The sequence below is a fragment of the Pseudomonas sp. B21-036 genome (assembly GCF_024748925.1).
GTDB lineage: Bacteria > Pseudomonadota > Gammaproteobacteria > Pseudomonadales > Pseudomonadaceae > Aquipseudomonas > Aquipseudomonas palmensis.
The window spans coordinates 55,224-111,619 of sequence record NZ_CP087178.1; the positions used below are offsets into that span (position 1 = coordinate 55,224).

50 protein-coding genes and 3 pseudogenes (2 of these 53 cut by a window edge) are annotated in these 56,396 nt (G+C 65.3%); 25 read left to right on the plus strand and 28 right to left on the minus strand.

Translation table 11 applies throughout. From position 1 onward, the window contains the following. The 3 genes in view from ctaD to LOY33_RS00275 are tightly spaced (at most 12 nt apart) and all read left to right on the plus strand, a layout consistent with a single transcriptional unit that may run on beyond the window. Window positions 1-132, plus strand: partial view of a cytochrome c oxidase subunit I gene (gene ctaD, locus LOY33_RS00265; protein WP_054916033.1) — the final stretch only. Its footprint begins 1,461 nt before the window's first position; the window shows 132 of its 1,593 coding nt (coding positions 1,462-1,593); its start codon lies off the left edge, out of view; it ends in the stop codon at window positions 130-132. Window positions 133-142: 10 nt separating this feature from the next. After that, window positions 143-712, plus strand: a complete 570-nt coding sequence (locus tag LOY33_RS00270) for a cytochrome c oxidase assembly protein (RefSeq protein ID WP_043862279.1) — start codon at window positions 143-145, stop codon at window positions 710-712. A gap of 12 nt (window positions 713-724) precedes the next feature. Further along, a complete protein-coding gene (locus LOY33_RS00275) occupies window positions 725-1,612 on the plus strand; it encodes a cytochrome c oxidase subunit 3 (protein WP_043862280.1) in 888 nt (295 codons plus the stop codon). A gap of 6 nt (window positions 1,613-1,618) precedes the next feature. Here the strand turns inward: LOY33_RS00275 and LOY33_RS00280 are convergent, their stop codons facing one another. After that, the gene (locus tag LOY33_RS00280) at window positions 1,619-1,822 is read right to left on the minus strand and encodes a twin transmembrane helix small protein (protein ID WP_043862281.1); all 204 of its coding nucleotides are present in this window, start codon (window positions 1,820-1,822) and stop codon (window positions 1,619-1,621) included. A 62-nt stretch (window positions 1,823-1,884) separates the two neighbouring features. On the opposite strand from LOY33_RS00280, the gene LOY33_RS00285 reads away from it, so the two are divergent. The 5 genes from LOY33_RS00285 to LOY33_RS00305 are packed head-to-tail and all read left to right on the plus strand — an operon-like array spanning window position 1,885 to window position 5,786. Further along, window positions 1,885-2,625: an SURF1 family protein gene (locus LOY33_RS00285; RefSeq protein WP_054916032.1), complete on the plus strand. Its 741-nt coding sequence runs from the start codon at window positions 1,885-1,887 to the stop codon at window positions 2,623-2,625. Continuing rightward, on the plus strand, window positions 2,591-3,178 hold the full coding sequence (locus LOY33_RS00290) for a hypothetical protein (RefSeq protein WP_054916031.1): 588 nt from the start codon (window positions 2,591-2,593) through the stop codon (window positions 3,176-3,178). The genes LOY33_RS00285 and LOY33_RS00290 overlap by 35 nt, the downstream gene beginning before the upstream one ends. 12 nt (window positions 3,179-3,190) lie before the next feature. Further along, on the plus strand, window positions 3,191-4,273 hold the full coding sequence (locus LOY33_RS00295) for a heme A synthase (RefSeq protein ID WP_258660612.1): 1,083 nt from the start codon (window positions 3,191-3,193) through the stop codon (window positions 4,271-4,273). Then, complete coding sequence (cyoE, locus tag LOY33_RS00300; RefSeq protein ID WP_043862285.1) at window positions 4,258-5,157, plus strand: heme o synthase; 900 nt, start codon at window positions 4,258-4,260, stop codon at window positions 5,155-5,157. Before LOY33_RS00295 ends, cyoE begins: the two co-directional genes overlap by 16 nt. Beyond that, window positions 5,154-5,786: an SCO family protein gene (locus LOY33_RS00305; protein ID WP_258660619.1), complete on the plus strand. Its 633-nt coding sequence runs from the start codon at window positions 5,154-5,156 to the stop codon at window positions 5,784-5,786. The genes cyoE and LOY33_RS00305 overlap by 4 nt, the downstream gene beginning before the upstream one ends. A 119-nt stretch (window positions 5,787-5,905) precedes the next feature. On the opposite strand, the gene LOY33_RS00310 is transcribed toward LOY33_RS00305, so the two are convergent. Genes LOY33_RS00310 through LOY33_RS00320 form a run of 3 tightly spaced genes read right to left on the minus strand, consistent with a single transcriptional unit; the run spans window position 5,906 to window position 8,418 of the window. Beyond that, complete coding sequence (locus LOY33_RS00310; RefSeq protein ID WP_043862287.1) at window positions 5,906-6,679, minus strand: MetQ/NlpA family ABC transporter substrate-binding protein; 774 nt, start codon at window positions 6,677-6,679, stop codon at window positions 5,906-5,908. A 60-nt stretch (window positions 6,680-6,739) separates the two neighbouring features. Continuing rightward, complete coding sequence (locus LOY33_RS00315; RefSeq protein WP_043862288.1) at window positions 6,740-7,411, minus strand: methionine ABC transporter permease; 672 nt, start codon at window positions 7,409-7,411, stop codon at window positions 6,740-6,742. Then, window positions 7,411-8,418: a methionine ABC transporter ATP-binding protein gene (locus LOY33_RS00320; protein ID WP_236176514.1), complete on the minus strand. Its 1,008-nt coding sequence runs from the start codon at window positions 8,416-8,418 to the stop codon at window positions 7,411-7,413. Before LOY33_RS00320 ends, LOY33_RS00315 begins: the two co-directional genes overlap by 1 nt. 218 nt (window positions 8,419-8,636) lie before the next feature. On the opposite strand from LOY33_RS00320, the gene katE reads away from it, so the two are divergent. Continuing rightward, complete coding sequence (gene katE / locus LOY33_RS00325) at window positions 8,637-10,793, plus strand: catalase HPII (protein ID WP_258660621.1); 2,157 nt, start codon at window positions 8,637-8,639, stop codon at window positions 10,791-10,793. Window positions 10,794-10,851: 58 nt separating this feature from the next. Here katE and LOY33_RS00330 read toward each other — a convergent pair whose 3' ends face one another. The 4 genes from LOY33_RS00330 to zur form a co-directional block, all read right to left on the minus strand. Next, window positions 10,852-11,565 (minus strand): PA5502 family lipoprotein, encoded by a 714-nt coding sequence (locus tag LOY33_RS00330; RefSeq protein WP_043862291.1) that lies wholly within the window; start codon window positions 11,563-11,565, stop codon window positions 10,852-10,854. 144 nt (window positions 11,566-11,709) lie between these two features. Then, window positions 11,710-12,492 carry a zinc ABC transporter permease subunit ZnuB gene (gene znuB, locus LOY33_RS00335; protein WP_043862292.1) on the minus strand — a complete coding sequence of 261 codons (783 nt, stop codon included), beginning with the start codon at window positions 12,490-12,492 and terminating at the stop codon, window positions 11,710-11,712. After that, window positions 12,485-13,264 carry a zinc ABC transporter ATP-binding protein ZnuC gene (gene znuC / locus LOY33_RS00340; protein WP_043862293.1) on the minus strand — a complete coding sequence of 260 codons (780 nt, stop codon included), beginning with the start codon at window positions 13,262-13,264 and terminating at the stop codon, window positions 12,485-12,487. Before znuC ends, znuB begins: the two co-directional genes overlap by 8 nt. Beyond that, entirely contained in the window at window positions 13,264-13,746 is a 483-nt protein-coding gene (gene zur / locus LOY33_RS00345; protein WP_043862294.1) for a zinc uptake transcriptional repressor Zur, read from the minus strand. The genes znuC and zur overlap by 1 nt, the downstream gene beginning before the upstream one ends. Window positions 13,747-13,812: 66 nt before the next feature. Here zur and LOY33_RS00350 point away from each other — a divergent pair, with 66 nt between their 5' ends. Continuing rightward, entirely contained in the window at window positions 13,813-14,733 is a 921-nt protein-coding gene (locus LOY33_RS00350) for a zinc ABC transporter substrate-binding protein (RefSeq protein WP_088514213.1), read from the plus strand. 96 nt (window positions 14,734-14,829) lie between these two features. Here the strand turns inward: LOY33_RS00350 and LOY33_RS00355 are convergent, their stop codons facing one another. After that, on the minus strand, window positions 14,830-15,780 hold the full coding sequence (locus tag LOY33_RS00355) for a homoserine kinase (RefSeq protein ID WP_043862339.1): 951 nt from the start codon (window positions 15,778-15,780) through the stop codon (window positions 14,830-14,832). Window positions 15,781-15,844: 64 nt separating this feature from the next. Continuing rightward, on the minus strand, window positions 15,845-16,132 hold the full coding sequence (locus tag LOY33_RS00360) for a DUF2782 domain-containing protein (RefSeq protein ID WP_043862296.1): 288 nt from the start codon (window positions 16,130-16,132) through the stop codon (window positions 15,845-15,847). Window positions 16,133-16,206: 74 nt separating this feature from the next. Between LOY33_RS00360 and polA the strand changes: the two genes are divergently transcribed. After that, window positions 16,207-18,987, plus strand: coding sequence for a DNA polymerase I (gene polA / locus LOY33_RS00365; protein ID WP_100634941.1), 2,781 nt, complete (start codon window positions 16,207-16,209; stop codon window positions 18,985-18,987). A 289-nt stretch (window positions 18,988-19,276) separates the two neighbouring features. On the opposite strand, the gene yihA is transcribed toward polA, so the two are convergent. Then, the gene (gene yihA / locus LOY33_RS00370; protein WP_054916024.1) at window positions 19,277-19,909 is read right to left on the minus strand and encodes a ribosome biogenesis GTP-binding protein YihA/YsxC; all 633 of its coding nucleotides are present in this window, start codon (window positions 19,907-19,909) and stop codon (window positions 19,277-19,279) included. Between the two features lie 267 nt (window positions 19,910-20,176). Between yihA and LOY33_RS25945 the strand changes: the two are divergent. From LOY33_RS25945 to LOY33_RS00400, 7 genes and pseudogenes are all read left to right on the plus strand, one after another. Further along, window positions 20,177-20,263 (plus strand): annotated as a pseudogene (locus tag LOY33_RS25945) (cytochrome C); the annotation flags it as partial. A 63-nt stretch (window positions 20,264-20,326) separates the two neighbouring features. Beyond that, entirely contained in the window at window positions 20,327-20,944 is a 618-nt protein-coding gene (locus LOY33_RS00375) for a cytochrome c (RefSeq protein ID WP_043862299.1), read from the plus strand. A gap of 165 nt (window positions 20,945-21,109) precedes the next feature. Further along, complete coding sequence (dsbA, locus tag LOY33_RS00380) at window positions 21,110-21,742, plus strand: thiol:disulfide interchange protein DsbA (RefSeq protein ID WP_043862300.1); 633 nt, start codon at window positions 21,110-21,112, stop codon at window positions 21,740-21,742. Window positions 21,743-21,753: 11 nt separating this feature from the next. Continuing rightward, entirely contained in the window at window positions 21,754-22,608 is an 855-nt protein-coding gene (locus tag LOY33_RS00385) for an endonuclease/exonuclease/phosphatase family protein (RefSeq protein ID WP_043862301.1), read from the plus strand. A gap of 23 nt (window positions 22,609-22,631) precedes the next feature. Beyond that, on the plus strand, window positions 22,632-24,566 hold the full coding sequence (locus LOY33_RS00390) for a GGDEF domain-containing protein (protein WP_258660636.1): 1,935 nt from the start codon (window positions 22,632-22,634) through the stop codon (window positions 24,564-24,566). 64 nt (window positions 24,567-24,630) lie between these two features. Next, the gene (locus LOY33_RS00395) at window positions 24,631-25,407 is read left to right on the plus strand and encodes an N-acetylmuramoyl-L-alanine amidase (RefSeq protein WP_043862303.1); all 777 of its coding nucleotides are present in this window, start codon (window positions 24,631-24,633) and stop codon (window positions 25,405-25,407) included. A 75-nt stretch (window positions 25,408-25,482) separates the two neighbouring features. Next, the gene (locus LOY33_RS00400; protein WP_043862304.1) at window positions 25,483-27,102 is read left to right on the plus strand and encodes an EAL domain-containing protein; all 1,620 of its coding nucleotides are present in this window, start codon (window positions 25,483-25,485) and stop codon (window positions 27,100-27,102) included. Between the two features lie 42 nt (window positions 27,103-27,144). On the opposite strand, the gene LOY33_RS00405 is transcribed toward LOY33_RS00400, so the two are convergent. Together LOY33_RS00405 and algB are read right to left on the minus strand one after the other, a co-directional pair. Beyond that, window positions 27,145-28,920, minus strand: coding sequence for a KinB sensor domain-containing domain (locus LOY33_RS00405; RefSeq protein ID WP_173925029.1), 1,776 nt, complete (start codon window positions 28,918-28,920; stop codon window positions 27,145-27,147). Between the two features lie 8 nt (window positions 28,921-28,928). After that, complete coding sequence (gene algB / locus LOY33_RS00410; protein WP_043862306.1) at window positions 28,929-30,275, minus strand: sigma-54-dependent response regulator transcription factor AlgB; 1,347 nt, start codon at window positions 30,273-30,275, stop codon at window positions 28,929-28,931. Between the two features lie 207 nt (window positions 30,276-30,482). Between algB and LOY33_RS00415 the strand changes: the two genes are divergently transcribed. From LOY33_RS00415 to LOY33_RS00440, 6 genes are all read left to right on the plus strand, one after another. Then, a complete protein-coding gene (locus LOY33_RS00415) occupies window positions 30,483-31,316 on the plus strand; it encodes a BON domain-containing protein (RefSeq protein WP_043862307.1) in 834 nt (277 codons plus the stop codon). Window positions 31,317-31,489: 173 nt separating this feature from the next. After that, on the plus strand, window positions 31,490-31,771 hold the full coding sequence (locus tag LOY33_RS00420) for a hypothetical protein (protein WP_043862308.1): 282 nt from the start codon (window positions 31,490-31,492) through the stop codon (window positions 31,769-31,771). Between the two features lie 57 nt (window positions 31,772-31,828). Continuing rightward, window positions 31,829-31,993, plus strand: a complete 165-nt coding sequence (locus tag LOY33_RS00425; RefSeq protein WP_009401691.1) for a DUF1328 domain-containing protein — start codon at window positions 31,829-31,831, stop codon at window positions 31,991-31,993. Between the two features lie 2 nt (window positions 31,994-31,995). After that, window positions 31,996-32,466, plus strand: coding sequence for an inhibitor of vertebrate lysozyme family protein (locus LOY33_RS00430; protein ID WP_058542001.1), 471 nt, complete (start codon window positions 31,996-31,998; stop codon window positions 32,464-32,466). A gap of 728 nt (window positions 32,467-33,194) precedes the next feature. Then, window positions 33,195-34,526, plus strand: a complete 1,332-nt coding sequence (gene gltP, locus LOY33_RS00435; protein ID WP_054916020.1) for a glutamate/aspartate:proton symporter GltP — start codon at window positions 33,195-33,197, stop codon at window positions 34,524-34,526. Between the two features lie 202 nt (window positions 34,527-34,728). Continuing rightward, window positions 34,729-35,958, plus strand: coding sequence for a nucleoside recognition domain-containing protein (locus LOY33_RS00440; RefSeq protein WP_043862311.1), 1,230 nt, complete (start codon window positions 34,729-34,731; stop codon window positions 35,956-35,958). Here the strand turns inward: LOY33_RS00440 and LOY33_RS00445 are convergent. From LOY33_RS00445 to LOY33_RS00485, 9 genes and pseudogenes are all read right to left on the minus strand, one after another. After that, window positions 35,940-36,548, minus strand: a complete 609-nt coding sequence (locus LOY33_RS00445) for an ABC-type transport auxiliary lipoprotein family protein (protein ID WP_043862312.1) — start codon at window positions 36,546-36,548, stop codon at window positions 35,940-35,942. The genes LOY33_RS00440 and LOY33_RS00445 overlap by 19 nt on opposite strands. Next, window positions 36,545-37,483 (minus strand): MlaD family protein, encoded by a 939-nt coding sequence (locus tag LOY33_RS00450; protein ID WP_043862313.1) that lies wholly within the window; start codon window positions 37,481-37,483, stop codon window positions 36,545-36,547. Before LOY33_RS00450 ends, LOY33_RS00445 begins: the two co-directional genes overlap by 4 nt. Window position 37,484: 1 nt before the next feature. Beyond that, window positions 37,485-38,279, minus strand: coding sequence for an ABC transporter ATP-binding protein (locus tag LOY33_RS00455; RefSeq protein WP_258660646.1), 795 nt, complete (start codon window positions 38,277-38,279; stop codon window positions 37,485-37,487). Further along, complete coding sequence (locus tag LOY33_RS00460) at window positions 38,276-39,433, minus strand: ABC transporter permease (RefSeq protein ID WP_173925070.1); 1,158 nt, start codon at window positions 39,431-39,433, stop codon at window positions 38,276-38,278. Before LOY33_RS00460 ends, LOY33_RS00455 begins: the two co-directional genes overlap by 4 nt. A gap of 43 nt (window positions 39,434-39,476) precedes the next feature. Then, window positions 39,477-40,499: a DUF5924 family protein gene (locus LOY33_RS00465; RefSeq protein WP_054916017.1), complete on the minus strand. Its 1,023-nt coding sequence runs from the start codon at window positions 40,497-40,499 to the stop codon at window positions 39,477-39,479. Window positions 40,500-40,532: 33 nt separating this feature from the next. Continuing rightward, a complete protein-coding gene (locus tag LOY33_RS00470) occupies window positions 40,533-41,942 on the minus strand; it encodes a pitrilysin family protein (RefSeq protein WP_258660649.1) in 1,410 nt (469 codons plus the stop codon). A gap of 37 nt (window positions 41,943-41,979) precedes the next feature. Then, a pseudogene (locus tag LOY33_RS00475) lies at window positions 41,980-43,651 on the minus strand (Na/Pi cotransporter family protein). Window positions 43,652-43,905: 254 nt separating this feature from the next. Continuing rightward, window positions 43,906-44,683, minus strand: a pseudogene (locus tag LOY33_RS00480) (TerC family protein). A 75-nt stretch (window positions 44,684-44,758) separates the two neighbouring features. Then, entirely contained in the window at window positions 44,759-46,066 is a 1,308-nt protein-coding gene (locus tag LOY33_RS00485; protein ID WP_043862320.1) for a CitMHS family transporter, read from the minus strand. Window positions 46,067-46,361: 295 nt separating this feature from the next. On the opposite strand from LOY33_RS00485, the gene LOY33_RS00490 reads away from it, so the two are divergent. Then, the gene (locus LOY33_RS00490) at window positions 46,362-46,763 is read left to right on the plus strand and encodes a GFA family protein (RefSeq protein WP_043862321.1); all 402 of its coding nucleotides are present in this window, start codon (window positions 46,362-46,364) and stop codon (window positions 46,761-46,763) included. 6 nt (window positions 46,764-46,769) lie between these two features. On the opposite strand, the gene LOY33_RS00495 is transcribed toward LOY33_RS00490, so the two are convergent. From LOY33_RS00495 to LOY33_RS00520, 6 genes are all read right to left on the minus strand, one after another. Then, window positions 46,770-47,798 (minus strand): hypothetical protein, encoded by a 1,029-nt coding sequence (locus LOY33_RS00495; protein WP_258660653.1) that lies wholly within the window; start codon window positions 47,796-47,798, stop codon window positions 46,770-46,772. Window positions 47,799-47,808: 10 nt separating this feature from the next. Then, entirely contained in the window at window positions 47,809-51,501 is a 3,693-nt protein-coding gene (locus LOY33_RS00500) for a tubulin-like doman-containing protein (protein ID WP_236176520.1), read from the minus strand. Window positions 51,502-51,611: 110 nt separating this feature from the next. Next, the gene (locus LOY33_RS00505; protein WP_054916013.1) at window positions 51,612-52,016 is read right to left on the minus strand and encodes a hypothetical protein; all 405 of its coding nucleotides are present in this window, start codon (window positions 52,014-52,016) and stop codon (window positions 51,612-51,614) included. A 15-nt stretch (window positions 52,017-52,031) separates the two neighbouring features. Further along, the gene (locus LOY33_RS00510) at window positions 52,032-53,507 is read right to left on the minus strand and encodes a hypothetical protein (RefSeq protein ID WP_258660657.1); all 1,476 of its coding nucleotides are present in this window, start codon (window positions 53,505-53,507) and stop codon (window positions 52,032-52,034) included. Continuing rightward, a complete protein-coding gene (locus LOY33_RS00515) occupies window positions 53,495-54,946 on the minus strand; it encodes a hypothetical protein (RefSeq protein WP_258660659.1) in 1,452 nt (483 codons plus the stop codon). Before LOY33_RS00515 ends, LOY33_RS00510 begins: the two co-directional genes overlap by 13 nt. 184 nt (window positions 54,947-55,130) lie before the next feature. Beyond that, on the minus strand, window positions 55,131-56,396 hold the 3' portion of the coding sequence (locus tag LOY33_RS00520) for a DUF4105 domain-containing protein (RefSeq protein WP_078481905.1). The gene runs 690 nt beyond the window's last position; only the last 1,266 of its 1,956 coding nucleotides appear in the window; its start codon lies beyond the right edge, outside the window — the gene reads right to left on this strand; it ends in the stop codon at window positions 55,131-55,133.

Genomic DNA, 56,396 nt, shown 5'->3' on the forward strand with positions numbered 1-56,396 from the left:
ATCGTGATCAAGTGCATCCGTGGCGGCAAGCCGGCCCCGGCCAAGCCATGGGATGGCGCCGAAGGGCTGGAATGGTCGGTGCCCTCGCCCGCGCCCTACCACACCTTCCAGACCCCGCCGGAAGTGAAATGAGGGTGCTGCCATGAACGAGCGCACGTCGCTGCGGCGACTGGTGACGCGGCTGATGCTGCTGACCGTGGTGATGTTCGCCTTCGGCTTTGCCCTGGTGCCGATCTACGACGTGATGTGCAAGGCCTTCGGCATCAACGGCAAGACCGGCGGGCAGTACGCAGGCAGCCAGGTCAGCGACCCCACGCGCTCGGTGAAGGTGCAGTTCCTGTCGACCAATGCCAGCGACATGGTCTGGGACTTCTACTCCACCGCCGACCAGATCGACGTCAACCCGGGCGCGGTGAACCAGATGATCTTCGTGGCGCGCAACCCCACCGACAAGCCGATGACCGCCCAGGCCATCCCCAGCATCAGCCCGGCGGAGGCGGCCGCGTACTTTCACAAGACCGAATGCTTCTGCTTCAGCCAGCAGGTGCTGCAGCCGGGTGAGCGCATCGAGATGCCGGTGCGCTTCATCGTCGACCGCGACCTGCCCAAGGATGTGAAACACCTGACGCTTGCCTACACGCTGTTCGATATCACCGCTCGCCAGCCGCCGGTGGCCCACGTGGCCACCCAGACCGTACAGAGCGCCCGATAAGGAGAACGATCCATGGCTGCTCATCAGCACTACTACGTACCGGCGCAGAGCAAGTGGCCGATCATCGCCACCCTCGGGATGCTGATCACGGTGTTCGGCCTGGGCACCTGGTTCAACGACATGAAGGCCGGCCACGAGGACTCCCATGGCCCGCTGATCTTCTTCGTCGGCGCACTGTGCCTGGCCTACATGCTGTTCGGCTGGTTCGGCGCGGTGATCAAGGAAAGCCGCGCCGGGCTCTACAGCCCGCAGCTGGACCGCTCGTTCCGCTGGGGCATGTCGTGGTTCATCTTTTCGGAGGTGATGTTCTTCGTGGCCTTCTTCGGTGCGCTGTTCTACGTGCGCCACCTGGCAGGCCCGGCGCTGGGTGGGGAAGGTGCCAAGGGCGTGGCGCACATGCTGTGGCCGAACTTCCAGTTCGCCTGGCCGCTGCTGCATACCCCCGACCCCAAGCTGTTCCCGCCGCCCAGCGATGTGATCGACCCGTGGCACCTGCCGCTGATCAACACCATTCTGCTGGTCAGCTCCAGCGTGACCATCACCATCGCCCACCATGCCCTGCGCAAGGATCACCGCGGCGCGCTGAAATTCTGGCTGGCGCTGACCATCGTGCTGGGCGTGGCGTTTCTCATCCTGCAGGCCTACGAGTACCACGAGGCCTACACCGAACTGGGCCTGACCCTGCATTCGGGGATCTACGGTGCCACCTTCTTCATGCTCACCGGGTTCCACGGGGCCCACGTGACCATGGGCACGATCATCCTGTTCGTGATGCTGATGCGCATCCTGCGCGGGCACTTCAGCGCCGACAAGCACTTCGGCTTCGAGGCGGCCAGCTGGTACTGGCACTTCGTGGATGTGGTGTGGGTGGGGTTGTTCATCTTCGTGTATGTGCTGTAGCCGCGCCTAGAACGGCGCGTGGGACACCAGTTGGCCGCTGTAGAAACCCCAGGCGACCAGCGCCAGGGTGATGGCGGCCAGGCTGACACGGATTTTCAGGGCGGTGAGCAGGCGGGTCGAGTTGTCATCGTCCTTGACCAGAAAGAACAGGCCGCTGAACAGGCTGATCACGGTCGCCAGCAGCATCAGGACAATCGCGGCTTTGAGCATGGCGGTACTCCGGGGGATGCGATGACTACAACAAGTATAGCGACAGCCGTTGCGGGGCCCCGATGAGGCCGTTCCGCCCCGGCCGGGTGCCGACCCTGGTGGTGATGTTGCTGCTGCCGGGGCTGATTGCGCTGGGCTGCTGGCAGTTGGGGCGCGCCGCCGAAAAGCGCGAGTTGCTGGCCACCTATGCAGAGCGCCGGGTGGCAGCGCCCCTGGCCAGCGAGCAGCTGGCGCAGGCGAGCGACCCGGCCTATCGCCGGGTGCACCTGTATGGCCGTTTCGACCGCACCCACAGTGTGCTGCTCGACAACCGCCTGCGCGACGGCCAGGCCGGGGTCGAGCTGCTGCAACCCTTTCACGACCAGGCCAGCGGCCTGTGGCTGCTGGTCAATCGCGGCTGGCTGCCCTGGCCCGACCGGCGTGTGGCGGTGCAGTTCAGCACCCCCGAGACACCGCTTGCCCTGCAGGCCTGGGTCTATGTGGCGCCGGGCAGCACCTTCCAGTTGCACGCCGACCCGCAAGGGGGCCGCTGGCCGCACCTGCTCACGGCGGTGGATGCCGCGCAGCTGTGGCCGCAGCTGGGCCGCGAGGGCTTTGCCCATGAACTGCGCCTGGAACCGGGCCCGGCCAGCTACCGGCTGGACTGGCCAGTGGTAGCGATGGGCCCGGAGAAACACCTGGGCTACGCCGTGCAATGGTTTGCCCTGGCCGCGGCGCTGGTTGCGCTGTACCTCTATTTCGGCTGGCACAACGACAAGGAGAACCACCATGGGCGCCGTCATGCATCCATCCGGCACGTCTGAAGTGCCGCGCCGTCGTTGGCGCGGGCGGTTGCAGCTGATTCTGATCCTGCTGGTGGTGGTGGGGCCGATGATGCTCGCCACCGGCATGTACAAGCTGCAGTTCTGGGTGCCGGAAAGCCGCAGCTACCACGGCGAACTGATCGGCAACGGCCAGGGCCGCGCCGAGCTGGGGGTCGCGACCGACGAGGCGCGCTGGCAGCTGCTGGTCAGCACCCCTGGTGACTGTGACGCAGACTGCCAGCAACTGGTGTACCTGGCGCGCCAGGTACAGATCGGCCTTGGCCGCGACGCCGCCCGTGCCAGCCACGCGCTGGCCGCCGGGCAACCGTTGAGCGAGGCGTATCAGGCCAGGCTTGCGCGCGAGTACCCGCAACTGCAGCGCTATGCGCTGGAGCTGGCGCAGTACAGCAGGGCCGCCGGGAGCCTGAAGGGCGCGCAGCTGTGGATCGTCGACCCCCACGGCAACCTGGTGTTGCGCTACGACGCACGGGTCAAGGGCAAGGACCTGCTCAACGACCTGCGCCATCTGCTCAAGCTGTCCAACATCGGCTAGGAGGCACGCACCATGGCCAGACCCGGATACCGCCTCGCCGTGTTCGCCACCTTCCTCGCGCTGGTGGTGGTGCTGCTGGGGGCCTATACCCGCCTGACCCACGCCGGCCTGGGCTGCCCCGACTGGCCGGGCTGCTACGGCTTCATCAGCGTGCCCAAGACCGAGGCGCAACTGGCACATGCCGAACGCCACTACCCGGACACGCCGGTCGAGGCCCACAAGGGCCGCAACGAGATGGTGCACCGTTATTTTGCCGGCACCCTGGCGCTGGTGATCGCCATGCTGGCGGTGCAGGCGCTGCGTCGGCATGGGCACAACGGCCAGCCGTACCGCCTGCCGCTGCTGCTGTTGGCGGTGGTGTTCTTCCAGGCCGCGTTCGGCATGTGGACGGTCACCCTCAAGCTGTGGCCGCAGGTGGTCACGGCGCACCTGCTGGGCGGCTTTGCCACCCTGAGCCTGCTGTTTCTGCTGAGCCTGCGCCTGTCGCGCGCGTTCATGCCCCTGCCCGGCCTGCCGCTGCGGCTAAGGCGCCTGGCGGCACTGGCGTTGCTGCTGGTGATCGGGCAAGTCGCCCTGGGCGGCTGGGTGAGCGCCAACTATGCCGCGGTGGCCTGCATCGACCTGCCGACCTGTCACGGCCAGTGGTGGCCCGAGGCGGATTTTGCCAACGGCTTTCACCTCACCCAGCACATCGGCCCCAACTACCTGGGCGGACAGCTCGACAGCGAGGCGCGTACCGCCATCCATATCACCCACCGCCTGGGGGCGCTGCTGGTCACGCTGGTGTTGCTGACCCTGGCCTGGCAGCTGCACGCTATCGGCCTGCGGCGCCTGGCCAGGCTGGTGCTGCTGGCGCTGGCGGTGCAGGTGGGGCTGGGCATCAGCAATGTGGCGTTCGGGCTGCCGCTGGCGGTGGCGGTGGCGCACAACGCCGGTGGCGCGGCGCTGCTGCTGACGCTGGTGCTGGTCAACTACCGCACGCGCCTGGCCACGCAGCCCAAGGCGCGCAGGGTCAGCCAGGGCTGGCGCCTGACGCCGCTGCGCCCGGTGGGCGTGGTGCATTATCTGGGAGAGAACCCATGGCAACGCTTCTGAACCCCGCGCGCCAGCAGGCGCTGTGGCGCGACTACCTGGAGCTGACCAAGCCCAAGGTGGTGGTGCTGATGCTCATCACCTCGCTGGTGGGGATGTTCCTGGCCACCCGCGCGGGCGTGCCATGGACGGTGCTGGTGTTCGGCAACCTGGGCATCGGCCTGTGTGCGGGTGCCGCGGCGGCGGTCAACCATGTGGTGGACCGGCGCATCGACGCACTGATGGCGCGCACCCACAAGCGGCCGCTGGCCGAGGGGCGCGTCGCACCGCTGGCGGCGCTGGCGTTCGCCTTGCTGCTGGCGGTGCTGGGCATGGTGCTGCTGCTGAGCTTCACCAACGCACTGACCGCCTGGCTGACCCTGGCCTCGCTGCTGGGCTATGCGGTGCTCTACACCGGCTTTCTCAAGCGGGCCACGCCGCAGAACATCGTGATCGGCGGGCTGGCCGGGGCGGCGCCGCCGCTGCTGGGCTGGGTGGCGGTGACCGGGCATGTGGGCGCCGAGCCCCTGTTGCTGGTGCTGATCATCTTCGCCTGGACCCCGCCGCACTTCTGGGCCCTGGCCATCCATCGCAAGGAGGAGTACGCCAAGGCCGATATCCCGATGCTGCCGGTGACCCACGGCGAGCACTACACCAAGCTGCACATTCTGCTGTACACCGCCGCCCTGCTGGCGGTGAGCCTGTTGCCTTACGTGATCCACATGAGCGGGCCGCTGTACCTGGCCTGCGCCGTGGTGCTGGGCGGGCGCTTCCTGCACTGGGCCTGGGTGTTGTACCGTGGCAGTCGGCCGCACGCGGCGATCAGGACCTTCAAGTACTCTATCGCGTACCTGTTCCTGCTGTTCATCGCGCTGCTTGTTGACCATTACCTACTGTTGAACCTATGACTCGAACCCAGAAAACCGTTTTCATCCTCGTTGCCCTGGTCGCACTGATTCTCGGGCTTACCATCAACAAGGTGCTGAGCAATCGCAGCCAGGGCGACCCCACGGCGCTGATCGATGCCGGGATCATCCTGCTGCCGCAGAGCCGCCAGGTGCCGGCGCTGCAGATGACCGACGAGAACGGCCAGCTGGTGGTGCTGGACCAGCTCAAGGGCAAGTGGTCGCTGCTGTTCTTCGGCTACACCTTCTGCCCGGACATCTGCCCGACCACGCTGGCGCAACTGCGGCAGGTCAAGAGCGAGCTGCCCAAGGAGGCGGTGGACCGTTTGCAGGTGGTGCTGGTGAGCGTCGACCCGAACCGGGATACACCGGCGCAGTTGAAGACGTACCTGGGCTACTTCGACAAGGATTTTCGCGGGGTGACGGGGTCGCTGGAGGATACGCAGAAGCTGGCCAATGCGGTGAGCATCCCGTTCATTCCGGCCGATACCAGCAAGCCGAACTACACGGTCGATCACAGTGGCAACCTGGCGCTGCTCGGGCCGGATGGTACCCAGCGCGGGTTCATTCGGGCGCCGTTCAACAACCAGAAGCTGGTGGCGCAGTTGCCGGGGCTGGTCAAGCGCGACTGAAAGCTTCGCGGGTCAAGCCCGCTCCCACAGGTACAACCCTGGTTTCAAGGGCGGTGGAGAACTTGTGGGAGCGGGCTTGACCCGCGATGGGCTGCGTAGCAGCCCTTGGCATTTCTGAATCAGAACGCTGGCTTGACCGCGCCCTTGTACTTCTCTTCGATGAACTTCTTCACTTCAGGCGTGTGCAGGGCTGCTACCAGCTTCTTCACCGCGTCCGAATCCTTGTTGTCCTCGCGGGTCACCAGGATGTTCACATAAGGCGAATCGCTGCCTTCGATGACCAGGGCGTCCTTTTCAGGGTTGAGCTTGGCTTCCAGCGCATAGTTGGTGTTGATCAGCGCCAGGTCGACCTGGGTCAGCACGCGCGGAATGGTGGCAGCTTCCAGCTCACGGAATTTCAGGCCCTTGTCGTTACCGGTGATGTCCTTCACGGTCGACAGGATGTTGGTGTTGTCCTTGAGCTTGATCACGCCAGCCTTGTCCAGCAGTAGCAAGGCACGGCCGCCGTTGGTGGCGTCGTTGGGGATGACCACGGTGGCGCCCGATGGCAGTTCGTCGAGCTTCTTGAGCTTGTTCGAATAGGCGCCCAGCGGCTCCAGGTGCACGCCGGCAACGCTGACCAGGTGAGTGCCCTTGGCCTTGTTGAACTCGTCCAGGTACGGCTGGTGCTGGAAGAAGTTGGCATCCAGGCGCTTCTCGGCCACCTGCACGTTGGGCTGGACGTAGTCGGTGAACACCTTCACCTTCAGGTCCACGCCTTCCTTGGCCAGCGCCGGTTTGACGAACTCGAGGATCTCGGCGTGCGGTACCGGGGTGGCGGCAACGGTCAGGGTCTCGGCCGCGTGGGCAGAGAAGGCCGCGACGGCGGCAACAGCAGCAAGCAGTCTTTTCATCTAATCGCTCCTTGTGAGGGCCGTTCCGGCCCCCGGCGCGTCGGCGTGGCCGACCCTTGGTTACTTACGGGAAAAATGCACAACCAGTTTGTCGCCGACACTCTGCAGAACTTGAACCAGCACCAGCAGCAGTACCACGGTGACTACCATCACGTCGGTCTGAAAGCGCTGGTAGCCGAAGCGGATGGCCAGGTCACCCAGCCCGCCGGCACCCACCACACCCGCCATCGCGGTGTACGACACCAGGGTGATGGCCGTCACGGTGATGGCTGCGAAGATGCCCGGCCGCGCTTCGGGCAGCAGGGCGTTCATGATGATCTGGCGCGTGGTGGCCCCCATCGACTGGGTGGCCTCGATGATGCCGCGGTCGACCTCGCGCAGGGCGGTTTCCACCAGTCGCGCGAAGAACGGCGTGGCACCGACCACCAGTGGCGGGATGGCCCCGGCCACGCCCAGCGAGGTGCCGGTGATGAGCACGGTGAACGGGATCATCACGATCAGCAGGATGATGAACGGCAGCGAACGCAGCACGTTGACCACCAGCGACAGCAGCGCATACACGCGCTTTTCTTCGAACAGCTGGCGCGGGCCGCACAGAAACAGCAGCACGCCCAGTGGCAGGCCCAGCAGTACGGTGAACAGCAGCGAGCCGAACAGCATGATCATGGTATCGATCGTGGCCAGCCAGATTTCGGCCCAGTCGATGTTGGCAAAGAAACTCAGGGCGTCCATCAGCGCAGTACCTCCATATGAACATCTGCCGCAATGAAGCGGGCAAATGCCGCCTCGATGTCGCCACCGGTGATGGCCAGGGTCAGCTGACCGTAGGGGGTGTCCTTGATGCGGTCGATACGTCCGGCGAGGATGCTGTAGTCCACCCCGGTTTCACGGGCCACGGTGCCCAGCAGCGGCGCATAGGTGGCGTCGCCCTGGAAAGTCAGGCGCACGATGCGCCCCGGTACATGGGCAAAATCGTCGCGCTGTTCGCTTTCGTCGACCTGCTCGTCTTCCTGCACGAAACGCTTGGTGGTCGGGTGCTTGGGGTGCAGGAACACCTGCGCCACCGGGCCCTGCTCGACGATCTGCCCGGCGTCCATCACCGCCACCTGGTCGCACACGCGGCGGATCACGTCCATCTCGTGGGTGATGAGCACGATGGTCAGCTTCAGCTCGCGGTTGATCTCGGCCAGCAATTGCAGCACCGAGGCGGTGGTTTGCGGGTCCAGGGCGCTGGTGGCTTCGTCGCACAGCAGGATCTTGGGCTTGGTGGCCAGGGCGCGGGCGATGCCGACGCGCTGCTTCTGGCCGCCGGACAGCTGTGCCGGGTACTTCCTGGCATGCTCGCTCAGCCCTACGCGGGCCAGCAGCTCGCCGACGCGCTGGTCGATCTCGGCGCGCGACATGCGCCCGGCCAGGGTCAGCGGCAGCGCCACGTTGTCGGCCACGGTCTTGGAGGCCAGCAGGTTGAAGTGCTGGAAGATCATCCCTACCTGCTGGCGGAAGCGGCGCAGGTCGTTGGCGTTGAACGCCGTGACGTCTTCGCCGTCGACGATGATCTTGCCGCCGCTGGGGGCCTCGAGGCGGTTGATCAGGCGCAGCAGGGTACTTTTGCCGGCACCGGAATGGCCGATCAGACCGAACACCTGGCCGTCTTCGACGCGCAGGCTGGTCGGGTGCAGTGCGGGGATGTCCCTACCGTCGACGCGGTAGGTTTTATGGACTTGTTGAAACTCGATCACGTAGCGAACCTTGTGGGGCGCATGAAATAGGGTCAGCTGTTAGCCGGGGGGCGCATTTTAGCCTGTTCGTATATAGGTTCTTAGCATTTATTTCGTGTTTGACCAACGCTTGAGGAATAACGCGATCAGTGGTTGCTCGCTGGTCATTCGAAAGGAACGCCCGGCACTCCTGTCAGTCACTACCTGAAGAGCCCCATCCAGGGGCCCCGCGTACGATGATGAGGAGTTGCAGACCCATGCCCAGCAAGAAGAATGCGCCCCAGGAAAGTCAACTCGCCGGCGCCCAGACGCCCGACAAGGCCAACACCAACGCCAAGCTCCAGAGCCTGGAGCCGTTTCGCAGCGATGCCACCGGCCAGGCGCTGCGCACCAACCAGGGGGTCAAGGTTGCCGACAACCAGAACACCCTCAAGGCCGGTGACCGCGGCCCCTCGCTGCTTGAAGACTTCATCATGCGCGAGAAGATCACGCATTTCGACCATGAGCGCATTCCCGAGCGCATCGTGCATGCCCGCGGCACCGGCGCGCATGGCTACTTCCAGGCTTACGAGTCGCATGCCGCACTGACCAAGGCCGGCTTCTTGCAGGACCCGGACAAGATCACCCCGGTGTTCGTGCGCTTCTCCACCGTGCAGGGGCCGCGTGGTTCGGGTGACACGGTGCGCGACGTGCGCGGCTTTGCCGTCAAGTTCTTTACCGATGAGGGCAACTTCGACCTGGTTGGCAACAACATGCCGGTGTTCTTCATTCAGGACGCGATCAAGTTTCCCGACTTCGTGCATGCGGTCAAACCCGAACCGCACAACGAGATCCCCACCGGCGGTTCGGCCCACGACACCTTCTGGGACTTCGTCTCGCTGGTGCCCGAGTCGGCGCACATGGTGATCTGGGCGATGTCCGACCGCGCGATACCGAAAAGCCTGCGCACCATGCAGGGCTTTGGCGTGCACACCTTCCGCCTGATCAACGCCGAAGGCGTGGCCAGTTTCGTCAAGTTCCACTGGAAGCCCAAGCAGGGTGTGCATTCGCTGCTGTGGGACGAGGCGCAGAAGCTGGCGGGCAAGGACACTGACTATCACCGCCGCGACCTGTGGGAAGCGATCGAGACCGGCAACTACCCGGAATGGGAACTGGGCGTGCAGATCGTGTCCGAGGCCGACGAGCATAAGTTCGAGTTCGACCTGCTCGACCCGACCAAGATCATCCCCGAAGAGCTGGTACCGGTGACGCCGCTTGGCAAGATGGTGCTCAACCGCAACCCGGACAACTTCTTTGCCGAAATCGAGCAGGTGGCGTTCTGCCCCGGTCATATCGTGCCGGGCATCGACTTTTCCAACGACCCGCTGCTGCAGGGCCGGCTGTTCTCCTACACCGACACGCAGATCAGCCGCCTGGGTGGCCCGAACTTCCACGAGATCCCGATCAACCGGCCCGTGGCACCCAACCACAACGGCCAGCGCGATGCCCAGCACCGTACCACCGTGCACAAGGGCCGGGCGTCCTACGAGCCCAACTCCATCGATGGCGGCTGGCCGAAGGAAACCCCGCCGGCGGCGCAGGATGGCGGCTTCGAGACCTACCCCGAGCGCATCGAGGCGCACAAGGTGCGCCAGCGCAGCCCCTCGTTCGGCGATCACTTCTCCCAGGCGCGGCTGTTCTTCCAGAGCATGAGCCCGACCGAGCAGGAGCACATCATCAGTGCCTACAGCTTCGAGCTGGGCAAGGTGGAGCGCGAGCATATCCGTGCCCGCGAGGTGAACGAGATTCTTGCCAACATCGACCTCAAGCTGGCGGCGCGGGTAGCGCAGAACCTTGGCCTGCCGGCGCCCAAGGCCGGCACCGTGGACGTCAAGCCACAGTCGCTCAAGGCTTCGCCGGCGCTGAGCCAGATGAACCTGCTGGGCGAAGGCATCAAGGGGCGCAAGGTGGCGATTCTGGTGGCCGATGGCGTGGATGCCACGCTGGTGGACCCGCTGGTGAAGGCGTTGCAGGCCGAGAGCGCCCAGGGCGTGCTGCTGGGGCCGACCTCGGCGCCGGTGAAGACCGCTGCCGGCAAGACCCTGGCAGTAGATGCCTCGATGGAAGGCATGCCGTCGGTGGTGTTCGATGCGGTATGGATCGCCGGTGGCAAGGCCAGCCTGCAGGCCCTGAGCGGCGATGGCGTGGCGCTGCACTTCGTGCTGGAGGCCTACAAGCACCTCAAGCCGCTGGGTACCGACAGCGATGCCAAGGCCGTGCTCGACAAGCTGGGCCTCAAGGCGGATGAAGGCATGGTGGTGGGCAGCGATCAGAAGGCCTACAAGGCGTTGATCGCGGCGATTGCCAAGCACCGGGTGTGGTCGCGGGAAGCGGCCGCCAAGGCCATTCCGGCGTAGTCAAAAAGGCCGGCTCCTGCAGGAGCCGGCCTTGCCGGCGAAGAAGGCACCGCCGACATCACTCGGCGCGCCGCGGCGTAAGCACCACCTGCGCCGGCTGGTTGCGATGAATCTCGTGGGCCTGCTGCAAGGCGAAGCTCGCATCGCGCTTGCTTACCCGCTTGGCCAGCAAGGTCTGTAGCCACGGCGCGTCATCACGGCGCGGCACCTGGAACACCACGTCACACTGGTAATTCACTACATCGGTGGCGATGTCATCCAGTTGTCGGCGAAGTTCTTCTATTTTCGTGATTTTCAACGCCACTACGGTGCTCGGCGCCGTGGGGTCGATGACTTTTGCCGGCGGCTTGGCTTCCGCCGCCTTGAGCGCGGCCTCGGCCTTGTCCAGCTCGGCCTTGCGCGCCTGGGTGATGGCACCATTCACGCCGCCGGTCAGCGCCGGGGCCTTGGGCATCAGCGCACGGGCACGTGCCAGCGCGGTGGCTGCGGCATTCACATCGCCCTTCTGCAGCACGATCTGGCTGCGCTGCAGGTAGGCTTCGGCCAGCTGGCGCTGCATGGGTTCGAGGCGTGCATCGTCCGGCGACTGGGCCTGCAAGGTGGCCAGCTGGTCTTCGGCGGTGGCCAGCTCGCTGCTGGCGATGTTCTGCTCCAGCAGCTGCCAGGCATCGGGCTGCGCGGGCGGCGGCGGGTCGACCGGCGCGCTGGAACAGGCGGCCAGCAACACGGAAAACGCGGCAAGGAGCAGATAACGGGAGGCGAACGGCTTCATTCCTGCGACTCTCTATTTGCGCAAAAAGCGAGCAAGTCTACACCCAGCGCGCTGGCGCGAAAATAACTCTTCAGGATGTAGCGGCGATTAAAATGTCGCAGGGCGCGACCCTGTCGGCCGCACCCTGCCCATGGGGCTGCGCGCTCAGCGCCGGGGCAGCGCCAGGCTCACCAAGAATAGCACTGCCGCACACACCACGATGGATGGGCCGGCCGGGGTGTCCTTGAACCACGACAGGGCCAGCCCGCCACACACCGCCACTACGCCGATCAGGCTGGCGCCCAGGGCCATCTGTTCCGGCGAGCGCGCATGCCGCTGTGCGGCTGCGGCGGGGATGATCAGCAGCGAGGTGATCAGCAGCACGCCGACGATCTTCATCGCCACCGCGATCACCACCGCGATCAGCAGCATCAGCGCCAGGCGCAGCGCAGCCACCGGCAGGCCTTCGACCCGGGCCAGTTCCTCGTGCACGGTCACCGCCAGCAGCGGACGCCACAGCGCCACGATCAGCAACAGGACCAGCGCACTGCCGCCCAGGATCCACGCCAGGTCGCCCGGGCTGATCGCCAGCAGGTCGCCGAACAGGTAGGCCATCAGGTCGATGCGCACATCGTGCATGAAGCTCAGCACCACCAGGCCCAGCGACAGCGTGCTCGGCGCGAGAATCCCCAGCAGGGTGTCGGAGGCCAGCGGCTGGCGCTGCTGCAGGGTCACCAGCAACAGCGCCAGCAACAGGCAACCGACGGTCACCGCCAGCGTCGGGCTGACGTCCAGCACGAAGCCCAGGGCCACGCCCAGCAGCGCCGCGTGGGACAGCGTGTCGCCGAAATACGCCATGCGCCGCCACACCACGAACGAGCCCAGCGGGCCCGCCACCAGCGCCAGGGCCAGGCCTGCAAGCAGGGCATACAACAGAAAATCAGCCATGCTTGCAGTGGTCTCCGTGCACATGCCCGCCAGGGGCCGGTGTGACCACCGACCCGTGCAGGTCGTGGGCGTGGTCGTGATGATGGTGGTAGATCGCCAGGCTTGGCGCGTTGTTGCCGAACAGCTCGACGAAGGCCGGGTCGCCGCTGACCTGCTCCGGGTGGCCCGAGCAGCACACGTGGCGGTTGAGGCACACCACCTGATCGGTGGTGCTCATCACCAGGTGCAGGTCGTGGGAAACCATCAGCACGCCGCAGCCGTAGCGGTCGCGCAGGCGCGTGATCAGGCTGTAGAGCTCGGCCTGACCGGCCACGTCGACGCCCTGTACCGGCTCGTCGAGCACCAGCAGTTCTGGCTTGCGCAGCAGCGCGCGGGCCAGCAGCACCCGCTGCATCTCGCCGCCGGACACGGTCTGGATGGGGCTGTCGATGACGTGTTCGGCGCCCACTTCGTTGAGGGCCGCCAGTGCTGTCTTGCGGTCCACGCCCGGCACCAGGCGCAGAAAGCGCAGTACCGACAGCGGCAAGGTGGCGTCCACCTGGATCTTCTGCGGCATGTAGCCGATGCGCAGTCGCGGCTTGCGCCATACGCTTCCGGTATGCGGCGCCAGCAGGCCGAGTACGGCGCGCACCAGGGTGGTCTTGCCGGCGCCGTTGGGGCCGATCAGGGTCACGATCTGCCCGGGCTCCACGCACAGGTCGATGCTGTCGAGCACGGCCTGGCCGCCGAAGGTGACGCCCACCTGCTCGAGGCGGATCAACGCGTTGCTCATCAGGCGCTCCGGCAGGTGCCGCACAGACCGACCACTTCGACGGTCTGGGTCTCGACACTGAAACCCACATCATTGGCGCTGGCCACGATGGCGTCGCTGATGGAGGCTTGCTCCAGTTCGATTGCCACGTGGCATTGGCGGCAGATCAGGAACTGGCCCTGGTGGGCATGCTCGGGGTGGCTGCAGCCCATGAAGGCATTGAGCGACGCGATGCGGTGCACCAGGCTGTTTTCCAGCAGGAAATCCAGTGCGCGGTACACGGTGGGCGGTGCGGCGCGGCGGCCGTCCTGCTCGCTGAGCACGGCAAGGATGTCGTAGGCGCCCAGCGGCTTGTGGCTTTGCCATACCAGCTCCAGCACGCGGCGGCGCAGGGCGGTCAGGCGCAGGCCCTGACGCGCGCACAGCGCATCGGCCTCGGCCAGCGCGCTGTGCACGCAGTGGGAGTGGTCGTGGGGACGGTTGGCCAGCGGGGTATTGGGCATGGGCAGCGACGGTTCTGTTGAGAGACGTTATTATGTTACCCGTTCCTGCCCCGATGAGTGCCTATCGTGTCCCGATTTTTTGCCCTTTTTGTCGCTTTTGTCACAAGCAGCCTGTTGATGACCCCGGCGCAGGCCGAGGTTCAGGTACTGACCAGCATCAAGCCGCTGCAGCTGATCGCTGCAGCGGTGCAGGACGGTGTCGGTACGCCGGATGTGCTGCTGCCACCGGGCGCTTCGCCGCACCATTACGCCTTGCGCCCTTCCGATGTGCGCAAGGTGGGCCAGGTGGACTTGCTGTACTGGATCGGCCCGGACATGGAGGGTTTTCTGCCCCGTGTGCTGGGTAGCCGCAGCAAGCCGACGGTGGCGGTGCAGAGCCTGCCGGGCCTGACCTTGCGCCATTTTGGCGAGGACAGCCATTCCCATGCGCAAGACGCCGACGAGCACGACCATGACCACCGCCCAGGCAGCCTGGATGCGCATCTGTGGTTATCGTCGGTGAACGCGCGGGTGATTGCGGCGAAGATGGCGGCTGACCTGGGCGCGGCCGATCCGCAGAACCAGGCGCGCTATACCGCCAACGCCAAGGCATTCGGCGAGCGCCTGGATGCACTGGATGCGCGGCTCAAGGCGCGGGTGAGCGCTGTTGCGGGCAAGCCGTACTTTGTCTTCCATGAAGCCTTCGATTACTTCGAGGCGGCCTACGGGCTCAAGCACACCGGCGTGTTCAGCGTGGCGGCGGAGGTGCAGCCGGGCGCGCAGCACGTGGCCGCGATGCGCAAGCGCCTGCAGGAAGTGGGCAAGACCTGTGTATTCAGCGAGCCGCCGCTGCGCCCGCGGCTGGCCGAGACGCTGACAGCGGGGTTGCCGGTGACGCTGGCCGAGCTGGATGCGCTGGGCGGCACGATGCCAGCGGATGCCAATGGCTATGAGCGGTTGCTGGAGAACCTGGGCAATGGGTTGGCGGGGTGCCTGGAAAAGCTCTGACCCACCGATCTGTAGGAGCCGGCCTTGCCGGCGAAGGGCTGCGCTGCAGCCCAACGGCTCCGCCGGCAAGGCCGGCTCCTACCTGGAGTGGCTCAGTTACAACGCGAACGGCAGGGCGATGTCCACCTGCTGACGCGCCGCCAGGCGCACCTCGAAATCCGCCGGGTCGTGAATCAGCACGTCCATCCCGGCAAACGACTCGGCCGCAATAAGCCGCGACAGCCAGAACCGCACGCAGGCCACCCGCAACATCACCGGCCACAGGTGTGCCTCGGCTGCGGTGAACGGGCGCAGCGCCGCATATGCACCGAGCAACGCCCGCGCCCGCGGCGGGTCGATCTGCCCGGCATCGTCGCAGCACCAGTCGTTCAGGGTAATCGCCAGGTCATACAGCATCGGCCCGGAGCACGCATTGTAGAAATCGATCAGCCCGGTCAGGTGGGTGCCTTCGAACAAGGCGTTGTCGCGGAACAGGTCGGCGTGCAGGTTGGCCCGCGGCAGCGCCATGATCTGGCCCTGGTGCGCGACGATCTCGTCCAGGCAGCCCTGCAGCAGCGCCTGTTGCGTCGGGTTCAGGCGCGGCATCAGTTCGGCGCCGGTGGCCAGCATCCAGTCCAGGCCACGGTCGGTCTTGCGCTCCAGCACCTTGTGCTGGGTCGCGGTGTGCAGGTGGCCCAGCAGTTCGCCCACCTGTACGCAATGCTGGTTGTTCGCCACCTTGATGTGCTTGCCCGGCAGGCGCGGCTGCAGCAGCGCCGGCTTGCCGGCCAGCTCGCGCAGGGCCACGCCGTCGCGGGTGCGCAGCGCATAGGGCACCGGCAGGTCGGCCTCGTGCAGCACGTCGAGCAGTTCGATGAAGAACGGCAGGTCCTGGATCGGCCCGCGTTCGACCAGTGTCAGCACGAACTCACCCTGTTCGAGGCTGACGAAGAAGTTGCTGTTCTCGGTGCCGGCGGCAATTCCCTGGAAGTCCCGCAGGCGACCCAGTCCATAGGGCGCCAGAAAGGTTTCCAGCTCGGGCCGGGTCAGTGGGGTGAAGACAGACATGGTCAAAAACTGCTCATTCGGGCACTTCCCGCAGGAAGTGCCAGGTGGATGGTAGGGGCCCGCATTACCACTCGAAGATTTTCCAGGAAGGAATCAGCATGTCGGGTTGGTCGGAACGGATGAAGTTGCCTTCCGAGCCGTCTGCGCGCACCAGAAAGTAAGGCTTGCCCCCTTTGGGGGTGACCTTGATGGCATACAGGAAACCGTTCTGGCGGTATTCCTGGATGGTCTTGTCGCCTTCCGTGCGAATGGTTACATCCGGATCGGCCGAAGGCGCTTCATCCGCCGCATTGGCTACCAGTGGAGCGGCAGCCAACACACCGAGCAGCAACAGGCGATTTAGTCTACGCATGATAACCTTGTCCCTTTGTCGTCAATGTTCCGGACATTCTAGCGCCGGGCCCGTTGAAAAGGTTGATTCTGCTCATGAGCCAAGCTCCCCTCGTCCTGGTGGACGGTTCGTCCTACCTGTACCGCGCGTTCCACGCGCTGCCACCGCTGACCAACTCCAAGGGCATGCCCACCGGCGCGGTGAAGGGTGTGCTGAACATGCTCAGGAGCCTGCGCAAGCAGTACCCGGACAGCCCCTTCGCGGTGGTGTTCGACGCCAAGGGCGGCACCTTTCGCGACGAGATGTACGCCGAGTACAAGGCCAACCGGCCGAGCATGCCCGACGACATGCGTGTGCAGATCGAGCCGCTGCACGCCAGCGTCAAGGCGCTGGGCTTCCCGCTGCTGTGCGTGGAGGGGGTCGAGGCCGACGACGTGATCGGCACCCTGGCCCGCAGCAGCGCCGCGGCGACCCGCCCGGTGGTGATCTCCACCGGTGACAAGGACATGGCCCAGCTGGTGGATGCGCACATTACCCTGGTCAATACCATGTCGGGCTCGTCGATGGACATCGAGGGCGTGAAGGAGAAGTTCGGCGTCGCACCCGAGCAGATCATCGACCTGCTGGCGCTGATGGGCGACTCATCCGACAACATCCCCGGGGTCAAGGGCGTGGGCGAGAAGACCGCCGTCGGCCTGCTGGTGGGCGTCAATGGCGGTATCAAGGAGCTGTACGAGAATCTCGACCTGGTGCCGAGCCTGCCGATCCGCGGGGCCAAGACCCTGCCGGCCAAGCTGCTGGAGCACAAGGAGCTGGCGTTCCTGTCGTACCAGCTGGCCACGATCAAGGTCGACGTGCCGCTGGAGGTCGGGCTGGACGACCTGCACCTGGGCGAACCTGACCGCGAAACGCTGCTGCAGCTGTACACTGAACTCGAATTCAAGGGCTGGATCGACGAAGTTCAGCGCGAGAACAAGCGCCTGGAGCTCGCCCCGCCCCCTGCCGCCACACCCGACGCCGAGGCGCCCCCGGTGGCCGTTGCCGAGCCGGTAGCCCCTGTCGAGGCCGCCTATGAAACCATTCTGGACAAGGCACGTTTCGACGTGTGGCTGCAAAAGCTCAAGGACGCCGAGCTGTTCGCATTCGATACCGAAACCACCGGGGTCGATGCACAGCAGGCCCAGCTGGTCGGCCTGTCGTTTGCGGTCAAGCCCCATGAGGCCGCCTACATCCCGCTGGCACACGACTACGAAGGCGCCCCGCAGCAGCTGGACCGCGAGCTGGTGCTGAACGCGCTCAAGCCGCTGCTGGAAGACCCGAACAAGGCCAAGGTCGGGCAGCACGCCAAGTACGACATCAACATCCTGGCCAACTGCGCGGGCATCACCGTGCGCGGGGTGGCCTTCGACACCATGCTCGAATCCTATGTGCTGAATTCCACCGCCACCCGCCACGACATGGACAGCCTGGCCAAGAAGTACCTGGACCACACCACCATCGGCTTCACCGACATTGCCGGCAAGGGTGCCAAGCAGCTGACCTTCAACCAGATCCACCTGGACAAGGCCGGCCCCTACGCCGCCGAAGATGCCGACATCACCCTGCGCCTGCACCACAAGCTGCACGCCGAGCTGGCGGCGCTGCCAAGCCTGGCCAGTGTGCTGAGCGATATCGAGATGCCGCTGGTGCCGGTGCTGGCGCGTATCGAGCGCGAGGGCGCGCTGGTGGATGCCGACCTGCTCAGGATCCAGAGCGGTGAGCTGGGCGACAAGATGGACGCGCTGGAGCGCGAAGCCATCGAGCTGGCGGGCGAGCCGTTCAACCTGGGTTCGCCCAGGCAGCTGGGCGCCATCCTTTATGACAAGTTCGGCCTGCCGGTACTGAAGAAGACCCCCAAGGGCCAGCCGTCGACGGCTGAAGAAGCCCTCGAGGCGCTGGCCGAGGAAGGTTTCCCGCTGCCCAAGGTGCTGATGCAGTACCGCTCCATGAGCAAGCTCAAGAGCACCTACACCGACCGCCTGCCCGAGCAGATCAACCCGCGTACCGGGCGTATCCACACTTCCTACCAGCAGGCGGTGGCTGCCACCGGCCGCCTGTCGTCCAGTGACCCGAACCTGCAGAACATCCCGGTGCGTACCGCCGAGGGCCGGCGCATTCGCCAGGCCTTCATCGCGGCGCCCGGCTACAAATTGCTGGCGGCGGACTACTCGCAGATCGAGCTGCGCATCATGGCCCACCTGGCCAAGGACGAGGGCCTGCTCAGCGCCTTCCGCAACGGCCTGGACGTGCACACTGCCACCGCGGCCGAAGTGTTCAAGGTGGAGCTTGGCGACGTGACCTCCGACCAGCGGCGCAGCGCCAAGGCGATCAACTTCGGCCTGATCTACGGCATGGGCGCAAAGAAGCTGGGCAAGGACATCGGCGTCGACAGCAAGACGGCCAAGGCCTACATTGACGTGTACTTTGCCCGCTACCCGGGCGTGCGCGACTACATGGAGCGCACCCGCAAGCAGGCGGCCGACCAGGGCTACGTGGAAACGCTGTTCGGACGGCGCCTGTACCTGCCGACCATTCACTCCAACCGTCCGCAGGAGCGCGCTGGCGCGGAGCGTACCGCGATCAACGCGCCGATGCAGGGCACCGCAGCTGACATCATCAAGCGCGCCATGGTCACGGTGGACAACTGGCTGGCGAGCACTGCGCTGGATGCCCGGGTGATCCTGCAGGTGCACGACGAACTGGTGCTGGAAGTGCGCGAGGACCTGGTGGAACAGGTGGCGCAGGAGATTCGCGTGCACATGAGCGGTGCCGCGCAGCTGGATGTACCGCTGGTGGTGGATGTGGGCGTGGGGGCGAACTGGGACGAGGCGCACTGAAAAGCGTGCTTGGTGCCTACCAAAAACAGAAATTTGCTGCGGCATAAGGTCGCGGCAATTTCTGCTTTTTCGGCCTATGGAAAATAGTTTCCCGCGCCGAGGAACTAAACCGGTGAACCACGACTCAGAGTAACTGAATGGCTGGTGAAGCCCTTCGATGCTCCTATGTTGTGTTAAGTGTTGGCAGATATCTGGACCCCGCCCTAGCGGTCCGGAACTTGAACCCCGAACTTCCCCCTCCCCATACGAAGTCCGGGGTTTTTTTTGCCCGGCATTTGCCGGGCAGCCCTTATTCTGCGGGCTTGTCCGGCAGTTGCAGCCAGCGAGCCAGTACCGTGTAGGCCTCTTCCAGCCCCTGGCGCTTGGGCGCCGAGAACAGCTGGATAGTCACGCTGTCGCCCCACCCCTTGCGGATTTCGGCCTGTACCTTGAGCAGCGTGCCCTTGGCCGCGCCGAAGGTCAGCTTGTCGGCTTTGGTCAGCAGGATGTGCATCGGCATGCCGCTGGCCACGGCCCAGTCGAGCATCATCTTGTCGAAGTCGGTCATGGGATGGCGCACGTCCATCATCAGGATCAGGCCCTTGAGGCTCTCCCGGCTGCCCAGGTAGGCCTCCAGGTGGCGCTGCCAGTGCTGCTTGAGCGGGATCGGCACCTTTGCATAACCATAGCCCGGCAGGTCGACCAGACGCCGATCGTCGTCCAGACTGAAGAAATTCAACAGCTGGGTACGCCCCGGGGTTTTCGAGGTGCGCGCCAGGCTCGCGTGGGTCAGGGTGTTGAGGGCGCTGGACTTGCCGGCGTTGGAGCGGCCGGCAAAGGCCACTTCGAAACCTTCGTCGTCCGGGCACTGGTCGACTTTGGCGGCACTGAGGGCGAATTTGGCCTGCTGGCAGAGTCCGAGGATGGGGTTTTTGACTTGCATGGTATTTCCGATTGGGCGTTGCTCGAGGGGGTCTCGGCAAGCGGTGTCGTTTCCGTTTCAGGCACGGGAGTATATAATGCCCCAGTTTTTGTGTGCGCATTATCCCAGCGTAGGAGGATGTGCACGGGAGCTGCTTGACCAAGCTTGCGCAGTAGACGCAGTGCAGCCCCAACCCTGAAAGGGTCGTATTCGGCGCTCAGGCTACACAGGATCCCTACAGCGTGGAAGTCACGCCTGACATAAGGGACCGCAGAGGCTGTCGAAGCAGCTCCCCAGGGTTTCAAGGCTATGCCGCCGCGTGGTTTGTGCATGGACTGCAGTAACGAGGACGATCAGGCCACCCTGACCGGGTGAGTCAACAAGACAGGTTGCCTCGATACATAACTCTTTCACCCTTAGCCGTAGTTGGATTAGCTGATGAACAAACTATTCGTGAGTCTGCTGTTGACCTTAGGCATCACCGGGGCTGCCAACGCTGCCGGCAATATCGTTGGGGATGCTGCTGCCGGTCAGGCAAAAACCGCTGTATGTGGCGCGTGTCACAACCCCGACGGCAACAGCATGGCGCCGAATTTCCCGAAACTGGCCGGCCAGGGCGAGAAATACCTGGAGAAGCAACTGCACGACATCAAGTCGGGCAAACGTACCGTGCTGGAAATGACCGGCATGCTGGCCGCGTTCAACGATCAGGACCTGGCCGATATCGCGGCCTATTTCGCCAGCCAGAAAGGCAGCGTGGGCGCCGCCGACCCGGCGCTGGTCGAGCGTGGTCGCGCACTGTTCAACGGCGGTGATCTGGAAAAAGGCCTGCCGGCCTGCACCGGTTGCCACTCGCCCAACGGCGCGGGCATTGCCGCCGCCGGCTTCCCGCACCTGGGTGGTCAGCACGCGAGCTACGTGGCCAAGCAGCTGACGGACTTCCGTGAAGGCAACCGCACCAACGATGGCGATGCCACCACCATGCGCACCATCGCCAGCAAGCTGAGCAACAAGGACATCGACGCGTTGTCCAGCTACATCCAGGGCCTGCACTGAGCCCCGGTTTAACGCTGGGTTAATACAGCGGCGCAAAAATGAAAAGGGTGGCCCGGGCCACCCTTTTTTGTGCCCGCTGCCGTTACACTAACGAACTCGGGCCTGCCCCGGCCTGTCTGAACCCAGGTCGCGACGAGGCGACACATCACTGCTCAGGAGTAACGCATGCGTAATCTGATTCTCGGCGCCGCGCTGGTCGCCGCCAGCGCCTTCGGTATGACGGTCCAGGCCGCAGACCCTGTGATCGCCGGCAAGGAATATGTCGAGCTGAGCAACCCGGTACCGGTGTCCCAGCCTGGCAAGATCGAAGTGGTCGAGCTGTTCTGGTATGGCTGCCCGCATTGCTACAGCTTTGAACCGACGATCAACCCGTGGGTCGAAAAGCTGCCCGACGACGTGAACTTCAAGCGTATTCCCGCCATGTTCGGCGGCCCATGGGACGCCCACGGGCAGATGTTCCTGACCCTGGAAGCCATGGGCGTGGAGCACAAGGTGCATGCGGCCGTGTTCGATGCCATCCAGAACCAGCGCAAGCACCTGACCAAGCCTGAAGAGATGGCCGACTTCCTGGCCACCCAGGGTGTGGACAAGGACAAGTTCCTGGCCACCTTCAACTCGTTCGCCATCAAGGGACAGGTCAACCAGGCCAAGGAACTTGCCAAGCAGTACAACATCAAGGGCGTTCCGAGCATGGTCGTCAACGGCAAGTACACCTTCGACCTGGGCACCGCAGGTGGCCCGAACGGCGTACTGAACGTTGCTGACCAACTGATTGCCAAGGAACGCGCCGCCAAATAAGAGGCGAAACTATGCGCCGCTGGAAATCCGAGCGCCTCGTCGGCCTGCACGAACCGCAGGTCAACGAGCACCATATCGATGCAAGTGGTCTACCGTCCGACGGTCGCTTGCGTCTGCTCAGCTTCAATATCCAGGTAGGCATCAGCACCGAGCGTTACCGGCACTACCTGACCCGCAGCTGGCAGCACCTGCTGCCGCACATGGGGCGTGCCGGCAACCTGCAGAAGATCGGCAACCTGCTGGGCGACTTCGACCTGGTGGCCCTGCAGGAAGCCGACGGCGGCAGCCTGCGCTCGGGCTACGTCAACCAGGTGGAACACCTGGCGCAACTGGGTGCTTTCCCCTACTGGTACCAGCAGCTCAACCGCAACCTCGGGCGCCTGGGCCAGCACAGCAACGGCGTGCTCAGCCGCCTCAAGCCGCAACTGCTCGAAGACCACCCGCTGCCCGGCCCGGCCGGCCGCGGTGCGATCCTGGTGCGGTTCGGTGAAGGCGAGGATGCGCTGGTGGTGGTGATGATGCACCTGGCGCTTGGCGCGCGAACCCGTGCCTTGCAGCTGGGCTACATCCGCGAGCTGATCGGCGGCTATCGTCACCAGGTGCTGATGGGCGACATGAACACCCATGCCACCGACCTGTTGCAGCACTCCCCGCTGCGCGACCTGGGCCTGATTGCGCCGCAGGTCGAAGCGACCTTCCCCAGCTGGCGACCACAGCGTTGCCTTGATCATATTCTGCTCAGCCCGAGCCTCACCCTGGAACGGGTCGAGGTGCTGTCCCAGCCGATTTCCGACCATCTCCCCGTGGCGGTCGAGATTCGTTTGCCTGATGCCCTGACTGTCGATACCCTTCCGGCCTTGCGTTAGTCCCCTTATCTGCGGACCTTGGCATGACCGACGAAGCTCAACGCTGGAAAGAAAAATACCTCAAGAGCATCGAGCAGCAGGAAAAGCTCGAACGCCGGTGGGACGCCCGTCTCGACCTGCTGCGCCGCGGCCTGGTGCGCAGCACCCTGGCGGCCGAAGGCAGCGACCGCGCGGTAGACCAGTGCATGAAGGAAATGCGCGAGGTCATCCGTACCGACAACATGGACGCCGCCCTGGCCGGGTTGATCCCGCGCCTGGAAAAGGCCGTGCTCGATTCCGAGCAGCGCCGTGAAACCCGGATCGCCCAGGTAGGCACCGCGCTCAACGCGCTGGTGGCCCAGTTGCAGAAGCTGCCGTTGCCCAGCGAGGTCAGCCGACCGCTGAAGAAATTTGCCAAGCAGCTGGATGCGCGGGCCAGCCAGTCACGCGAGATGCCGTTGCTGCTGAGCGAGCTCAGTGGCTTGCAGGGCAAGGCGCTGGCGGTGCTGGAGCACCCAGAAGAGGCGAGCAAGCCGGGGTTTCTGCAGCGCTTGTTTGGCGGGCGTGAAGAAGAGACGCAGGTCGCTCAACCCGAAACGCAGGCCCTGGAGCCGGTGGCGCAAGCAGCGGTCGAACCTGTGCATGAGCAGCCTGCGCCGGCTGCGGCGGATGTGGATGAACTGCAGCCGTTGCCCGAGCCCCAAACCTTGGTCGACACAGAGGACGCCGAGGCTGCTGCGCAGCCCATCGCCGGCAATGCCGGCTCCTACACTGTAGGCGCCAGCCTTGCTGGCGAAGAGGCCCCAGCGCTCACACCGCCACCCACGCCTGCCCCGGTGCTGACCGAGCAAGCGGACGCTGTCGAAGTCGATGGTGCACCCGAACCCACCCCCGAAGAACTCCTCTACGCCCTCCCCGACGGAACCGAGCCTTCCTATAGCTCCGTCGCCACCCATATCGAGCAGACCCTGCTCGGTTTGCTCGACGACCTGACCCTGCCCGAACGCCACAAGCCCCAGGCCCTGGCGGTGCGTCAGCGCCTGGAGCACGGGCTGAACTGGTACGAGCTGCTGCCGGTGCTGGATGACCTGGCGGTACTGATGCTGGCCATCACCGACAGCGGCCAGCATGAGTTCGAAGCCTACCTGCAACAGCTCAACGAGCGCCTCGAGACGTTCCAGAGCCACCTGCAGGAGGCCAGCGAAGGGCATGCCGACAACAGCTCTGTCGCCCGCGACCTCAATACCCAGCTGCGCGAACAGGTCGACGGCCTGCAAAGCAGCGTGCAGGGCGCTGCCGACCTCGACAGTCTCAAGCACATCCTCGAGAACCGCCTCGAGGGCCTGCTCGGCACCATGGACGAGCACCAGCATCAGCGTGACCTGCGCGAGCAGGAACTGGCCAGCCGCCTGCAAGGCCTGGCCGAGCGGGTCGCGAGCATGGAGCAGGAAGCCCTGGGCTACCGCGAGCACCTTGAAGAACAGCGCCAGAAGGCCCTGATCGACCCGCTCACCGGCTTGCCCAACCGCGCCGCCTGGGCCGAGCGCCTGGAGCAGGAAATGCTCGCCTGGCAGGAAAACGGCGGCCATCTGCTGATGGCCATGCTCGACCTCGACCACTTCAAGCGCATCAACGACAGCTACGGCCACCAGGCCGGCGACAAGGTGCTCAAGATCGTTGCCAACGAGCTGCGCAAGCGTCTGCGCAGCCGCGATTTCATCGCCCGCTTCGGCGGCGAGGAGTTCGTCCTGCTGGTGCCGCAGACCGCGCTGGGTAGCGGCATCGAGCTGGCCGAGACGCTGCGCGGCGCCATCGAAGCCTGCCCGTTCCACTTCAAGGGCGAACGGGTGACCATCACCCTGTCCATCGGCATCACCGCGTTCCGCTCCGGCGAGCGCAGCGACGCAGTGCTCAAGCGCGCCGACGAGGCGCTGTACCGCGCCAAGCACCTGGGTCGCAACCGCGTCGAACAGGGGTGAACGGGTTTGCGCAGGATACGTTATGCTATTGCATTACCGACTGCCCAGGCCCTGCCCCATTTCCATGAAAGCCTTCCTTACCGCGCTTGTGATGCTGACATTGGCCGGTTGCGCCACCGGCCTGAAGATCGACCGTAGCCACCCCTCGGTCAACCAGGACAACCGCATCCAGTTCGTGGTGCTGCATTACACCAATGCCAACCTCGAGCGCTCGCTGGCCCTGCTGACCCACGGTGAGGTCAGCAGCCATTACCTGATCGGCGACAACCCGGCGACCATCTATCAGCTGGTGGATGAAAGTCGTCGCGCCTGGCATGCCGGCGACAGCCAGTGGGAGGGCCGGACCTGGCTCAACTCCACTTCCATCGGCATCGAGATCGTCAACCCGGGCTTCACCGACACCCCCACCGGGCGCGTGTGGCACCCCTACAGCGAGGCGCAGATCCAGGCGCTGATCGTACTGCTCAAGGATATCGTGCAGCGCAACGGCATCCAGCCGCGACACATCATCGGCCACAGCGACATCGCGCCCCTGCGCAAGCTCGACCCGGGCCCGATGTTTCCCTGGAAACGCCTGGCCGACGCCGGCCTTGGCGTCTGGCCCAACGCTCAGGCGGTGGCGCAGCAGCGCGCGCGCTTTGACGTCAACCCGCCAAGCATCACCTGGTACCAGCAGCAACTGGCGCGCTTTGGCTACGCCATCGAGCAGACCGGCGAGCTGGACGTGAGCACCCGGCATGTACTGGCAGCGTTCCAGATGCGCTTCCGGCCACAGCTGTTCGACGGCCAGCCGGATGCCCAGACTGCCGCGATTCTGCAGGTGCTGAACAGCCAGCGCTGAGCGGTACCGCCCAACGGGCAGGCTGATTCGTCCGGCAGTTGCTATACCTCATGGTATTCAACGGGATGATTCTTGATGTCGCCTGCCCTTGCCACGTTGCGTCGCCTCCTCTATCGACCCTGGCTGCTGGCCACGCTTGCGGCCACGGCGAGTGCAACCCTGTTGCTGCTGGCCAGCCTCGGAGTGGCCATGCACCAGGTGCAGCAGCGCGAAAGCGCGCAGATGAACGCCAAGGGCGAGCGCTTTCTCGAACGCCTGGAGCAGATCTTCGGCCAACTGCGCGAAAGCGTCGACGCCCTTCAGGCACAGCCCCTGCGCGGGTGCAGCAGTGCGATGCAGGCAGCCTTGCAGCAGGTGACCTTCGACAACCGCTTCGTGTTCGAGGCCACTTACCTCGACGGCACGCAGTCGTGCTCCAACCGGCTGGGCAGCAGCAACTTCGACCCGCTGCGGGCACCGGACATCCAGGGCCCCACCTACAGCTACTGGCTCAATACCACCACCGAACCCGACGACAACCGCGCCGCACTGGTGCTGGGGCGTGGGCACTTTCGCGTGTCGACGTCGCGCGGGCACCTGACCGACGTGGTCGACCTGCCGCCCGGTGGCAGCCTGCTGGTGGTGCTCGACCACGGCGCGCGTGCCGTGCCGGTACTGGGCCCGGAGCAGCCGTGGCCGCCCGGCGACCAGTGGCCGCCACCGCCCAGGGTGGACCTGATGGAACTGCCTGATCGCCTGGTATACCGCATGCCCACCAAATCGCCTGACTACCAGCTGGTGCTGATCACCCCGCGCGAAAGCCTGTCGCTGAAGATGAACGGCGTGCTCTGGCTGCTGTTCCCCGGCAGCCTGCTGTTGGCCTGGTGCATCGGCTGGCTGGTGCTGCAGCTGGTGCGCCAGAGCCGTTCGATGAGCTCGGAGCTGCAGGGCGCGCTGCGCCGTGGCGAAATGCAGGTGCTGTATCAGCCGATCTTCGAGCTGGCCAGCCGGCGCTGCGTGGGCGCCGAGGCCCTGGTGCGCTGGCGTCGCCCCGACGGTACGCTGACCAGCCCCGACCTGTTCATCCCGCTGGCGGAGAACACCGGGCAGATCCGCCAGATCACCGACTTCGTGCTGCAGCGTGTGCTCGAACAGCTGGGCCAGCTGCTGCGCGCCAACCGCCAGTTGTATATCTCGGTGAACCTGGCGGCGTGCGATGTGATGGTGCCGCGCATCGGCCGGGTGGCGGCGCGCCTGCTGGCCTTGCACCATGTGTCGGCCAGCCAGATCGCCTTCGAGGTCACCGAGCGCGGGCTTATCGACGTGGTGGTGGCGCGGGACAACCTGCAGGCCTTGCGGGCGGTGGGGCACCAGGTGCTGATCGACGACTTCGGTACCGGCTATTGCAGCCTGGCCTACCTGCAGACCTTGCCGGTGGACTGCCTGAAGATCGACAAGGCGTTCATCGATGCCCTGGGGCACGACGCGGCCAGCAGCGGCGTGGCCCCGCACATCATCCGCATGGCCCACGCCCTGCAGTTGCGGGTGATCGCCGAGGGTATCGAGTACGAGGACCAGGCGTTGCTGCTCAACAGCGAGGGGGTCAACTATGGCCAGGGCTGGTTGTTCGCGCACCCGCTCAGTGCGCGCCAGTTCGTCGAGCTGGTGACCCGGGGGCGGCGGCTGGGGCCGCGGCGGATCGATGACGAGGCGTAGCGCCCCTTCGCCAGCAAGGCTGGCGCCTGCAGGCGAAGGCGGTTACACCGGCAGCGCCATGTAGAACTGCGTGCCCTGCCCTGGCCGTGAGTACACGCCCATGCGCCCGCCATGCAACTGCACGATCTCCTTGCACAGTGCCAGGCCCAGCCCGGCACCGCCTTTCTTGCGCCCAACCTGCACGAAGGGCTCGAAAATCCGCCCCTGCTGGCCATAGGCAATGCCTTCGCCATTGTCCTCGATACTGATGATCACCCGTTCGGCATGCCGCCGGGCATTGAGGCGGATACTGCCCGCCACCGGCGTATGGCGGATGGCATTGTCCAGCAGGTTGTCCAACACCCGGTCCAGTTGCGCCGGGTCGGCCTGGATGCGCGGCAGTGGCGCGGCAAGCTCCACGCGCAACTCGATCTGCTTGTCGGCCAGCGCCGTTGCGAAGCGCTCGCGGGCCCGCGACAGCAACTCGTCGATCGCGCAGGGTTGCAGTTCGAGCTTCTGCAAGCCGCTCTGGTAGCGCGAAAAGTTGAGCAGGTCGTTGATCAGCTGGGTCAGCCGCTGCATCTCCTCGCCAATGGTGTCGAACAGGTCCGCCTCGCGGCTCTCGGCTGGAAACGTCAGGCGCTCGCGCAACAGGCCGAAGGCCATGTGCATGCCGGTCACCGGGGTGCGCAACTCGTGGGAGGCGCGCAGCACGAACTCGCTGCGCACCCGTTCGAAGGCGCGCTGTTCGGTGACGTCGTGCAGCACCATCACCGCGCCCAGGATCTGCCCCTGTGGATGGCACACCGGGGTCAGGCTGTAGGCCAGCAGGCGGGTTTCTTCATCTATTTCCAGGCTCAGGTCGTCCGGCACGCGGTCCAGGCTGCCGCCACGCAATATCAGGCGCAGCTGATCGTCCAGCTCCGGGCGTTGCAGCGCCTTGCCCAGGCCCTGGCCCAGGCGGCTGGCGTCCCAGCCCAGCTGGCGCTGGGCCACCGGGTTGAGGTGTTCCAGATGGCCTTCGCGGTCGATGATCAGCAGGCCGTCGTCGATGCTGTCGAGCACCGCCTGCAGGCGCTGCTGGCCGGCCAGCAGTTCGTCGACATTGGTGGCCTGATGCTTGCGCAGTGCCTCGGCCATCAGCCCGAAACGGCGGGTGAGCTGGTTGATCTCCACGGCCGGGGTTACCGGCAGGGTGACCTCGAAGTTGCCCTGGCCGATCTGGTCGGCGGCCTTGGCCAGCGCCTCGATCGGCTGGCCGAAGCGGCGTGCGATGCCGTGGGCAGTGATGAAACCCAGCACCAGCACGGCAAGCCCGAGCAGGCCCAGCATGCTGGAGACCAGCAGGGCACGTTCGCGGGCCTTCTGTTCACTGTGGTTGATATGCGCCAGGGCCTGCTTGTGCGAGTCGATCAGGTCGGTGCGCAACTGGTTGAAGGCTTCGCCCAGGGGTTGGTCCGGGCCCAGGTTGCGGCTGGGCTCGGGGCTGTCGCGAAAGGCCTTGAGGAAGGCCTGGTAATCACGGTTGGCGGTACTGAAACCCGCAAACCCCTCGGCCTGGCGTTCATGGCTCAGGCCCTCGTCGAGCAGTTGCTGAAACTTGTCCTGCAGCGGTTGCAGCGCCTGCACCTCGCTGTCCGGGTCCAGCAGCAGGGACAGCTGTTCACCCAGGTTCTGACGCAGCTTCAGGCCCAGGTCGAGGATGTAGGAGTTGTCGCTGATCAGCTTCTGCTGCGAGCTGGCCATCTGCTGCACGCTGACCAGGCCCAGAATCAGGCCCAGCAGGGCCACGGTGATCAGCGCCGAGATGCTGAGAAAAAGCCGCGTGCGCAGCTTCATTGCCAGCTTCACAGGTTGTACTGCTTGCGCTTGCGGTACAGCGTCGAGGCATCGATGCCCAGTGTCTTGGCGGCCTGGTCAAGGGTGTCGCTGGTGGCCAGCACTGCACCGATGTGCGCGCGCTCCAGCTCGTCGAGGCTCAATGCAGCCCCCACCCGCGGCGCGTTGCTGGTGGGTTGTTCGGCCATGCCCAGGTGGCTGACCTCTACCCGCTCCTGCGGGCAGATGATGCTCGCCCGTTCGATCACGTTGCGCAGCTCGCGAATGTTGCCCGGCCAGCGGTAGTTGAGCAGCGCGGCGCGGGCCTCGTCGCTGAAACCGCGGGCGGGGCGCGCGTATTCCTTGACGAAGCGGGCCAGGAAGCGGTCGGCCAGGGTCAGGATGTCTTCGCTGCGTTCGCGCAGCGGCGGCAGGTGCAGGGTAATCACGTTCAGACGGTACAGCAGGTCTTCGCGAAAACGCCCGTCGCGCACCATGTCCTCCAGGTTGAGGTTGGTGGCTGCCAGAATCCGCACGTCGGCGCGGCGCGTGACCGGGTCGCCGACCCGCTCGTATTCCTTGTCCTGGATGAAGCGCAGCAGCTTGGGTTGCAGGGTCAGCGGGAAGTCGCCGATCTCGTCGAGAAACAGCGTGCCGCCGTCGGCCTGGTTGACCCGGCCCAGGGTGCTTTCGCTGGCCCCGGTAAATGCCCCGCGACTATGGCCGAACAGCTCGCTTTCCATCAGTTCGGCCGTCAGCGACGGGCAGTTGATGGTCACACAGGCCTTGCGCGAGCGCTTGCTCCAGCCATGAATGGCGCGTGCCAGCTCGCCCTTACCGGTACCGGACTCGCCAAGGATCAGAATGTTGGCGTCGGTGTTGGCCACCTGGCGCGCGGTTTCGAGTACCACCATCATGGCCGGGCTGTGGGAATCCAGGCCGTCCTTGGGTTTGCGCACTTCCCCTTCCAGGGCCTCCAGACGCGCCGAGAGCTGGCGCACCTCCAGTTGTTTGGCAGTGGCCAGACGCAGCTGGTCGGGGCTGCACGGTTTGACCAGGTAATCGGCGGCGCCGGCCTGGATTGCATCGACAGCGGTGTCGACCGCCGAATGCGCGGTCACTATGACCACGCGCATCCACGGCGCCTGGATACGCATCTGCGCCAGTACGTCCAGGCCGTTGTCCTCGCCCAGGCGCAGGTCCAGAAAGCACAGGTCGAACACCTGGCGCTGCAACAGGGTTTCGGCCTGGGCGGCGCTGTTGGCCGTGGCCACGCTGTAGCCTTCATCTTCCAGGCAATAGCGGAAGGTACGCAGGATTGCGGACTCGTCGTCTACCAGCAGAATGCGGCCCTGATGTTCCGTGGCAGATTCCATTTTCCTACGCTCCTTTAAGAATGTTCTTGGTTAGTCTCGGAAAAATCGGGCAAGTTGCATGGTCGATTCTGATTGATTCCGCGCCCTGCATGCTAGCTCCCTGCTGCGAATATGACTAACTCATTGAAAATAATGAGTTTGTTTGTTTTTTGAGCACTGGCACAACGATTGCGATGATGTTCCTTCTGACCAACAGGAGGCTTCATCATGCGTGCAATACGCCCGTTGGCAGTTCTGACTGCCGCACTTCTGCTCACCCCGCTGGGTGTCACCAGCGCCTCGGCGGCCGAACCCGGCCTGCAGCAGGCCCGTCAGGAAGGCGCCTTGCAGACCGCCCTGGCGCTCAACCGACTGCTCAACCCGTTCAAGATCGAAGTGGCCATCCAGGGTCAGACCGCCCGCCTGCAGGGCGAGGTGGAAAACGAGGTGGAGCGCGAGCTGGCGGCCCAGGTGGCACTGGCCACCGCCGGCATCGAGCAGGTCGACAACCAGTTGCAGGTCAACCCCGAGCTGGTGGATGAAACCCTGCAACGGCGCGCCTATGCCCAGCGCCTGGAGGACGCCACCCTGGGGGCGGTTATCCGCGCCCGCCTGCTGTGGAGCAGCCAGACCCAGGGCCTGCCCATCGAAGTCGACAGCCGGGCCGGGGTGGTCACCCTGCGTGGCCGGGTGACCAGCGCAGAGGCCAAGCAGATGGCCGGCAGCGTGGCGGCCTCTACCGATGGCGTGTACCTGGTCAACAACCTGATCAGCCTGGGCGTGAGCGACCCGGCCCAGGCCCGCGAGCAGGCCGCTGCGGCAGCGGCCGAGGTGCAGAGCGACGCGTGGATCAACGACAAGGTGCAGACCAGCTTCTTATATAGCCGCAACCTGGACGGGCCCAACATCAAGGTGGCGACCCAGGAGGGCGTGGTGCGCCTGTCCGGGGAAGTCATGAGCAACGAGCAGAAGACCATCGCCCAGGAGATTGCCCGCCAGATCCGCGGCGTGCGCGGGGTGGACGCCGACATGCTCAAGGTGGCGATCAAGGTGGAGGGCTGATCGTGCAAATCGCACGAGGCCCTGGGGGGCATCGTGCAGGATGCGTCCTGCAGCTGCCCTCAGTACATACCTAACATGTTGATTTATAAGCATTTTATTTGATTTCAAAAGCTGGCATGCAGGCTGCAATGACTCTATCAGTCAATAACAACGATGCAGCAGAGGAGCCCGGCATGAACCTGTTAACCGCCGCCCTAGTGCAGATTTCCCCGCTTCACGTACGCCAGTTGCTGTTTCTCTGCCTGGCGGCGCTTCTGACCCTGGTTGCAGGGCAGATGTACAGCATCTGGCAGTCCAAGCAGATCGCCAACCAGATGTCCGTACAGGCTTATCACGTGGCCCATGTGCAGGCCACGCGTGCTTCGATGCTGGAAGCCAGGACCGCGCCACGTACCCACTCGGTCGATGCGGCCACCGTGGAAACCGTCGTGCCGCAGGAACGCTGGGTGTTCTGACCGAGCAATGCCCCACATCTGACACAACCGCTTTCAAAAACGGTAAGGAGAAACACCATGTTAAGTTGGGCCATCACCTTCCTGATCATCGCCATTGTCGCTGCCGTACTGGGCTTCGGTGGTATCGCCGGCGCCGCTACCGGTATCGCGAAGATTCTCTTCATTGTCTTCCTGGTACTGTTCGTCGCTTCCTTCTTCTTCGGTCGTCGCGGTAGAGGTTGACTATGAAAGGGACGCTCTACAGAGCCCTGGCAGGCGCCCTGATGGTGGGGGCCTGTACAGCGGCGATGGCGGCCAATGACGGCCAGGTCCGGACCAGCCAACTGCTTGGTTCGGACCCCGAGTACCGGGAAACCTGGCAGAAAGTGGTCAAAAAGCAGGAGCGGCTGCCCGATTGGGTCATCAACCTCAGTGGTGCTTCCACCGAGCAGATGACGGCGATCGAGGAAGACGGCGACAAGTATCTGGTCGGCCCCTTGTGTGAGACCGAGCAGAGCTGCGACAGCAGCCGTCTTATCGTGGCCTTCAGCTGGGACAAGGATGAGGCATACGCGCTGTGGGTCCAGGTACCCGCCGGCCTGCCTGCCGACAAGTCACCCAGCCGTCACACCGACAAGCGTTGGTTGGGCGAGCCGAATGACGGCATGAAACAGATGCTCGAAGAGCAGCTGAAGAAAGACCCGAACTACTACTGAGTGTCGCCGGACGCATCAGTATCACCATGGAAGCTGAACCTTTTGCCTGTTCCAGTTTCTATGCTGCGCCCGCTCGAGGAGAGCGGACGCATGACCAGGGGGCCGGGCTGCTCTGATTGCTACAGGATCGGAGGGGCCTAGGGGTACAGGGAGTACCTCCTTCATGGGCCGGGTCAGGGTGGTAAACGGCAACACAGTCGTGGACCGGGGTCGCATGCCGCCAGGGCAGCCCCCGGTCAGACTTGTGCACCCGGCGCAAGCCTGATGCATTTCCCCGCTTGAAAGTGACAGATCGGCCAGACGGCTGACCACCCATCAAAAAAATTCCTGACTTCTTTGACCTGCCAAATGACGTTTTTCACGCATTCGGATTGTCGAACAACGCTGTTTTGCCGGTTTGTGGATACCGCTGTATCGGCCTAATCATGGCGCTTTGGCCTTATTCGGGATTCCGAACGGGTAGGTTTTCTGCCGCTGGGACGTCCGTTTCATGCCAAAAAGATCATGCCGATTAGGCATAGGGTAGTCATTTACGGCATTAGACTCAGTGCGCCTGCATCGGAATAGTTGCGCCTTTTTCGCTGGTCCGAGCGCCCCTTGCGCTCACTTGCGGTGACCTTCTACGGCGCATTGCCTGCACCATGAAAACTCCAGGGAATCGCTTTCAGCGGCTCTAGAATGCAGGTTTCAAGGCAGTGACCGTGTCCACTTGAACAAAGGGTAACGACATGAAGAAGGCAAAACTAAGCCTCGCCTGGCAAATCCTCATCGGTCTGGTATTGGGGATCGCCATCGGGGCGTTGCTGAACCATTTCAGTGCAGAAAAGGCATGGTGGATCAGTAACGTCCTGCAACCGGCAGGTGACATCTTCATTCGCCTGATCAAGATGATCGTCATCCCGATCGTGATTTCGTCGCTGGTCGTGGGTATCGCCGGGGTTGGCGATGCGAAGAAACTTGGCAGTATCGGCCTCAAGACCATCATCTATTTCGAGGTAGTGACCACCATCGCGATCGTGGTCGGCCTGGTGTTGGCCAACCTGTTCCACCCGGGCGCCGGCATCGACATGAGCACCCTGGGCACCGTGGATATCTCCAAGTACCAGGCCACCGCCGCCGAGGTGCAGCATGAGCATGCGTTCATCGAGACCATCCTCAACCTGATCCCGTCGAACATCTTTGCAGCGCTGATGCGTGGCGAGATGCTGCCGATCATCTTCTTCTCGGTGCTGTTCGGCCTGGGCCTGTCGAGCCTGCAGGCAGACATCCGCGACCCGCTGGTGAAAACCTTCCAGGGCGTGTCGGAAGCCATGTTCAAGGTCACCCACATGATCATGAACTACGCCCCGATCGGCGTGTTCGCCCTGATTGCGGTGACCGTGGCCAACTTCGGTTTCGCCTCGCTGCTGCCGCTGGCCAAGCTGGTGCTGCTGGTGTACTTCGCCATCGCCTTCTTCGCCTTCATGGTGCTGGGCCTGATCGCCCGCCTGTTCGGTTTCTCGATCCTGAAACTGATGCGCATCTTCAAGGACGAGCTGATCCTGGCCTATTCCACCGCCAGCTCCGAGACCGTGCTGCCGCGCGTGATCCAGAAGATGGAAGCCTACGGTTCGCCCAAGGCCATCTGCAGCTTCGTGGTGCCGACCGGCTACTCGTTCAACCTGGACGGTTCGACCCTGTACCAGAGCATCGCGGCGATCTTCATCGCGCAGCTGTACGGCATCGACCTGTCGATCAGCCAGCAACTGCTGCTGGTGCTGACCCTGATGGTCACCTCCAAAGGCATTGCCGGTGTGCCGGGCGTATCGTTCGTGGTGCTGCTGGCGACCCTGGGCAGTGTGGGCATCCCGCTCGAAGGCCTGGCGTTCATCGCCGGTGTCGACCGCATCATGGACATGGCGCGTACCGCCCTGAACGTGATCGGCAACGCCCTGGCGGTGCTGGTCATCTCGCGTTGGGAAGGCATGTATGACGATGCCAAGGGCCAGGCGTACTGGAACTCGCTGCCGCACTGGCGCAGCAAGACCCCGGCGCCGGCTGGCGAGACCGCTCAGCACTAAGCTGCTGACGGCCTGAAACACAAGAGCCCCGACCCGTCGGGGCTTTTTGTTGCCTGCCAGAAGCTTCGCCGGCAAGGCCGGCTGCTACAGACGATGCCGAACCTGTAGGAGCCGGCCTTGCCGGCGAATGGGCCGCCGCCGTTTATGGCGTCTGCCTACCCACCCCGCTATCATGCGCTCCAACTTGCAAGGGAAACGACCAATGCTCAACGGCCTCTGGCTCGGCTTTTTCGTGGTGGCCGCCCTCTCCGCACTGGTGCAGTGGCTGGTGGGTGGCAACGCGGGCATCTTCGCCGCCATGGTCGAGAGTATCTTCGCCATGGCCAAGCTTTCGGTCGAAGTCATGGTGCTGCTGTTCGGTACCCTGACCCTGTGGCTGGGCTTTCTGAAGATCGCCGAAAAGGCCGGTATCGTCGATTGGCTGGCCAAGGTACTCGGCCCGCTGTTCCGTCGCCTGATGCCCGAGGTACCGCCCGGCCACCCGGCGCTGGGCCTGATCACCCTGAACTTCGCCGCCAACGGCCTGGGCCTGGACAACGCCGCCACGCCTATCGGCCTCAAGGCCATGCGCGCCCTGCAGGAGCTCAACCCCAGCTCCACCACGGCAAGCAACGCGCAGATCCTGTTCCTGGTGCTCAATGCCTCGTCACTGACCCTGCTGCCGGTGACCATCTTCATGTACCGCGCCCAGCAAGGCGCTATGGACCCGACCCTGGTGTTCCTGCCGATCCTGCTGGCCACCAGCGCCTCGACCCTGGTGGGCCTGCTGTCGGTGGCGGTGATGCAGCGCCTGCGCCTGTGGGACCCGGTGGTGCTCGCCTACATGGTGCCCGGCGCGCTGCTGCTGGGCGGCTTCATGGCGCTGCTGGCGGGCCTGTCGGCCACCGCGCTGGCCACCCTGTCGTCGATCCTGGGCAACCTCACGCTGTTCGGCCTGATCATGCTGTTTCTGCTGATCGGCGCATTCAAGCGGGTGCCGGTGTACGAAACCTTCGTCGAAGGTGCCAAGGAAGGGTTCGACGTGGCCAAGAGCCTGCTGCCCTACCTGGTGGCGATGCTGTGCGCGGTCGGCGTGCTGCGCGCCTCGGGGGCGCTGGAGTTCGGCCTGGACGGCATTCGTCATGTCATCGAATGGCTGGGCTGGGACACGCGTTTCGTCGATGCCCTGCCCACGGCGCTGGTCAAGCCGTTCTCCGGCAGCGCGGCGCGGGCCATGCTGATCGAGACCATGCAGACCCACGGGGTGGACAGCTTCCCGGCACTGGTGGCCGCGACCATCCAGGGCAGCACCGAAACCACCTTCTACGTACTGGCGGTGTATTTCGGCGCCGTGGGTATCCAGCGCGCACGCCACGCCGTGGGCTGCGCGCTGCTGGCCGAGCTGGCCGGGGTGCTGGCGGCCATCGCGGTGTGCTACTGGTTCTTCGCCTGAGCCACGGTCCAGTCCACCAGTTGCGCCATCAGCCGGTCGGTGGCCTGGCCGAAGCCGCCGACCACCGCCGGTACCTGGGTCTGCGCCACCGGCTGGCGCACCTCGAAGCTGTGGCTGGCCAGCACGCGCTGGGTACGCCCCTGCACCAGTCGCGCATCCAGGCGCACCACTACTGCCAGCCCGGCATCGCTGTACTCGCTCTGGAACGCCTGCAGTTCGCCGACGATCTCGTAGTCGGCCTGCAGGTTGGCGTCGTCGGCACTTACCCGCTGTACCCGGCCGTCGCGCTGGAAGGCGTCGAGCATGCGGTTGCGCAGCAGTGCCGGCACCGGGTCGGCCCAGCGTGCGCCCTTGTAGCTGCTGATCAGGTTGCCTGCCGGCACCACGGCAATGCGCGGTGTGCCGAGGATCTCGCTGGCCAGCGGCTTGTTGATACGCAGGGTCCAGGCCACGGGTGCGGCGTTGCTGCGCACCGGTTGCGCCGCCGGCAGGCGGTACACGTCGGCCGGCTCCGCCTTGGGCAGGATCGAGCAGGCGCTGCTCAGGCTCAGCAGCGCGGCCAGGGCGAGGGTGCGGCAGGGGCGGCTCATGGGGTGAACTCCTTGTTTTTGTCGCGGCCCAGCAGGTAACCGCTGGGGTTGGCCTCCAGGCGCTGGGAGATGCCCTTCAAGGCAGTCAGGGTATCGCGCAGTTCGCGAATCGCCGGGGCCAGTTCGTTGAAGCCCTGGGCGCCGCTGGTGATCGCCTCGCGGTTGTCGGTGAGCAACGCGTCGATGGTGGCGGTGCTGCGCGCCAGCGACTGCATGGCCTGGTCGGCACTGTTGACGATCTGCTTGCCGTCGCTGCCGAGCAGGCTGTTGGCGTTGCGCATCAGCTGGCTGGTCTGCTCCAGCGCCGCGCCGGCCTGCTTGCCCACCTGGGCCATCTGCTGGATGGCCAGGCGGATGTCGTCGCGCTGCCCGGCAATCGCGCCGGTGGTCTGCTCCAGGTTGGCCAGGGTGGCGCCCAGGCGGGTGGCATTCTCTTCGGAGAACAGCCGGTTGGCGTTGTGCAGCAGCAGGTTGATGTTGGTCACCAGGTCGCTGCTGTTGTTGAGCAGGCGCGCAATCGGCGATGGCGAGGCGACGATCACCGGCAGCCGGCCGCCCTTGCCTTCCAGCGGCGGGCTCTGCGGGGTGCCGCCGCTGAGCTGGATCAGCGAGGTGCCGGTGACGCCGGTCAGGGTCAGCTTGGCCTGGGTGTCCTGCTTGATCGGGGTCTCGGCGCTCAGGCGGATCTGCGCCAGCACCCGGCGGGGGTCGTTGGGGTCCAGGCGCAGGCTGATCACATCGCCCACCTTGATCCCGCTGTACTGCACCGCACTGCCCTTGGACAGCCCGGTGACGGCCTCGTTGAACACCACCTCGTAGTCCTTGAAGGTGCTGTCGACGCTCGACTTGGCCAGCCACAGGCCGAACAGCATGGCGCCGGCCACCACCAGCACGGTGACCAGCCCGATCAACACATGGTGCGCGCGGGTTTCCATTTCAGTTCTCCTTGAGCGCTGTGGCGGCCTGGTAGGCCGCACGGCCGCGCGGGCCATGAAAATAGTCGTGAATCCACGCGTCGTCGGTTTCCGAGACCTGGTCGATGGGGCCGGCCACCAGCACCTTCTTCTGCGCCAGCACGGCCACGCGGTCGGTGATGGTGTAGAGGGTGTCCAGGTCGTGGGTGATCAGGAACACGCTCAGGCCCAGCGCATCGCGCAGGGTCAGGATCAACTGGTCGAAGGCGGCCGCGCCGATCGGGTCGAGCCCGGCGGTGGGCTCGTCGAGAAACAGGATGTCCGGGTCCAGCGCCAGGGCGCGGGCCAGGGCGGCGCGCTTGATCATGCCGCCCGACAGCGACGCGGGGTATTTGTCGGCCGCCGACAGCGGCAGCCCGGCCAGGGCCAGCTTGACCCCGGCCAGATGCTCGGCGTCGGCGCGGCTCAGGCCGGCATGTTCGATCAGCGGCAGTGCGACGTTCTCGGTGACGGTCAACGACGAGAACAGCGCGCCCTTCTGGTACAGCACGCCGAAGCGACGCTCCACCTGCGAGCGCTGCTGGTCGCTGGCCTGGCTGAGGTCCTGGTCGAAGATCCTCACCGTGCCCTCGTTGGGCCGGCGCAGGCCGACGATGCTGCGCAGCAGCACCGACTTGCCACTGCCCGAGCCGCCGACCACGGCGAGGATCTCGCCGCGGTACAGGTCCAGGTCGAGCTGTTCGTGCACGCTCTGGGTGCCGAAGCGGTTGCACAGGCCCCGCACCTCGATGACCTTCTCGTGGCTTGCCTCACTCACCAGCTCATCTCCATGAAGAACAGCGCGAACACCGCATCCAGCACGATCACCACGAAGATCGACTGGACCACCGCCGAGGTGGTGTGGGCGCCGACCGATTCGGCGCTGCCGGTCACCTTGAAACCTTCCAGGCAACCGATGGCCGCGATCAGGAAGGCGAAGAACGGCGCCTTGGCCAGGCCCACCAGGAAGTGCTGCACGCCGATGTCGCTTTCCAGCAGCGACAGGAACATCGCCGGCGAGATGTCCAGCGACACCGCGCACACCACGGCGCCGCCGATGATGCCGCACAGCATCGCGACGAAGGTCAGCAATGGCAGCGCGATCAGCAGCGACAGCACCCGCGGCACCACCAGCAGCTCGACCGGGTCCAGGCCCAGGGTGCGGATCGCATCGATTTCCTCGTTGGCCTTCATCGAGCCGATCTGCGCGGTGAAGGCGCTGGCGGTGCGTCCTGCCATCAGGATGGCGGTAAGCAGCACGCCGAATTCACGCAGGAACGAGAACGCCACCAGGTCGACGGTGAAGATGCTCGCGCCGAAACTGGCCAGCACCGTGGCGCCCAGAAAGGCCACCACCGCACCCACCAGAAAGGTCAGCAGCGCGACGATGGGCGCCGCGTCCAGGCCTGTCTGTTCGATGTGCGCGACCACGGCGGTCATACGCCAGCGCCTGGGTTGCAGCAGGCGCCGGGCCAGGGTGGCGATGATCAGGCCGATGAAGCCGAGCAGTTGCCGGGTGTCTTGCCACAGCACGTCGACTGCCCGGCCGATGCGGCACAGCAGCTGGGTCAGCACGGACGTTTCCGGCTGGCGCTCTGGCAGGCAGTAGTCCTGTAGCGAGCAGTACACGGTGTGCAGCAAGGCGCGGTCGGCGGCCGACAGCGGGCTGGCGTGGTCATCGGCCAGTTGCCCCAGGCGCTCGGCACCCAGCAGTTCGACCAGCAGCGAGGCGCCGGCGGTGTCCAGCTTGCCCAGCTGGGCGAGGTCGACCTGGGCGCTGGCATCGTACTGGCCGTGCAGGGCCTCGGTGCTGCGCTTGAGCGGCGTGTAGTTGGCCAGGGTCCAGTCGCCGGCGATGCGCAGGCAGGCCGGGCTGCGCGTGGTATCGAGGGTGGCGCTGGCGGGGGTGACGGTGGTGGTCATAGGCTCCAGACAGTCCGGCAGGCGCTCCAGTGCGCCGGGTCAGAGCATAGCGTCACTTGGCGACGGATGCTTGACCGTCATCAACCACCTCGAAGCGCAGCACGCCGATCACCTGGCCGTCCTCGGTGAGCACGCGCACCTGCCAGTGCCCGACCGGGTTGCTGGGGAACACCTGCTTGTGGGTCCAGGCGCGGTAGCCTTCCTTGCGCCCGCCATTGATGTTCAGGGCAATGCGATCGACCTCTTTGCCGTCCTGTTTCCATACGTGGTAGATGCGTTCGTTGAGGCCGCGCGGAGCCTTGATCGCGGTATAGGCATAGAGCCCGGCGCTGCGGATCTGGCTGGCGCTGACCTGCTCCAGGCTGTCGCCGGGGGTGCGGTTCTGCAGCTGGGTGCTGATGGCCACTTCGGTCATCCACAGTGTCGCCGGCGGCACCCACGAGCGCAGCAGCCAGCCGCTGCCGCCAACGGCCAGGGTGACCAGCACCAGCATGGCGGCACGGCGCCAGTGATTGATCGGGAAGCTGCTGGCCAGGCTCGGGAACGACAGCAGCATGGCGATGCCCAGCGCCAGCTTGAAGCTCTGCGACGTGGTCAGGTGCAGGATGATCGGCAGCGCCGTGAGCAGCGCGGCGAACAGGGTCAGGGTGTGCAGGGCCAGGAACAGCCAGCGGCGCGGCGCCAGCCAGCGGTAGTACAGCGGGTCGACGATCGACACCAGCCCGGCGCCGGCCAGCAGGCCGGTGAACACCAGCTGGCCGCTGTTCCAGGTGGTGGTGACGAAGAAGAACGGCAGCACGAAGAACAGGCTTTCCTGGTGGATCATCTGCGTGGCGTAGCGCAGCAGCGGCTGCGGGATCTCGCGCTTGAACAGGCGGGTGAACAGCTGGGTGAAGGTGTTCTCGAACATCAGCCACAGCCAGCTCACCAGCAACAGGATGGCGACCCAGCTGGCCAGGCCTTCCTGACGGTCTACCAGGATGAAACTGCCGATACCGGAAATGAAACCGCCGAGGGCGATGACCCCCGGGTAGCGCTTTATCAGGTCGATCAGGCGCAGGAGAAGTGCGGGCATGGTGGGGCGTTCGCTGGGTGAGGTAAAAATCTGTTACAGGATACGCTGCTTTCGGGTGTCAGTAATGGCCCTATCGCGGCGTCGACGCCACAGCAGCAAGGCCGCGAACACCAGCCCTAGCCCCAGTGCCCCCAACCCATACAGCTGGTCATACCCCAGCAACGGCTTCTCTACCCGCACATACCCAGGCTCGGCGAACAGCGCCTGCAGCGCCGCATCCGCATCCTCCAGGCTGACCTCGCGCAACCGGGTCTTCGCCTCGCCGACCCGACCGTCGGCATAGTCGTTCAACGCTCCCCAGTAGTAGTCGGCCAGCGCGCTGTTGCCCTGGCTGGTCCACGCTTCGCGGGCGATTGCCGCGGCCTTGATGCGCTCGAACGTGGCGCGGTCCAGGCCGTCCTTGCGCAGGCGCTCGATCATCTGCCCCAGGATCTGCTCGGCCGCCTCGACCTGATCGCTGTCCAGGTCGGCATTCAGGCTCAACAGGCCGGTGTCGCCAAAACGCTCGCGCTGCGCCGACGGCCCGTACGACAGGCTGTGCTGCAGGCGCAATTCGCGATACAGCGCCCAGTCCAGGTAGCGCTGCAGCAGGTCGTAGGTGGCGTCGTGGTTTTCATCCAGCACCGGCTCCAGGAACATCCAGTGCAACCGCGCACTGTCGCCCAGCCAGCCGCGGATCAGCTCGCGGCGCGCCTGGGCCTTGTGGGTCACGCCATCGAGTACCCGGCGCTCGCCCGGTTCCACCGGCTCCAGCTGGCCCCAGGTGCGCTCCAGGTAGGCGGGCAGCACGCGGTCCAGGCCGCCGACCACGATCAGGCTCATGTTGTTGGGGGCGTACCAGTGCTGGCGCAGTTCATTCACTTCTTCCAGGGTCATGTCCTGCACCGAGGAGCGCTCGGCACACTTGAGCCCCAGCTCCACCGCCAGCTGGTCGCTGGCACGGTGGCCGAGGTCCTGGCGGTCCAGCCAGCGCTGCAGGTGGGTGTAGTGCCCGCCGTCTTCACGCTCGACGATGCTCTTCGACACCTGCAAGGCGTTGGCATCGATACGTGTGTCCTGGAGCACGGCCAGCAGCAGGTCGAGCACCTTGCGCTGGTTGCGCGCCGGGGCCTCGATGACGAAGGTGGTGTCGGCGCTGCTGGTGTAGGCGTTCCATTCACCGCCCAGGGCCTGCATGCGTTCTTCCAGCCCGCCTTCGCCCGTGTCGTCGATACCGCTGAACAGCAGGTGTTCGAGCAGGTGCGGCAGTTCCTGGCGCGCGCACGGGAAGTCGTCGAAGCCGATGCCCACCACCAGTCGGATCGACACATGGTCGCGCTCGTAGCCGGGCTTGAGCAGCACCTGCAGGCCGTTGGGCAACAGGTAGCCCTCGACCTGGGTGCGGTCGAGGGCAAAGCTTGAAGGGGCGCCCAGCAACAGGCAGATGAACATCAGGCAACGCATCACAGGCTTCCTTGCACGGGTTCGGGGCAGCGTCGGGTCAAGGCGAATGGGCATCGTCCGGTACGCTGTCGATCATCAGGGCGCCGGTATCGCTGCCGCCCAGTACCGCATAGGCACTGCTGCAGAACAGCGAGTTGAGACGTTTCATGTCGGCGATCAGTTCCAGGTGCAGCGAGCTGGTCTCGATGCTCTGCACCACCTTGCGCTGCAGGCGGCTGACGTGGGCATGGGCCAGGCGCCGCTCCTGGGCGCGGAAGCGGCGCTTCTCGCGCAGCAGCTGGCGTGCGCTGTGCGGGTCGCCACTGAGGAACACCGACAGGCCCAGGCGCAGGTTGGACAGCAGCTGGGTCTGCAGCACGGTCAGCTCCTCCAGGCCCACCTGGGAGAACTCGCGGCGCTGCGACGTCTTCTGCTGCTGCACCTTGCGCAGCATGCGCTCGATCAGGTCGCTGGCCAGCTTGAGGTTGATCGCCAGCTCGATGATCTCGGCCCAGCGCTGGCTGTCGTGCTCGCCGAGGTCTTCGCGGGGCATCTGCGCCAGGTACAGCTTGATGGCGTTGTACAGGCCCTCGACGTCGTCGCTGAGGGTGCGCACCTGCTGGGTCAGGGCGGTCTGGCTGCCGCGCAGCACGTTGAGCATGGCATCGAGCATGCTGTCGACCAGGTCGCCCAGGCGCAGGGTCTCGCGCACCGCGTTGGCCAGTGCCAGGCTCGGGGTGTCCAGCGCGGCAGGGTCCAGGTGGCGGGGCTTGGCGTGGCCGTTGGTTTCCTCGCGCTCGGGCAGCAGCCAGCGGCACAGGCGCCCCATTGGCGTCGCGGTGGGCAGCAGGGCCAGGCAGCGCAGGGTGTTGTAGATGAGGTGGAAGCCGATCACCAGCTCTTGCGGGCTGAAGGTCAGGCTGTCCATCCAGTGCACCAGCGGGTCGAGCACCGGGATGACCACCAGCAGGCCGATCAGCTTGTACAGCAGGCTGCCCAGCGCCACCTGGCGCCCGGCGGCGTTTCTGCATGCTGGTGCTCAGGAAACGCCAGCAGGCCGCTGCCGATGTTGGCGCCGATCACCAGGCCGATGGCCACCGGCAGGCTGATCATTTCGGCGCCGGCCAGGGTGGCGGTGAGCAGCACCGCGGCCAGGCTGGAATACGAGATCAGGGCGAAACAGCGCGCCCACCAGGGCGTCGAGCAGGATGTCGCCGGTCAGCGAGGCAAAACAGCACCTTGGACGCCCTGGGCCTGGGTAATCGGCGCAGCGGCCTCCACGATCAGTTGCAGGGCCAGGATGATCAGGCCCAGGCCGATGCCTACGCGCCCCAGTTGCCCAGCGCGGGTCTGCTTGCGCGAGAGGAAGAAGATCACCCCGAGGAAGATCAGCAGCGGCGACAGCCACGACAGGTCCAGGGTCAGCACCCGCGCCATCAGCGCGGTCCCCCACGTCGGCGCCGAGCATGATGGCCAGGGCCGGGGTGAGGGTCATCAGGCCCTGGCCGACGAAACGAGGTCACCAGCATCGCGGTGGCGTTTGCTGCTCTGCACCATGGCCGTGGACCAGGATGCCGGCGATGAAACGCCAGGGGCCGCTTGGCCATGTTTCTGGCTCAGCAATCGGCGCAGGTTGGAAACCGTAACACCCGCAGGATGCCGGTACGTACGATATGTGTGCCCCAGATCAGCAGGGCCACGGCCGAGAGCAGGTTGAGCAGGGTCAGCATACTTACGGCCCCCTGTTAAGGCGCCCCAGTGGGGCAAGTGGATGACGCGGTGAGCCTGGCCTGGTGGACCGGCGGTTTTTTTCCAGTGCTCACTTAAGCTGTAGTCGGCCAAGGGCCGTGGGCGCCAGCATGGCATGCATGCACGGGCTTTGAAAACCTCGCGCGCCGGTTTCGGGCAACTTCGCTGGCGCGTTTGCCGTCCCAAAAAGACAAAAGGGCCCCATTCGGGGCCTGTTGTTCAACGCAGCCAGTGTTTACTGACCCGGAATGTCCTTGCGAAGTTTTCACCGGGTCGCTCTGCTGTTTCTTTTTTCGCCGCCGCGGTGCGCATCTTGATGTTGATCGCCTCCACCGCCAGCGAGAAGGCCATGGCGAAGTAGACGTAGCCCTTAGGCACGTGCACGTCGAAGGCTTCTGCAATCAGCACGGTGCCGACCACGATCAGGAAACGAAAAGCGCGAGCATCTTCAGCGACGGGTGCTTGTCGATGAACTCGCTGATGGTCCTGGCGCACAGCATCATAACCAGCACCGCGACGATGATCGCCGCCACCATCACCGGCACGTGGGACACCATGCCCACTGCGGTGATCACCGAGTCCAGCGAGAACACGATGTCGATGATCGCGATCTGGATGATGGTGTACAGGAACTTGCCACCGGCTTTGCCGGAAGACGGCTCGTCGTGGGTTTCGTCCTCGCCTTCGAGGCCGTGGTAGATCTCCTGGGAGCTCTTCCACAACAGGAACAGGCCGCCGAAGAACAGGATCAGGTCACGCCCGGAAATGCCCTGGCCGAACACATGGAACAGGTCGGCGGTCAGGCGCATGACCCAGGCGATCGATAGCAGCAGCAGGATGCGCGTGACCATCGCCAGCGCCAGGCCGAAGATCCGGGTGCGCTGCTGCATGTGCTTGGGCATGCGGCTGACCAGGATCGAGATCATGATGATGTTGTCGATGCCCAGGACGATCTCGAGAGCCGTCAGGGTAAAAAAGGCAACCCAGATTTCCGGGTTGGTCAGCCATTCCATGTGTGTTCCTTCGAGCGTGTGGGGCGTTGCGCGCCGCAGGGGTCGACGCGCAAGCGTTGGGATGAAACGGATGAATTATAGGCTGCTGAACAGCGGGAAAATTCCCATCAGCAGCGCCGCGAACATGATGCACAGGCACACCAGCACCGCCCATTTGAGGGTGAAGCGCTGGTGATCGCCGAATTCTATACCGGCCAGGGCTACCAGCAAGTAGGTCGAGGGTACCAGCGGGCTGAGCAGGTGGACCGGTTGCCCGACGATCGAGGCACGGGCCATCTCCACCGGGCTGATGCCGTAGTGGCTGGCAGCTTCGGCCAGCACCGGCAGCACGCCGTAGTAGAAGGCGTCGTTGGACATGAAGAAGGTGAACGGCATGCTCACGATCGCGGTGATTACCGCCAGGTACGGGCCCATCGCTTCGGGGATCACCGCCAGCAGGCTCTTGGACATGGCCTCGACCATGCCGGTGCCGGACAGGATGCCGGTGAAGATGCCCGCCGCGAAGATCAGCCCCACCACCGCCAGCACGCTGCCGGCGTGGGCCGCGACGCGGTCCTTCTGCTGTTGCAGGCACGGGTAGTTGACCACCATGGCGATGCTGAAGGCGATCATGAACAGCACCGGCAGCGGCAGCAGGCCGGCGATCAGCGCGACCATCAGGGCCAGGGTCAATGCGCCGTTGAACCACAGCAGTTTGGGCCGGCGCGCGTCGGGATATTGCGATACGCTGATTTCACTGTGGTCGATTTCATCGCCCGGCAGGTGCAGTTCGCCCAGGCGGGCACGTTCGCGCTTGCCGTACATATAGGCGATGGCCAGGATGGCGAACACGCCGAAGGCCATGGCCGGGATCATCGGCACGAAGATGTCCGACGGATCGACGTGCAGCGCGCTGGCGGCGCGGGCGGTGGGGCCGCCCCAAGGGGTCATGTTCATCACCCCGCCGGCCAGGATGATCAGGCCGGCCATGATCCGCGGGCTCATGCCCAGGCGGCTGTACAGCGGCAGCATGGCGGCCACGCAGATCATGTAGGTGGTGGCGCCGTCACCGTCCAGCGATACCACCAGGGCCAGCGCGGCGGTGCCCACCGAGACTTTCAGCGGGTCACCCTTGACCAGCTTGAGGATCTTGCGCACGGCCGGGTCGAACAGGCCGGAGTCGATCATCAGGGCGAAGTACAGAATGGCGAACATCAGCATCACGCCGGTGGGTGCCAGCTTGCTGATGCCCTGCAGCATCATCGGGCCGATCTCGCCCGAGAAGCCGCCGAACAGGGCGAAAATGATCGGTACCAGAATCAGCGCGATCAAGGCCGACAGGCGCTTGGTCATGATCAGGTACATGAAGGTGATGACCATGGCGAAGCCGAGGAAGGTCAGCATGGGGCAGTTACTCCAGGCGAGGCGCGTCGAGAAAGGGACGAACGGATCAGCGCAAGGTGCGCGGTGCTGGGAGTGACGGCGGGAGGGCAGGCAGAACGCGGGCGTGGAAGGACATCAGTATCACCATTGTTGTTGTTGATTGGGCCGGGCACTGCAGTAAAGTCAGAGCCCTGGCTGACCGGTCTTTTGCCGGAGGTGAGGCGATGCTAAGTGCCCAAGCTTTCAGCCAGCTTTCGGCGGCACAAAGGCGACAGAAGGTTTCATCAACCAGTGCGGGTCTGCAGGAGCGACGAGGATGGGCGAAGTGCATGAAGGCGGCTGCCATTGCGGCGCCGTGCGGTATCGGGTGGCGGGTGCGCTGGAGGATGTCGCGCACTGCCATTGTTCGGTGTGCCGGCGCGTGACCGGCGGGTTGCTGGTGACCTGGGCGACGGTGCGCTGCGAGGACTTCCAGTGGCTGCTGGGCACGCCGCAGCGCTACGACTCGTCGGCCAGCTGCGTGCGCTACTTCTGCAGCCGCTGTGGCGCGCACATGGCGCTGACCACCGACCTGAGCCCCGAAAGCATCGATATCACCATCACCACCCTGGACGCACCGGAGCAGGTGCAGCCGCGCCGGCATATCTGGACCGACAGCCGGCTGCCCTGGGTGCACCTGGACGAGCAGCTGCCGGGCGAACCCGGCGAGACGCTATAGCGCGGGCTACTCGATGATCACCCCGCCCAGGCCCTTTGGCGTGTTGAACGACTGAGCGCGCAGCTGCTCGGCCTGGCGCAGGATGATCTGCGCCTGGCGGTTGCCAGGGTCCTGGCTGAGCACGCTGTTGGCCAGCGAACGGGCGGTGGCACCGTCACGACGGGCCAGGGCGCTGCGTGCCTGGCTCAGTTGCTGGCCCACCAGCCCGGCATTGGCTGCGCTGGCAGGGCGTTGTACGGGCGGGCGCGGGGTGGTGAGCGGACGCTGCTGCGCCGGCTGCACGACGCGAGCCTGTTGTTCCAGCTGTTGCTGGCGCTTGGCGAGCTGGGTTTGCTCGTCGCGTAGCTGCTGCTCCTTGGTGGCCAGTTCACGGGCCTGCTGCTCGCGTTGCGCCCGTTCGGCCGCAGCCTGACGAGCGGCTGCCGCACTGGCCGCGGCGGCTGCCGCCTGGGCCTTGGCCTGCTGGTCGCGCTGCTGGCCCTCGAGCCCGGCCTGGGCGCGTTGCAGCAGGCTGATGGCGCGCGGGTCCTTGCTCTCGATGCGCAGCGCGCTTTCGGCTTTTTCCAGCGCACAGTCGAACTGGCTGCTGCGCAGGCAAGCCTGGCCGGCGGCCAGTTCGGCTTCGAACTGCTGCAGCGACTGGCGCTGGCTGGCCTGGTAGGCACCGTAGCCGAGTACCGCCACAACCACACCGGCGGCCAGGGCAAGCTTGCGCCCGAGGTTGCGCGACTTGGCCACCGGCGCCCCTTGCACTACCGGCGGTACGGGCGGCGGCGTCACCACCGGTGTGCTCACGATGCCTGCCGGGGCCAGCGTGTGCACCGATTCGATCACCGGCGCGGGCACCGCTGCGGGCATGGGGGGCGGGGCCGCGCTCACCACGACCACCGGCGCCGGCGCGGCGGGTGCAGCGGCCACAACCTGGCTGCTGGCGCCGCAGTACGGACAGAACGCCACCGGGCCGCTCAGGGGCTGGTTGCACGCGCTGCTGGCGCAGTTGAGCGGGAAGGCCGGATTTTTCGCGGATGCGGACATGGGGCCTTCCTCAGTTCACAGGCGGTGGCGCCATCGGCGCAACGGGCGGTGGGGTACCGACAGGCGGCGCTGCGGCGGGCGTCGGGGCGAACAGGTGGGCCAGCTCGGCGATCTGCCCGGCGCCCAGCCAGGCGGCCATGCCTTCGCGCCACAACAGGCTGTCGCGGGTCACCTGGCCGGTCTGCACGTACTGCTGCAACTGGCTGGTGGTGTACGGGCCATAGTTGGTGCCGGCCACGCTCAGGTGGTAGCTGTACTGCGGTGCGGCTACCGGCGGTGGCACCATGCCGGCTGCGCCTGGTGGTGGCGGTGGCGCCATGCCCGGCATGGGGGCGGTAGCTGGCGCTGTGCTGGCGGCCGGCTGGAACAGGCTGTCGAGCCAGCCGCTGGTGAAGAAGTCCTTGAGCAGGGTGCGCTTCTCGCTGTGCTCGTCGTGCACTTCGTCGCGGTACACATCGGCGCGCGAGCCGCTGACCGGCTCGGTGAACTGCTGCAGCAACGCGCGCGCCTGCTCGACAAGGCGCTCGGCGTTGTCCGGGGCCTGGCGCTTGAGGCGGTTGTCGTACTCGTTTTTCAGCAGCTCGGCGATCTTGTACGGGAAGGTCTGGTACAGCGACGACACGCCGATTTCGTCCTGGCGCATCTGCGGCTTGTAGGCGCCGCGGCGCAGGTCTTCGAACAGCGCGACCATGGCTGCCAGTTGCTGCGGGCTGCGCAGTTGCTCGTAGCGTTGGCGCAGCTGGTCTTCGATGTCCTTGCGCTGTAGCTGGTTCAGGCCGTTCTGGCGGATCGCGAACTCGTCACCGACGCTGAAGTAGTCCTGGTCGATCATCAGTTCGTAGCGTTCCGACGGGTTGCGGCGCAGTACCCCCATCACGACCGCGTGCAGGTACAGCTTGAAGTCCTCGGCGAACTGGCGGTACTGCTCCTGGGTGAACTGGATCGGCTGCACGAACTGGCTGATGCGCTTGTGGCTGTGCAGCGGGATGGTGGTGCTTTCCTTGCGGTAGCTGGCCAGGTAGGTCGGCAGCGGGGTCAGCGCCGGCAGAGGGAAGCCGCTGAGCTCGGTAAAGCAGATCAGCTTGCCCGGGGTGCCCGACTCGACGAACTGGATCTGCCCGGCGGTCATGCCGGTGCCCTGTGGCAGGCACTGGCCGAGCATGGCGCCATAGGTGCGCTTGAACTCATTGGCGTCCTGCACGCCGACCAGGCAGGTGTAGCGGTCCTTGCCGATGCCGAAGCCGCCGGTGAGGTTGAGCGGGGTCCACGGCATGGCACGTTGCAGCAGCTGGCGGAACTTCTCGCGCTGCTCGTCCGGGGTCAGCGCGGCCAGCGCACTGAGCAGCGGGTCGGTGCCCTGGGTCTGGCGCGGCAGTTGCTGTACGGCCTTGGCGCGCAGCTTGGACAGCAGCTCTTCCTGGCCCTCCTCGTCCTGCAGCTTGCCGAACAGGGTCTTGGAGCCGCCGAAGTCCTTGAATGCGTCCTTGGCCCACTCGCGCACCTGGGCGCCGTCCACCGGTTGCTCTTCGCTGTTCTGCACCAGCGCCAGGGGGATCAGCGTGGCGTGTTTTTCCTTGATGCTGGCGTCGATCTTGCTGATGTCGGTCTCGATCCGGCGCAGCAGCTGGTCGACTGCGTTGCGCCCGTCCTGCAGGCGACCGACGAAGCCGTTCCACACCGCGCGACCGCTCTGGTCCACCGACTCCTTGCGGCCCAGCCAGTCGGACAGCTCGCGCAGCAACTGGGCCGCCTCGCGCGCGGCTACATGGCGCACGTAGAACAACAGGCTGTCGCGCAGGGTGTCCTTGACCTGGGTGAGCACGGTCTCGGCCTGCTTGTCCTTGCCGCTGAGGCGGGCCATCAGGCCGCCGCCGGTGGTTTCCTTGAGGCGCTCGAATTCGCGGGCCAGCTCCGAGGACTCCAGCTTCTCGGCCAGTTCCTTAAAGCGTGCGGCGTTCTTTTCCAGCGCCGGGATGATGCCGCTGCCTTCGTTTTCCAGGCGGTCCTTGAGCATCTCGACCAGGGCCAGGGTGTAGTCCAGGCCACCGCGCTCATCGTCGTCCAGGCGACGGAAGAGTTTTTCCGGCAGGGCGTCTTCGCGCACCAGCTCGGCCAGGCGGCGCTGGCGGTTTTCCTTGATGCGTACCTCGTGGTTGCGCTCGGCACTGTCGATGTTGCTGCCCTTGGTGTCGCGTTCCAGCTGCTGCTGGATCTCGCGCACATGGGTCAGCCATTGGTCCTTGTCGGCGCCGCCGCTGTGCAGGCGTTCGAACAACGCTTCGACCTTCTGCTCGATCTGGGCGGTGATGCTGTTGTCGCCTTCCACCAGCAGCAGGTCGTCGGCGATCTGGTAGTGGGTGAACTCGCCGGTGGCCAGGGTCAGCTCGACCTTGGACAGGAAGTCCGGCAGTTCGGTGAAGGTACGCGGGGTGACGTTCAGCTGCTCGCGCAGGAAGTCGTCACGCTCGCGGTCGGTAGGACGGTTGTCGTTGGCCGAGGCGTTGGCGATGCCGAAGAACGCCTTGAGCATCTGCTGTACCTGACGGCTCAGGCGCACGTTCTGACGCGCATCGATCTGGGTGTCGAGCACGGCCTGGCCGAGCGATGAGTACGAGCACGGGAAGCGCAGCTCGGTGTCGTCGCCGTAGTCCTGGGGCAGGCGCACAGTGTAGGAGCGGATCTTGTGCTGGTTCTGGTTGACCGCGATCGAACGCTTCTTGTTGGCGAAGTCCTGCGAGGTGAAGTCGGTGAACAGCACGTCCGAGAGCATCTCGTAGACGTCTTCCTGGTCGCTGGTCTTGGCCTGGGCGACGTTGCTGTTGTCGATGATGTAGACGTCATCGTACGGGCGGTTGTCGATGAACAGGTTGTCGGTGGCGTCCCAGTGCTTGACCAGGCGGTTGCCGCGCATGCTGGTTTCCAGCTCCATCAGCGCCGCGTAGCCGTTGGCCTGCACGCGCTCGGTGTTGTAGGCATGGAAGCCGCCGGGCAACACGAAGAACAGGTCGACCTTGCCGGCGATGTTGTGTTCCTTGAGGATCGCCTTGGCCAGGTAGCCCATGTCCAGGAACGAACCGGACCCGGTGCCGCCGGCCGCCGAGCCGCTGATGACGATGCGGATCTTGCCGGGGTCGATTTCCAGGCCGAGCTTCTTGAGCTTGTCGGCGTTGCCGCCGATGTTGGCCAGCAGGCGCCCGACCTTGTCGCGCAGCTTGTCGCGGATCACCGGGTACTTGTCGTAGAAGTACAGGCGCGACAGCGCACGGATCTGCCCGGCGCCCTTGGAGGGGTCGATGCCCAGGGCGCGGATCTTGTCCGGGGTCAGCGGGAACCATTCGGCCACTTCACGGTGGCGGTTGAGCTCGTCCATCGAGTGGGTGTACTTGCTCAGGTTGAGCGGCTCGATGATCTTCTCTTCGGAGGTAAAGGCCACTTGTTCGGCCAGCACGTCGGTCTTGATCGACTTGCCGTCCTGGGTGACTTCGCCAGCATCCAGGTCGAAGTTGATGAACTGCACCAGGGGGAAGTCGGCAATCTGCTGCACCTGGTTGTTGCCGCCCCAGATGGCATTGAGAATGCGCCGGCGCAGGCGAATGTTGACCTTCATGCCGGTACCGCCCAGGGCGATGAACAGCGTCGGGTGGATCTTCTCGCTGACCATGTTCAGCGCTGCCGGGCCGGAAGGTTGTGCATTCTCGTTCATCTGAAACTCCATGAGCCCTGGCTGGGCTGGCCGAGTCGGGTCGGCGGGCTAAATCCGTGGATCAAATTGAAGCGTCAGGCCAGGCCTGACGCGGGCAGTGCAGGCCGGGCTCAGCGCTTGGCCGAGAAGGTCATCAGCCAGGCCACCAGCGAAATGCCGGCCACGCCAGCCAGTGGCGCAAGGTACAGCGGGGTGAGGAACTGACCGGAGTTGATCACCGCCAGCACGGCCATGGCCGACACCAGCAGCAGGCCCAGGAACAGGAACCAGCCCGAGGCGTTGGCGCGGCTGGGGGCCACGCGCTCGCGCACGCGCCAGTTGGCGTAGGCGTTCTTGATCACGAAGAAGATCAGCGCCAGTACCACCAGCACGGCCACGCCGATCAGGGCGTCACGGCTGTCGACCTTTTTCGGGCCCAGGTCCATCAGCGGCGCCGGAACGCTCAGGGTGGAGGTGGTGGTGGCCGGTGCGGCGTCGTTTTCTACGGGGGCTGGCAGGGAGCTGGTCTGGGTCATGATCGGGGTCCTGGGTTATTTGAGGCGCACGGCGACGTCGGCGGCGAGTTTTTCGAGGGTGGCGCCGAACAGGCCGCGCTTTACAGTCGCGACCTTGTTCTGCCGGGCGTCATAGACGCTGGCGCTGCTGAACGGCTTGAGCGGGTATTGCTGGGCGATGCCTTCGACCATCACCGTGACCGGCTTCTTGCCGCCGATCAGGGCCTTGGCCAGCAACAGGCCGATCAACGCCAGCACCAGCAGGGCCAGCAGCAACAGCACCGGGCCCAGCGGGTAGCTGATCTGCAGCACGATCGGCAGGCGGGTGGCCGAAGCGCTGGCTTCGCTGGACGGCAGGAACACATCGGGCAGTGCATCGTTGGGGAACAGCTCGTTCATGCGCTCGATGAACTGCTGGGAAATCTGCAGTTGCTGCTCGCTCAGGCGCACTTCGATGGCCCCGGCACGCTGGTAGCCGCTGGACAGCAGCACTTCGCTGGACCACTGCGACGGCAGCGGCGGCAGTTGCAGGCTGATCGACAGCTCGTCGGAGCGGGCGCCGGGTTCGAGGTTCTCGATGCGGTCCATCGAGATCGCCGACTGCAGGGCTTCGCCGGGCATGTCCAGGCTCATCGCGACCTTGGCCGAGTGGATCTGGTAGGGGTTGAACTGGTTCTCGAAGCGGCCCAGCAACACCGCGGTCTTGGGCGAGCCGTCGACGTTGATGTTGAGCACCACGGTCTGCTGGTCGGGGGCCAGCTCTGCACTGACGTCGGGGGTGTCCTTGACGCCGGTCGGGATGAAGCGCACGGCGGCCTGGGTCAGCGGCTTGAGGCGTACACGCGCGTCGTTCAGCAGTTTGGCCAGGGCCGGCTGGGCCAGCACCTGTTCCAGCGCGGCACCGGCATTGGCGCCGTAGGCCAGGGCGTAGATCATCAGGCCGTTGGCTTCGAAGTTGCTGCTCTTGACCGGCATCTTCTGCGGGAAGGCGGCGATGCGGCTGATCACGTCTTCCTTGTGCAGCAGGTCGTAGAACTCGCGGTTCTTGAGCTGGGTTTCGCTGCTGTTGTTGGGACTGTTCTTGTTGTTGGTGACGATCCAGATGATGCCTTCGCGCCCTTCCAGGCCGGTCTTGATCGCGGCCAGCAGGGCTTCCTTGAAGTCGGTGTCGGCATAGGCGCCACTGGCCTTGCGTGCCAGGGCCAGGGCATTGACGCTGTCGCCGAGCTTGGCGTGGGTGCCGGGGCCGCGGTAGGTCCATTGCGGCGAGGGGTGGCTGCTGTCGGCCTGGTTGAAGGCGCCGATCACCACTTCGCCGTTGCCGGCGGCGGTGGCGGCCAGTTGCGTGATCAGCGGTTTGAAGCCCGAAGCCGGGTCGAGGTAGAACGGCTCCATCCAGCCGGAGTTCTGTACCAGAAACACCTGGCGCAGCGGTTGCGCCTGGGCGCTCAGGCACACCAGGCTCAGGGCCAGCAGCAGGCCACGGCGCAGCAGGCGGTTCATGCGTCCCATCGGTAGAGCGCTCCAGTCGAATCGATGTACAGCCACAGGGCGTTGTCGTGGAAGAACCACTGGGCGTTCCAGGGTTGGGCCACTTTGAGGGTGATGCTCAAGGGCGGCTGGCCCACGCGTTCCAGGCAGAACTGGCTGTCGATGGCCTGGTCGTTGCCGAAGAACTGTTGCAGGCTCGACGGCCATTCGACGCGCACCGACAGCAGGTACTGGCTGTCGATGAACTCGATGAAGGGGTAGACCACTTCGCGCCGGGTGGGGGTGTTGTCGACGTCGTGCTCGCCCCAGGGCGCATCCAGGCGCACGTTGAACATGTAGTTTAGGTGCCCGGTGCTCAGGCGCGAGCCTTTGACTTCCTTGCGTTCGTCCGAGTCCAGGCGCAGGCAGTACTGCTCGCTGCCCTCGAACAGTTGCTGCCAGATGCCGTAGCCGTTGACGAACGGCGGGCCGTATTCGGGGCGGGCCTGGGCACCGGCGGGCCAGCTCAGCCACTGGGCGTCCAGCTGGGCGCCGAGCTTGACGCTGAGGTAGCCGTGGGCGCCGATCCACAGCAGGCGCCGCGAGGCCGGGTCGCGCAGTGGCGCGGACAGGCCCTGCAGGTGCGCCGGGTTGGCGTGGGCGATGGGGTGCAGGGTCCACTGTTCATTGTGGCGTGCCACCAGGCTGAAGCTGCCGTCGGGCATCTGCTGCGGGATCAGTACCTGGTCGTCGAGATCGCCGGGGGCGGCGATGGCACGGCCCGGGCAGCGGTCGACATGGTAGCGGCCATCGAGCGGGTCGACGCGCACCTCGGTGGCACCCTCGTCACAGGCCAGCAGCAGGCGTTGCTGTTCGCCCACCTCGCGCAGGCTCACGCCCCACGCCCAGCTGGGCAGGCTGCAACGGCCGATCGGGGTGCTGTGCGGCAACAGCGCCGCCCACTCCTGGGCCTGGCGCTGCCAGCGGAACAGGCTGCCGTCGCGGGCCAGCGCAAACAGCGCCTCGCGATGACCGCCCAGGTTGGCGACGAGAAAATTCAAGCCGTTCTTGCGTGGCAGCTGGTCGTACTTGTGCGCGGTGTTCAGGCTGCGCGGGGTGGCGCCGTCCAGCTTGCGGTACAACGCGGCGAGGGTGTGTTCGGCACCGTCGAGCCGGCAACTGCCCTCCACCACCCGGCGTCCGCTGCCGTTGCCATAGGGCGGCAACCAGCGTTGCTGGCGGTCGAAGCGCACGGGTGTGAGGGCTGTACCGGTCTGCGGGCAATGGCGGAAGCTGGCCGGCAGCCAGCCCTGCGCACCGGGCGCCTGCTGCGCACCGACGAGAAAGTCCAGGTCGGGCTGCGCGTCTTCCAGCGCCTTGCCGGCGACGTGGGTCAGGGAGAACCTGCCATGGGCATCCTGCAACCAGCGTTGCCCATCCAGCGACCACTCGTACTCGCGGTCGTCTCCGACTACGTCCATATAATCCCACCATGCCAACGGTCGTCCGTGCGCGGCAGTGCCTGCTTGAGGTCAGGCCGTCACGTCGAAAGAAAGAGGTTCTGCGAAATGTCCCGGCGCCTTTCGGCGGGGCGCAATGGCAGCCAAATGCCATTTTTCAAGCGGCGAAATAGTGGCACAGGCAGTTACAAAGTCAACTACCGACTCAGGGCAATTGCAGCCCGCCAGCGGCCTTGTGCAGTGCGCGCAGGTGTTCGCCGAGCTGCTTGAGGTTGGCTTCGACGGCGGCGATTTCGGCGGCGCGCTCGGGGCCGAGCAAGGCGCGTACTTCCTTGTCCAGGTCGCCGGTCAGGCGCTGCAGTTGCTGTTGGCGCTGGCTGCTGGCCTGCTCCAGCTGCTGGCGTTCGCTGGCCTGGGGCAGCCCGTAGCCGCTGCCGCTCAGCAGTTCGGCCGGTTTGCTGAGAAAGCCGCTGTTGGCGAGGATCTGCTGCAGGGTGCTGTTGGCCTGGGCCACGTTGGTGTCGTTGAGCTCGCGACCGCTGAGGTAGCGCTGCTTGACCTCGTCCTGGGCCAGTAGCAGCTGGCGGCGCAGGCCGGCCTGTTCCAGCAGCAACAAGGCCGCGCTGGTGCGCAGGTCGGCCTGGGCGAACCATTGCTGGCGCTGGGCGGGTGGCTGTTCGAGCCAGGCCTCCACGCTGGCCTGCGGCACCGGCAGGTGCTGCTTGAGCACCTGGAACATGGCCTGGTAGCGGTCGCGGTAGGAGTCGAAGCGGTAGCCCAGGCGCAAGGCTTCGCGCGGGTCGTCGAGCACGCTCATGTCGGCCAGGCCACGACCCTGCAGCACCTCGAGCAGGCCATTGGGCATGATGCTGTCGAGCCCGGCCAGGCGCGGGTTGCCGGTGCCGCTGCGCAGCAGCTTGAGGGTTTCGACCGCGCAGTTGTTGGACAGGAAGTAATAGTGGCCGTCGTAGTTCCAGTGCATCTCGGCGGCCTGGCGCACCAGGTCTTCGATTTCGTCCCGGTCGAGCTTGAGCGGGATCGAAGCCAGGCTGCGCAGTTCGGTCTTGGTGTACTCGTCGATCACCTGTGCCAGTGGCAGCACGAACAGGCGCGAGGGGTAGGCGCCGGTCAGGCCGTCCCAGCTCGATAGCTGCACGTCGTTGACGAAGGCGCGGTACGAGAGCACCAGGTGCTGGTCCAGGTCCAGGCGGCAGTCCGGACCGCGTGGGCGCCCCGGCGCGCAGATCACCAGGCGCAGCATGCTGTGGCCCCAGCGGCTGACCCAGTTCTGGTTGGCTTCGGCCAGCAGGAAGTCCACGGCGTACACGCGTTCGGGGTCGACCTGGCCCAGCGGCTGCTTGTCGAAGTCGTTGCCGGCGTTGAGGAACGGCAGCCCCGGCGCGCACTCGGCAGCGGCAGGCGCCCAGTCGAAATGCTCGCGCAGGTACTTGTAGAGGGCCGGGCGGCGACA

Bases quoted from the DNA above. Each gene is read 5' to 3' on its own strand.
- LOY33_RS00355 (WP_043862339.1), bottom strand. From the start codon at position 15,780: ATGTCTGTCTTCACCCCACTGACCCGGCCCGAGCTGGAAACCTTTCTG.
- LOY33_RS00310 (WP_043862287.1), bottom strand. From the start codon at position 6,679: ATGAAAAGACTGCTTGCTGCTGTTGCCGCCGTCGCGGCCTTCTCTGCC.
- LOY33_RS00415 (WP_043862307.1), top strand. From the start codon at position 30,483: ATGCGTGCAATACGCCCGTTGGCAGTTCTGACTGCCGCACTTCTGCTC.
- LOY33_RS00405 (WP_173925029.1), bottom strand. From the start codon at position 28,920: ATGAAGCTGCGCACGCGGCTTTTTCTCAGCATCTCGGCGCTGATCACC.
- algB (WP_043862306.1), bottom strand. From the start codon at position 30,275: ATGGAATCTGCCACGGAACATCAGGGCCGCATTCTGCTGGTAGACGAC.
- gltP (WP_054916020.1), top strand. From the start codon at position 33,195: ATGAAGAAGGCAAAACTAAGCCTCGCCTGGCAAATCCTCATCGGTCTG.
- LOY33_RS00285 (WP_054916032.1), top strand. From the start codon at position 1,885: ATGAGGCCGTTCCGCCCCGGCCGGGTGCCGACCCTGGTGGTGATGTTG.
- yihA (WP_054916024.1), bottom strand. From the start codon at position 19,909: ATGCAAGTCAAAAACCCCATCCTCGGACTCTGCCAGCAGGCCAAATTC.
- LOY33_RS00330 (WP_043862291.1), bottom strand. From the start codon at position 11,565: ATGAAGCCGTTCGCCTCCCGTTATCTGCTCCTTGCCGCGTTTTCCGTG.
- LOY33_RS00295 (WP_258660612.1), top strand. From the start codon at position 3,191: ATGGCCAGACCCGGATACCGCCTCGCCGTGTTCGCCACCTTCCTCGCG.
- LOY33_RS00375 (WP_043862299.1), top strand. From the start codon at position 20,327: ATGAACAAACTATTCGTGAGTCTGCTGTTGACCTTAGGCATCACCGGG.
- LOY33_RS00465 (WP_054916017.1), bottom strand. From the start codon at position 40,499: ATGCCCGCACTTCTCCTGCGCCTGATCGACCTGATAAAGCGCTACCCG.
- LOY33_RS00360 (WP_043862296.1), bottom strand. From the start codon at position 16,132: ATGCGTAGACTAAATCGCCTGTTGCTGCTCGGTGTGTTGGCTGCCGCT.
- LOY33_RS00425 (WP_009401691.1), top strand. From the start codon at position 31,829: ATGTTAAGTTGGGCCATCACCTTCCTGATCATCGCCATTGTCGCTGCC.
- LOY33_RS00315 (WP_043862288.1), bottom strand. From the start codon at position 7,411: ATGGACGCCCTGAGTTTCTTTGCCAACATCGACTGGGCCGAAATCTGG.
- znuB (WP_043862292.1), bottom strand. From the start codon at position 12,492: ATGGCTGATTTTCTGTTGTATGCCCTGCTTGCAGGCCTGGCCCTGGCG.
- zur (WP_043862294.1), bottom strand. From the start codon at position 13,746: ATGCCCAATACCCCGCTGGCCAACCGTCCCCACGACCACTCCCACTGC.
- LOY33_RS00450 (WP_043862313.1), bottom strand. From the start codon at position 37,483: ATGGAAACCCGCGCGCACCATGTGTTGATCGGGCTGGTCACCGTGCTG.
- LOY33_RS00395 (WP_043862303.1), top strand. From the start codon at position 24,631: ATGAAAGCCTTCCTTACCGCGCTTGTGATGCTGACATTGGCCGGTTGC.
- LOY33_RS00510 (WP_258660657.1), bottom strand. From the start codon at position 53,507: ATGGGACGCATGAACCGCCTGCTGCGCCGTGGCCTGCTGCTGGCCCTG.
- LOY33_RS00490 (WP_043862321.1), top strand. From the start codon at position 46,362: ATGGGCGAAGTGCATGAAGGCGGCTGCCATTGCGGCGCCGTGCGGTAT.
- LOY33_RS00270 (WP_043862279.1), top strand. From the start codon at position 143: ATGAACGAGCGCACGTCGCTGCGGCGACTGGTGACGCGGCTGATGCTG.
- LOY33_RS00385 (WP_043862301.1), top strand. From the start codon at position 21,754: ATGCGCCGCTGGAAATCCGAGCGCCTCGTCGGCCTGCACGAACCGCAG.
- LOY33_RS00445 (WP_043862312.1), bottom strand. From the start codon at position 36,548: ATGAGCCGCCCCTGCCGCACCCTCGCCCTGGCCGCGCTGCTGAGCCTG.
- LOY33_RS00420 (WP_043862308.1), top strand. From the start codon at position 31,490: ATGAACCTGTTAACCGCCGCCCTAGTGCAGATTTCCCCGCTTCACGTA.
- LOY33_RS00495 (WP_258660653.1), bottom strand. From the start codon at position 47,798: ATGTCCGCATCCGCGAAAAATCCGGCCTTCCCGCTCAACTGCGCCAGC.
- LOY33_RS00440 (WP_043862311.1), top strand. From the start codon at position 34,729: ATGCTCAACGGCCTCTGGCTCGGCTTTTTCGTGGTGGCCGCCCTCTCC.
- LOY33_RS00485 (WP_043862320.1), bottom strand. From the start codon at position 46,066: ATGCTGACCTTCCTCGGCTTCGCCATGGTCATCACCTTCATGTACCTG.
- LOY33_RS00390 (WP_258660636.1), top strand. From the start codon at position 22,632: ATGACCGACGAAGCTCAACGCTGGAAAGAAAAATACCTCAAGAGCATC.
- LOY33_RS00470 (WP_258660649.1), bottom strand. From the start codon at position 41,942: ATGCGTTGCCTGATGTTCATCTGCCTGTTGCTGGGCGCCCCTTCAAGC.
- znuC (WP_043862293.1), bottom strand. From the start codon at position 13,264: ATGAGCAACGCGTTGATCCGCCTCGAGCAGGTGGGCGTCACCTTCGGC.
- LOY33_RS00430 (WP_058542001.1), top strand. From the start codon at position 31,996: ATGAAAGGGACGCTCTACAGAGCCCTGGCAGGCGCCCTGATGGTGGGG.
- LOY33_RS00400 (WP_043862304.1), top strand. From the start codon at position 25,483: ATGTCGCCTGCCCTTGCCACGTTGCGTCGCCTCCTCTATCGACCCTGG.
- LOY33_RS00505 (WP_054916013.1), bottom strand. From the start codon at position 52,016: ATGACCCAGACCAGCTCCCTGCCAGCCCCCGTAGAAAACGACGCCGCA.
- cyoE (WP_043862285.1), top strand. From the start codon at position 4,258: ATGGCAACGCTTCTGAACCCCGCGCGCCAGCAGGCGCTGTGGCGCGAC.
- LOY33_RS00515 (WP_258660659.1), bottom strand. From the start codon at position 54,946: ATGGACGTAGTCGGAGACGACCGCGAGTACGAGTGGTCGCTGGATGGG.
- LOY33_RS00500 (WP_236176520.1), bottom strand. From the start codon at position 51,501: ATGAACGAGAATGCACAACCTTCCGGCCCGGCAGCGCTGAACATGGTC.
- katE (WP_258660621.1), top strand. From the start codon at position 8,637: ATGAGGAGTTGCAGACCCATGCCCAGCAAGAAGAATGCGCCCCAGGAA.
- dsbA (WP_043862300.1), top strand. From the start codon at position 21,110: ATGCGTAATCTGATTCTCGGCGCCGCGCTGGTCGCCGCCAGCGCCTTC.
- LOY33_RS00275 (WP_043862280.1), top strand. From the start codon at position 725: ATGGCTGCTCATCAGCACTACTACGTACCGGCGCAGAGCAAGTGGCCG.
- polA (WP_100634941.1), top strand. From the start codon at position 16,207: ATGAGCCAAGCTCCCCTCGTCCTGGTGGACGGTTCGTCCTACCTGTAC.
- LOY33_RS00280 (WP_043862281.1), bottom strand. From the start codon at position 1,822: ATGCTCAAAGCCGCGATTGTCCTGATGCTGCTGGCGACCGTGATCAGC.
- LOY33_RS00305 (WP_258660619.1), top strand. From the start codon at position 5,154: ATGACTCGAACCCAGAAAACCGTTTTCATCCTCGTTGCCCTGGTCGCA.
- LOY33_RS00290 (WP_054916031.1), top strand. From the start codon at position 2,591: ATGGGCGCCGTCATGCATCCATCCGGCACGTCTGAAGTGCCGCGCCGT.